A 44,013-nucleotide genomic window follows, 5' to 3' on the forward strand; every position below is an offset into this window, starting at 1 on the left:
AGTAGTCACAGACTGAATGTCCTGCTTTAAGGAAATTGATGACCTTATAAATGGTCTGTTTTGATCGTCCTAGAGATTCAATGATAGCACTAACTTTCCTGCCTTCTTGGTAGTAAGCCTCTATCATAACAAGTTCATTTGTGGTAAGATGAGTATAGGTCATTTATGTTAGTTCCTTTCAGACAAATGTGGTGTTTATCTGAGCCTAACATAGATGGCTTTTTTCTGTCTAGCTTAATTTTACAAATTGGGAACTAAAAACCTATCTTGAAGCACATCCCGATGCCTATTTGACTGAAATAGCTTCTGAATTTGATTGTCATCCAACCGCTATTCACTATGCCCTCAAAGCTATGGGATATACTCGAAAAAAAAGAACTGTACCTATTACGAGCAAGACCCTGAAAAAGTAAGACTGTTTCTTAAAGAGTTCAACACCTTCAGTCATTTAACGCCTGTTTATATCGATGAAACTGGATTTAATAGCTATTTTTACCGAGAGTATGGTCGTTCATTGAGAGGTCAATTGATACCAGGTAAAGTATGTGGAAGAAGAGATCGTCGTATATCTTTAGTTGCGGGTTTGACCAATGGCTAGCTCGTGGCTCCGATGACTTACGAAGATACTATGACAAGTGAGTTTTTCGAAGCATGGTTTCAAGAGTTCCTATTACCTACTTTAGACACACCCTCTGTTATCATTATCGACAAGGAAAGATTCCATAGAATGAGTAGACTAAAATTCTTATGTGAGGAGCAAGCGCATAAGCTTTTGCCTCTTCCACCTTACTCACCTGAGTACAATCCCATTGAGACAGTATGGGCTCAGACGAAAACACCTCAGAAAAGTATTGCCAAATTGCGACGCTTTTCTTGAGGCGCTTTTGTCCTACTCTAGTTTCAATTGACTATAGTTATAAGTCACCACTACAGTGACAATGAGCTCAAAAAACGCCTGCTTACGGAAAACTTTTGAATTAGAAGTCTTTCGTAAACAAGCGTTACCTTTACCATAATATGATGAGTGTTCCCACTGGGATCAAATCCCAGTGGTAGACCAGAGCTAGACTAAGAAGAAGTTAATCTTCCATCATCATAACACTCAACAAAATTGATAAAAATTAAACAAGTTCAATAATTGCCATTGGGGCAGCATCACCACGGCGTGGTTCTGTTTTAAGAATACGAGTGTATCCACCGTTACGTTCTGCGTAACGAGGTGCTAACTCAGAGAACAATTTTTGAAGAGCAGTTGTTGATGTATATTTATCATTTGCTTCATCATAGTTTTCTGATGCGATTTCATTACGAATAAATGCTGCTGCTTGACGACGTGCGTGTAAATCACCACGTTTACCAAGAGTAATCATTTTTTCAACGGTTTTACGGATTTCTTTAGCACGAGCTTCAGTCGTTACGATTGATTCATTGATCACAAGATCTGTAGTCAAATCACGTAACATTGCTTTACGCTGTGAGCTAGTGCGTCCTAGTTTACGGTAAGCCATGTTATCCTCCTATTTTATTTATCGTTTTTTAATCCTAAACCTAAATCAGCAAGTTTAACCTTAACTTCTTCAAGGCTCTTACGACCAAGGTTACGGACTTTCATCATTTCAGGTTCAGTCTTTTCTGTCAAATCGTGAACAGTGTTAATTCCTGCACGTTTCAAACAATTGTAAGAGCGAACTGATAAATCTAATTCCTCAATTGTACGATCAAGAACTTTCTCATCATTAACTGATTCAGTTTCTTTCATAACATCGGTCGCTTTAGCGACTTCAGTCAAGTCTGTAAAGAGATTTAGATGTTCAATCAAGACACGAGCAGAAAGACCTAATGCATCCTCAGGAATGATTGTACCATTAGTCATGATTTCAATAGTCAACTTATCGAAGCCATCATTACTACCCACACGGGCAGGTTCAACTTGATAATTGACTTTTTTCACTGGAGTGTAGATAGAGTCTACAGCCAATGTGCCTACTGGTGCATCGTCTTTTTTATTACCCTCTGCAGCAACATAACCACGATTAGTAGCTACTGTCATACTAGCTTTAAAAGAAGCACCTTCAGCGATTGTAAACAGATAATGATCTGAGTTAACAATCTCAATATCGCTATCAGTTAGGATATCCCCAGCAGTAACTTCGGCAGGGCCCTGGACATCAAGCTCAATAATTTTTTCGTCTTCGACGTAAGATTTTACAGCAAGTCCTTTGACGTTAAGAATAATTTGCATTACATCTTCACGTACTCCAGGTACAGTATCAAACTCGTGAAGTACTCCATCAATCTTAATCGAGGTAACAGCAGCACCTGGAAGAGACGATAAAAGTACACGACGAAGAGAGTTACCTAAAGTTGTTCCGTATCCACGTTCAAGTGGTTCGATGACAAACTTACCATAATCTTTATTTTCATCAATTTTTGTTATTATTGGTTTTTCAAACTCAATCATTTATTTACCCCTCGAAACGAATCTGTGTACTGTATAGTTAATGATTACACACGACGACGTTTTGGAGGACGAGCACCATTATGTGGTACAGGAGTAACATCGCGGATAGCAGTCACTTCAAGACCAGCAGCAGCAAGAGCACGAATAGCCGATTCACGACCTGAACCTGGGCCTTTCACAGTAACTTCAACAGATTTCAAACCGTGTTCTTGAGCTGATTTAGCAGCAGCTTCTGAAGCCATTTGGGCTGCGAATGGAGTCGATTTACGAGAACCTTTAAATCCAAGAGCACCAGCGGATGACCAAGCAAGAGCGTTACCGTGCACATCTGTAATCATAACAATAGTGTTGTTAAATGTAGCGTGAATGTGAGCAATACCTGACTCGATATTCTTTTTCACACGACGTTTACGTGTTGGTTTAGCCAATTTATTTACCTCCTATTTTATTTTTTCTTACCTGCAATCGCAACAGCTTTACCTTTACGAGTACGAGCGTTATTCTTGGTGTTTTGTCCACGGACAGGAAGTCCACGACGGTGACGGATACCACGGTATGAACCGATTTCCATCAAACGTTTAATGTTCAAGTTTACTTCACGACGAAGGTCACCCTCAACTTTAATTGCATCAACTTCACGACGGATAGCATCTTCTTGATCTGTTGTTAAATCTTTAACACGGATATCTTCTGATACACCAGCTGCAGCCAAGATTTTTTTAGATGTTGTTAATCCGATACCGTACACATAAGTAAGTGAAATTACTACGCGTTTATCATTTGGAATATCAACTCCAGCAATACGAGCCATTTTTTCTCCTTTCTATATTATCCTTGACGTTGTTTGTGTTTTGGATTTGTTGGACAAATTACCATAACACGTCCATTACGACGAATCACTTTACAGTGTTCGCAAATTGGTTTAACCGATGGTCTTACCTTCATGTTTTATCCCTCCAATTATTTCGATTATTTAAAGCGGTATGTGATACGCCCACGAGTTAAATCGTATGGACTCATCTCTACTGTCACACGGTCTCCAACTAAAATACGAATGTAATTTTTGCGGATTTTTCCAGAAACAGTCGCCAAAATTTGGTGTCCATTTTCTAATTCAACTGTAAACATCGCGTTAGGCATGGTTTCAACAACCTTACCTTCAATTTCAATCACGTCTTCCTTTGCCACGCAAAAGTCCCCCTCTAAATTTCGATTTGATTTCCCCTGAAAACAGAGGTAACAATTATAAGTCAGACTAAGTTATTCTATCACAACTACGTCTATATAGCAAGCAAGATTTATCAATTATTTGATACGATCAATTGCTTTTTTAACATCTTGAAACACTTGGTCAATTTCTTGATTACCTTCAATATCAGTCACAAGATTTTGCCCTCGATAGTGATCTAAAATTGGCTGACCTTGTGCAATATTAACATCCAAACGACGTTTTACCGTCTCTGGTTTATCATCTTCACGTTGATAATAATCATCTTCATTGTAATCATCTGCCGGTGGATTGAAAACTTTATGGAAGGTTTCTCCCGTTTCTTTGTGAATAATACGGCCACTTAAACGTTCTACCAAACTATCTGGATCAACATCAATATTGATAACACCATCAAGTGTTAATCCTAATTCTGACAATATCCCATCTAAGGCATGAGCTTGTTCGATTGTTCGTGGGTAACCATCTAACAAAAAGCCATTTTCTTTAATATCTGACTCTGCCAAACGTTCTTTTACAATACCGTTTGTAACCTCATCTGGTACTAACTCACCTTTGTCAATGTAAGACTTTGCTAGTTTACCCATCTCCGTTTCATTTTTCATGGCAGCACGGAACATATCACCTGTTGAAATATGTGAAACTCCATAAGTGTCAACAATTTTAGATGCTTGAGTTCCCTTACCTGCACCAGGTAGACCCATGATTAAAAGATGCATTTGATTCTCCTTTTAAGATAATCCTTAGAAACCATGCGTTTCTAGTAAGTTTTGTTTTCAAATAAATCTGCCTTACATAGACAGACTTATTTAAAAACAAAATAGAAGGTTGACTTTGTCAACCTGTACTCTATTTTGTATTCATAAAGCCAACATATTTCTTTTTCAATAAGTAGCCTTCGAGTTGCTTCATACTATCAATTCCTGTTGAAATCAAGATTAGCAAGCTTGTTCCCCCTAATGCAACCGTAGATGATAAATCAAATACTTGCTGTGCTACGATTGGAATTAGTGAGATTAAAGCTAAGAATACGGAACCAACTGTTGCTAATTTTTTTAACAGAGATGACATATAAGCTTCCGTTTCTCGACCAGGTCTGACCTTAGGGATATATGATCCATTTTTTTGTAAATTCTCAGCCGTTTTTTCAGGATTAACTTGAACAAAAGTATAGAAGAACGAGAAGAGAATAATTAACAAAGCATAGATTCCCATACCTGCAGGAGTCTGGTAAGAAAATAAATTCTGAAGTGTATTTAACCATGGAACATCATGATTGCTACTTTGGAAAAACGCTAAAATCGAGCTAGGTGCTGCCGTAATAGAACTGGCGAAAATAACTGGAATAACACCTGCGGGGTTGACCTTCAAAGGAAGGTATGAACTAGTTGGAGCCCCTTGAGCGAGTTTCGTATATTGAATTGGAATTTTATATTCAGCTTGTTGAACAAATGTAGTGAAGAAAACAATTAGCAATACTGCTAAAAGTAATATCCCTACAAAAATCCAAGAGTTTGTAAGCTCACTTGCTTTTATGTTTACGAAGTAATCTTCATGTATAGATGAGATTGCTCCAGGAATTGAGGCAATGATACCAGCAAAGATAATCATTGATACACCATTTCCAAAACCTTTATCAGAAATTTGTTCTCCAAGCCAGGTTACAATCACACTTCCGGAAGTTAAGATAATACCAATAATCACATACGTTTGCCAAGTCGGCGACGTTACAAGTTGAATACTTGACAGTGCATTAAATCCTGCTGTAATACCAATAGATTGGATGAAAGCAAGGACTAAAGAAATGTAACGTGTTGCTTGATTTAATTTACGGCGTCCAACTTCACCTTGTTTACCCCACTCCACAAATTGCGGAAGAATATCCATTTGTAATAATTGAACAATGATTGACGCAGTGATATAGGGACTAACACCCAAAGCAAAGACTGAAAATGAACTCATTGCATTTCCAGAAACCAAGTTTAACAAGTTAAGAAATGGTAAATCTGCTAGTTGTTCCAAACTTTGTACGTTGATTCCCGGTACTGTGATATGAGTCCCTAATCGGAAGACAAAAATGATAAACAGAGTGAAAGCAATTTTTTTTCTTACATTTTTAAGCTTAAGAGCTTCTTTTAGAATTTTGAAAAACATAATGAGTTACTCCTATGATTCATGCGAACATAATGAGGGTAAAACTCATTAGATGACTTCTACAGAACCACCTTTTTCAACGATAGCTGCTTCTGCTGCTTTTGAGAATTTAGATGCTTTAACATCCAATTTCTTAGTAAGCTCACCATTTGCAAGAATTTTAACACCTGATTTTTCAGATTTAATAACACCTGCGTTTTTAAGAACTGATGGTGATACTTCTGTACCATCTTCAAAAATATTTAAAGCATCAAGACTTACAAGGGCATACTCTTTAGCATTGATGTTAGTGAATCCGCGTTTTGGAAGACGACGGAACAATGGTGTTTGTCCACCCTCGAAACCAAGACGAACACCGCCACCGCTACGAGCTTTTTGACCTTTTTGACCACGTCCAGATGTTTTACCATTACCAGATGATGTACCACGACCTACACGGTTGCGCACTTTACGAGAACCTTCTGCAGGTTTCAATTCATGAAGTTTCATTTATTTTCTCCTTTTGTTGTACAATGCTAACGCCTTAATAAGGGAAAAGGACTCCCTATTAAGACTCGCCTATACATATTAAGATTAGGCTGGAAATATCTCCAACCTAATACGATTATCAATTATTTTACATCTTCAACAGTTACCAAGTGAGAGATTGCAGTAACCATACCACGGATAGCTGCGTTATCTTCTTTAATAACTGATGAGTTTAATTTGCCAAGTCCAAGGGCAACAACTGTTTTACGTTGTTCTGGTTTGCGACCGATTGGAGACTTAGTCAAAGTAATTTTAATTTGAGCCATGTTATCCCCTTTCTTATGCCAAATCAGAAACAGAAACGCCACGAAGTTCTGCAACTTCTTCAGCACGTTTAAGTTGTTTCAAACCTTCAACTGTAGCACGAACAATATTGATTGGTGTGTTTGAACCAAGTGATTTAGATGTAACATCTGCAACACCAGCTAATTCAATGACAGCACGTACAGCACCACCAGCAGCCACACCAGAACCTTCAAAGGCTGGTTTTAGCAATACTTTTGCTCCACCAAAGTTAGTGAAAACTTCGTGAGGAATCGTTGTACCAGCCATAGGTACTTCAATCATATTTTTCTTAGCTGCTTCCACAGCTTTACGGATTGCTTCTGGAACCTCTTGAGATTTACCAGTACCAAATCCTACGTGACCGTTACGGTCACCGACAACAACAAGTGCAGCAAAACGCATATTGCGTCCACCTTTAACAACTTTTGTAACACGGTTGATTGCAACTACGCGCTCTTCAAGTTCTACTGCATTATCTTTAAATGCCATTATTAAGTGTCCTCCCTATTAGAATTTCAATCCGTTTTCACGAGCTGAATCAGCCAAAGCCTTAACACGTCCGTGATAGAGATATCCACCGCGGTCAAACACCACTTCAGAAATACCTTTAGCTACTGCACGTTCAGCAACAAGTTTACCGACAACAACAGCTTGCTCGGTTTTAGTACCTTTTGAAACGTCTTTATCAAGAGTTGATGCACTTGCGAGCGTTACACCCGCTACGTCATCAATTACTTGAGCGTAGATGCCTGTATTAGAACGGAAGATGTTCAAACGTGGGCGATCAGCAGTTCCAGAGAGTTTTCCGCGAACGCGACGGTGACGTTTTTGGCGGAGTTTGTTTTTATCTGGTTTCGAAATCACAATTTTCACCTCTTAATTTATGATTATTTTATCTTTAATAAAATAGTGACATAAATGCCGCATCATAAGGAAAATAACTCTCCTCATGATAGCAATACATTTATTATTTACCTGTTTTACCTTCTTTACGGCGAACAAATTCACCAACGTAGCGAATACCTTTACCTTTATATGGTTCTGGTGAACGAAGGCTACGGATGTAAGCAGCTGTTTGACCAACAACTTCTTTATTGATACCTTCAACTACGATTGAAGTTGGGTTAGCAACTGTGAAAGTAATTCCTTCTGGTGCTTCAACTTCATCTTGGTGAGATTTACCGACTGAAAGAACAAGTTTAGAACCTTGAAGTTGTGCACGGTAACCAACCCCACGCATTTCAAGTTCTTTTTTGAAACCTTCAGAAACACCAACAACCATGTTGTTCAAGTTAGCACGAGTTGTACCATGGATTGTTTTCATTTCTTTTGAGTCATTTGGACGATGAAGTGTTACTTCAGTTCCTTCAACTTTAATTTCAATATTTTTGTTGAACTCACGAGTAAGTTCGCCTTTAGGTCCTTTTACAGTAACAACATTGTCTTTGTTGCTGATTTCAACACCAGCAGGCAATGTGATTACTTTATTACCAATACGTGACATAGTATTTATATTCTCCTGTTAGATTGTCAAGCCACCTAGTGACCAGTTTTCACGGGGGATAAAATTGATACTCTCAAATCTTAAGACTTGCCTAAGAACTCTGGGTAATCTAAAAATCGTCAATTCTACTAAAAATATAATCAGTGTAGATGTTTTTAATTTACTTACAAAGCTCTTTGTATCTTTATTTTACCAAACGTAAGCAAGCACTTCTCCACCAACGTTCTTTTGACGAGCTTCTTTATCTGTCAAAACACCTTCTGACGTTGAAATGATCGCAATTCCAAGTCCATTAAGAACTTTAGGAACATCTTCACGTTTTGAATAAACACGAAGACCTGGTTTTGAGATACGTTTCAAGTTTGTGATAACACGCTCACCGTTTTGTCCATATTTAAGGAAAACACGGATGATACCTTGTTTATCATCTTCGATAATTTCAACGTTTTTTACAAAACCTTCACGTTTAAGGATTTCAGCAATCCCTTTTTTAATATTTGATGCAGGAACTTCAAGCACTTCGTGTTTCGCTTGGTTTGCGTTACGAATACGTGTCAAAAAGTCTGCAATTGGGTCAGTCATAACCATTTTTATATTTCTCCTCTTACTAGTAGTTTGCAAATGCACTTGCTAGTTAATGTATTGGTGATTAAGCCCTAGAAATTAAGGCTGGGGCAAATATGCTAGTGAAAATGATAGACTCCTAGCGTCTTAAAGAAGCAAGATGATTCCACCATTTACATACGATTTTGAATGCCCTTAGCATTAAAATTTTACCAAGAAGCTTTTGTCACACCAGGAATTTGACCTTTATATGCCAATTCACGGAAGCAAACACGGCAAAGTTGGAATTTGCGGTAAACTGAATGTGGGCGTCCACATTTTTCGCAACGAGTGTAAGCTTGCGTAGAGAACTTCGCAGGGCGTTTGTTCTTAGCAATCATAGATTTTTTAGCCAATTTATTTACCTCCTAAATTATTTTGCAAAAGGCATACCAAGGCCTTTAAGCAATTCGCGACCTTCTTCGTCAGAGTTTGCAGTTGTTACGATTACGATATCCATACCACGAACTTTATCAACATCATCAAAGTTGATTTCTGGGAAGATCAATTGTTCTTTCACACCGAGCGTGTAGTTACCACGTCCATCAAATGATTTTGTTGGAACACCGTGGAAATCACGAACACGTGGAAGTGAAACTGAAACCAATTTATCAAGGAACTCGTACATGCGTTCGCCACGAAGAGTTACTTTAGCACCGATAGCTACACCTTCACGAAGACGGAAGCCAGCGATTGATTTCTTAGCCTTAGTAATAAGTGGTTTTTGACCTGAGATAGTTGCCAATTCAGCAGCAGCTTTTTCAAGGTTTTTAGCGTTGTTTACAGCATCACCAACACCCATGTTAAGAACGATTTTCTCAACTTTAGGCACAGCCATAACTGATGAATAGTTAAATTTCTCTGTCAATGCAGGAATTACTTCGTTAGTATATTTTTCTTTTAAACGATTTGCCATTTATGCTTCTCCTTTCCTTCGTGATTAATCAAGAACTTCGCCTGATTTTTTGTTGTAACGAACTTTTTTGCCGTCAACAACTTTGTAACCAACACGTCCAGCAACACCATTTTTGTCAAGAACTTGAACATTTGATGCGTGGATTGGTGCTTCAACTTCTACGATAGCACCTTGAGGGTTTTCGTTATTTGGACGTTGGTGTTTTTTAACAATCCCAACACCTTCAACAACAACTTTGTTTACTTTCGGAAGTGCTTTAAGAACTACAGCTTCAACGCCTTTGTCCTTACCAGCAATAACGCGAACTTTGTCGCCTTTTTTTACAAACATTTGAGTTTTTCTCCTATAATTTCTTACGCCCTAATGGGCACCCTAGGGAAACCTAGGGGACTTAGTTTGTTTTAGTTAAGATTAAAGTACTTCTGGTGCAAGTGATACAATCTTCATGTAGCCACCTTCACGCAATTCACGTGCAACAGGGCCGAAGATACGAGTTCCGCGAGGCGTTTTATCATCACGGATGATTACTGCCGCATTTTCGTCAAATTTGATGTATGAACCGTCTGGACGGCGTGCACCAGATTTTGTACGAACGATAACAGCTTTGACAACATCACCTTTTTTAACAGCTCCACCTGGTGTAGCTTGTTTGACAGAAGCAACGATAACGTCACCGATGTTAGCAAATTTACGTCCTGAACCACCAAGTACTTTGATAGTCAAGATCTCACGAGCACCGCTATTATCAGCAACTTTCAAGCGAGTTTCTTGTTGAATCATTTCAATTTTCTCCTTTTAGTTTGATTAGATAATAACAGCTTCTTCCACAACTTCTACAAGACGGAAGCGTTTTGTAGCTGAGAGTGGACGAGTTTCCATGATACGAACTTTGTCACCTTCTTTAGCAACGTTGTTTTCGTCATGTGCTTTGTATTTTTTTGAATAGTTGATACGTTTACCATAGACTGGGTGGTTACGTTTAGTTTCAACTACAACAGTGATTGTTTTATCCATCTTGTCTGATACGACACGTCCAACAAGAGTTTTACGTTGATTACGTTCCATTATAAGATTTCTCCTTTCCCAATCTATTATTTAGTTTCAGATTGCACAGTTTTAACACGTGCAATTTGTTTTTTAACTTCGTTCAAACGGGCAGTTTGATCAAGTTGACCTGCTGCAGCTTGGAAACGAAGATCAAAAAGTTCTTTTTTAAGTTCGCTTTCTTTCTTAGCAAGTTCTTCTTGAGAAAGTCCACGAAGCTCTTTAACAAAATCTTTAATTTCTTGAAGTTTCATGTGCTCTCCTTATTCTGCTTCACGTTTTACGAATTTAACTTTAACTGGTAATTTGTGGCCAGCAAGGCGAAACGCTTCGCGTGCTACTTCTTCAGAAACACCAGCGATTTCAAACATTACTTTACCACGTTTAACTGGTGACACCCAACCTTCAGGAGCACCTTTACCAGATCCCATACGCACACCGATAGCCTTAGCAGTGTATGATTTGTGTGGGAAGATTTTAATCCAAACTTTACCACCACGTTTCATGTAACGCGTCATCGCGATACGGGCAGCTTCAATTTGACGGTTTGTAATCCATGAGCTTGTAGTAGCTTGGAGACCGTATTCACCAAAGTCTACTTGTTTTCCACCTTTTGCTTCACCGCGCATTTTACCACGGAATTCACGACGGTGTTTAACACGTTTAGGTACTAACATTTGTTATTTGCCTCCTTTAGTGTTTTTACGAGCTGGAAGAACTTCCCCACGGTAGATCCAAACTTTAACACCTAGTTTACCGTAAGTAGTATCAGCTTCTTCCCAAGCATAATCGATATCCGCACGAAGTGTGTGAAGTGGAACTGTTCCTTCTGAGTAACCTTCTGCACGAGCGATATCAGCACCATTCAAACGACCAGATACTTGAGTTTTGATACCTTTTGCACCTGCACGCATTGTACGTTGGATAGCTTGTTTTTGAGCACGACGGAAAGCAACACGTTGCTCAAGTTGACGAGCAATGTTTTCACCAACAAGATGAGCATCTAAATCTGGTGATTTGATTTCAATAATGTTGATGTGTACTTGTTTTCCAGTCAATTTGTTAAGTTGAGCACGAAGAGCGTCAACATTTGATCCACCTTTACCGATAACCATACCTGGTTTAGCAGTATGAAGTGAAACAATAACTTTATTTACTGCACGTTCAATTTCAATAGTTGAAACTGATGCGTCTGCCAATTCTTTATTGATGAATTTGCGAATTTTAAGATCTTCATGAAGGTAATCCGCGTATTCTTTTTCAGCATACCATTTCGCATCCCAGTCACGGATGATTCCGACACGCATACCAATTGGATGTACTTTTTGACCCACGAGTTTACCTCCTTATTTTTCTGACACAACTACTGTGACGTGAGTTGTGCGTTTGTTGATTGGTGAAGCTGATCCTTTCGCACGTGGACGGAAACGTTTCATTGTTGGTCCTTCGTTTGCGAATGTTTCAGATACTACCAAGTTAGCTTTTTCCAAACCAAAGTTGTTTTCTGCATTAGCAATGGCTGAGTTAAGCGTTTTTTCAATAACACGAGCCGCTTTGTTTGGAGTGAATTTTAAGATTGCGATTGCATCGGCTACGTTTTTGCCACGGATAGTATCCAAGACAAGACGAGTTTTACGAGGTGAAACACGAACTGTACGAGCCATTGCTTTAGCTGAAGTAATTTCTGCCATAATTAATGTTCTCCTTATCTACGTGTTTTCTTATCGTCTGCAGCGTGACCTTTGTAAGTACGAGTTGGTGCAAATTCACCAAGTTTGTGACCTACCATGTCTTCTTGAATGTAAACAGGTACGTGCTTACGTCCATCATAAACTGCGATTGTATAACCGATGAAACTTGGGAAAATCGTTGAACGACGTGACCAAGTTTTAATTACTTTTTTCTTTTCGTCATTTGCTTGAGCTTCAACTTTTTTCATCAAATGCTCATCGACGAAAGGTCCTTTTTTAAGACTACGTCCCATTGTGTAGTGTTCTCCTTTAAATGATGTACCACAACGGCTTGCCCGCTTTAGGGGCTACCGAGTTGGCGGATAGTTGAATTAACTTAACTGTTTTAACTTATTTTTCGTTACGACGACGAATGATAAGTTTATCAGATTTAGCTTTCTTGTTACGAGTTTTAAGACCAAGCGCTGGTTTACCCCATGGAGTAGATGGCGCTTTACGTCCAACTGGTGCTTTACCTTCACCACCACCGTGTGGGTGATCGTTAGGGTTCATTACAGAACCACGAACTGTTGGGCGGATACCTTTCCAACGGCTACGTCCTGCTTTACCAATGTTAACAAGAGATTGTTGTTCATTACCTACAGTACCAACTGTCGCGCGACAAGTTCCAAGAACCATACGAACTTCACCTGATTGAAGGCGAACAAGAACGTATTTACCTTCTTGACCAAGCACTTGAGCAGATGATCCAGCTGCACGGATAAGTTCCGCACCTTTTCCTGGCTTAAGCTCAATGTTGTGGACAAACGTACCAACTGGGATATTAGCAAGTGGAAGAGCGTTTCCGGCTTTAATATCTGCTTCTGGTCCAGAAACAATACGTTGACCAACTTGAAGGCCTTTAGGAGCGATGATGTATGCTTTAACACCGTCAGTGTAGTGTACAAGCGCGATGTTTGCTGTACGGTTTGGATCGTATTCGATTGTTTTTACAACAGCTTCAACATTATCTTTGTTACGTTTGAAGTCGATCACACGGTAATGACGTTTGTGACCACCACCTTGGTGACGAACAGTGATGCGACCGTTGTTGTTACGACCAGCTTTGTTTTTAAGAGAAACAAGCAATGATTTCTCAGGAGTGCTTGTTGTGATTTCTGCAAAATCCAAAGAAGTCATGTTACGACGGCCATTTGTCGTTGGTTTATAAACTTTAATACCCACGTTAATTCCTCCTTAGATTATTCAGCTTCAGCTGCAAACAACTCGATTGCTTTTGAATCAGCTGTAAGAGTGATGATAGCTTTCTTAGTTTTTGAAGTGAAACCTGTGTAACGACCAACACGTTTTTCTTTTGGCTTAACTGTCACAGTGTTTACACTTGCCACTTTAACACCTTCAAACGCAGCTTCAACAGCTTGTTTGATCAAAAGTTTGTGTGCACGTGTATCAACTTCAAAAGTGTATTTACCTGCTTCAAGATCAAGCATTGATTTTTCAGTAATTACAGGTTTTTTGATTACGTCATACAAATTCATTATGCAAGAACCTCCTCGATTGTAGAGATTGCTTCTTTAGTAACAAGAAGTTTGTCTGCGTTTACGATATCAAGAACACTTGCAGTTGTTGCAGTTGCAACTTTAACGTTTTTAAGGTTACGAGCTGAAAGTTCAGCAAATTTGTTTCCTTCTTCAACGATAACAAGTACTTTTGAGTCGATGCTAAGTGCTGAAAGAACCTTAGCGAATTCAGCAGTTTTTGGAGCTGCAAATGAAAGAGCTTCAACAGCTACAAATTTTTCGTCAGCTACTTTAGATGAAAGAACTGATTTCAAGGCAAGGCGACGAACTTTTTGTGGAAGTTTGTATCCATATGAGCGAGGAGTTGGTCCGAAGACAACACCACCACCACGCCATTGTGGTGAACGGATAGAACCTTGACGAGCACGTCCAGTTCCTTTTTGGCGCCATGGTTTGCGTCCGCCACCTGATACTGCTGAACGGTTTTTAACCGCGTGAGTCCCTTGGCGAAGGCTAGCACGTTGGCTGATAACAACATCAAAGACAACTGATTCATTTGGCTCGATACCAAAGATTGCGTCGTTAAGTTCTACTGAACTAACTTCTTTACCAGTTTGGTCAAATAATTTAACGTTTGCCATTTTAACTGTGTTCTCCTTTCTTATTATTTAGCAGCTTTTACTGCTGATTTGATAGTGATAAGAGATTTCTTAGCACCTGGTACGTTACCTTTGATAAGGATAACGTTTTTCTCTGGAACAACTTGAACGATTTCAAGGTTTTGAATCGTCACACGGTTGCCACCCATACGTCCTGCCAAGCGTTTGTTTTTGAAAACGCGGTTAGGCGCAACAGGTCCCATTGAACCTGGACGACGGTGGTAACGAGAACCGTGAGCCATAGGACCACGTGATTGACCATGACGTTTAATAACACCTTGGAAACCTTTTCCTTTAGTTGTACCAGTGACATCAACAACATCTCCAGCTTCAAATGTATCTACAGTAATTTCTGAACCAACTTCTAAGCCTTCAATGTTTTTGAATTCACGAATGAAGCGCTTAGGAGCCGTGTTAGCTTTCGCTACGTGACCTTTGGCAGGTTTGTTACTCAACACTTCGCGTTTGTCGTCAAAACCAACTTGAACCGCTTCGTAACCGTCTGTCTCAACAGTTTTCACTTGAAGCACAACGTTTGGAGTTGCTTCGATGACAGTAACAGGGATAAATTCACCTGATTCAGTGAAGATTTGAGTCATTCCCACTTTTTTCCCTAAGATTCCTTTTGTCATGAGAAAATATTTCCTTTTCTTATTTTTAGTTATTTTAAAAAGTTTTTAGTGAGCGTTTTTCGTGCTCAAAAAAGTTTTTAACGAGCGTTTTTTGTGCTCAAGTTAAGATGCTTAAGGCTTCAACCTCACTGCAAAACAGGAAATCTAATTTGCACAAAGTTTAGCCTATGCCTAATTAGATGAAATCCTACTACAGTTTGATTTCTACATTAACACCACTTGGAAGATCCAATTTCATCAAAGCGTCAACAGTCTTTTGAGTTGGATTCACGATGTCGATAAGACGTTTGTGAGTGCGCATTTCAAATTGTTCGCGAGAATCTTTATATTTGTGAGTCGCACGAATAATTGTGTAAAGACTACGTTCTGTTGGAAGTGGAACTGGTCCAGCTACAGTAGCACCTGTACGTGTTGCAGTTTCAACGATTTTTTCTGCCGCTGTATCAAGTGTACGATGTTCGTATGCTTTCAAACGGATACGGATTTTTTTGTTTGCCATCTTTTTCTCCTTTGCGTCTATTTAAAGTAATAGGCTAGCTCCTCAAGAAAACCAACACTTGTTGCGTGGCAATGCAACCGAGCGTGTCGCAACCTCTTGTATCATAGCTAAAGCTGTTTTTTACAGCACCATAATATGATAACAGAATCAGATACAGGTTGCAAGAGATTTGAGACATTTTTTCAAATTTCTTTTGTAACTTACTTTTTTTAAGTTCTAAAATGAAGTTAGCCACTTGAGTAGCAAAAGAACATCTCAGAGAATTATAATGATAATGTACCACAATAAGCACAGGAGTACCCAGTCATCGGAAGATAGCAGGCTTACTTGGAGCAGCACCACGAAAGACCAAAGATCAACACTTGAGCGTTGGAGATTATGAAATGGATACCGCGCTTCAAACACGTGTAAACAATCTCTGTCTATCAGCTTTAACAGACTGTACGATAAGCCATAAAATGGTTAGACCAATTTTTAACAAACTAGCTGAGGCTGTTAATCAAGCTCTATCTGAGATTCTAGAAAAGCACCCTAGCAAATCGATTGCCGCAGAAGTTCAGTCGCTCATCTGATGTATTTGACCCTGACCCTACTTACGATGCCGCCCTAATGCCTCTTGGAAACGTGGAACAAATGAAAAACATAACCGACTCCGCCGCTGACTAGCAAAAGAGAGCACAAAAGGAACCCTGCAACAGATTGTATTTATTGAATAACTATCCGAAAAAATGCTTGAACGGCTTATCTCCTAGACAATTGTTAATACTAAAGAAAAGCAACCTCCTTCAGAGTTTCATTCCTAATTTTTGAGCCTAGGTCGCAGAAATTCCGTTATTAGTGACAGCAACATTGTCACTAATCATACCACTACGGCGAAAATATCCTTTCAAGCTCACTTCGTTCGCTCTAAACTGCGGAAACTTATTTTGCTATTTGATACATCGTGTTATTTTGTGATTTTGGATGAGTATAACAAGTAGTTAACTTAGTGTTACCATTTAGCGTAACCTACTTTCCTTCAAAATGATCAAAAGACCTGCTTCAACAAGTCTCTTCTTTCTTATATAAGTAAGTTAAAAATACCCATCTGAACAAATTGTCTAAAACAGTTGCCAACCAGACGCCGTTTAAACCGAGGTTAAAACTTATTCCTAGAACATAACCTAATCCTATTCGAACGCACCACATGCCAAAACTTGTCGCATAAAATGGTAACTTAGCATTTCCCAAACCTTGCCAAGTTGCTGTCATGACTAATGTCCCTGCAGTGGCAGGCACTCCCATTAAGGAGAATAAAATAACTGTGTAACTTGCTTGAATAGCTTGATTATTTTCTAAAAAAAGGGCTATTAATGGTGTTTTTAGAAGAAAAATAGCACCTGCTAATCCATACATCATGACTGTCGATAGCCAAAAACTGGTTTTAACTACTTCTCTGACTTGACGAGGATTGCCAGTAGCGTACGTAGCTACTTCAATGACTGTCGCCACAGAGATGGCCATGGCCGGAAGATAGTTAAATTGCGTCACTATTTCACCAATCGCATTTCCTGCAACGACTTCTGATCCAAACGCAACAATGATGGCAATAATGACGACATCACCAGCGCGCATCATGAGCCGTTCTCCTGCTGCTGGGATAACAATCTGAATCAGTTGTTTATCAATTTTCCAGCGAAGGCGTTTGAGGATCTCTTTTGCAGGAAGTTTTTTCATCAGTAGGCCCGTCCCTACTGTTCTCGCCAAAACCGTCGAAGCAGCGACACCGACAATCCCCAAATGAAAGACATAGATAGATAGGGCTGATAAGAGGGCGTTTAGAAGGTTAGTCAGAAGGCTAATTGTCATTGGTAGTTGTGTGTAACCCTGAACACGAACAATGGCCCCCATACTCGTCAACAAGCCTAGACTAGCGATTCCTCCTCCAACTACTGCTAAATAAAGTCCACCTTCTTGAGCGACTGGAAAGGATGTTCCTAGTAACTTAAGAAGCCAAATGTTTCCTACAATAGACACTAGACCTAAGACAAGACTAATAAGACTAGTCAAAAAGAGCGCATCGGACATACTTTGATGAGCTTGATCTATCTTCTTTTGGGCTAAATAGCGTGATAGAACGCTAGAAACTGCCGCACCTAGTGCGATAAAAAGAGCTTGATAGATAGCGATGATGTTATTAGCAATAGAAACACCTGATACAGCGATAAGACCTAGTTGCGCTACCAAGTAATTGTCAACGAAGCCCATTAACATTTGTAAAAATTGCTCTGCCATGGCTGGAAGGGCAATTCGTAATAGTTGTCTTTTTTCTTTCATGGTATTATTTTATCATTTATTATAGAAGAAAAGAACGAGTCATCTCAGTCTTTAACTTTCATCTGGTAACTATCCGAAACAATGTCTTTACCTCTCAAACTCTTATCTGGGTACTGCTTGACGAGAGTCATACCTATTTTTTCTAAAACGGCTTTGCTTGCCAGATTCTCATGATTAGTCACAGCTGTCAAATATCTAATCCCTGGTAAATGGATGGCTAAGGCTTTCAAAGCACTAGCCCCTTCTGTCATATAACCTTGTCCTGCATAATCTTGGTGTAAGGTGTAGCCGATTTCTAGAGTATCGTCTCTATCCGTTGGCTTAAAGCTGACGTTACCAATCAAGCGATCAGAATGCTTCTCAACAATACCGTACTTTCCAATAGGTTCTTTGAGGTTATAAAGAACCAATCCTCTCCAACTGTCTTCCATAGAAGTATGAGGATAAAATGCGTAGCGGAGATTATCATCAGCAGACGTGAAAGCATGGTAATCTTCCAAATCGTCTTTAGTCATGGGTCTCAATCAGAGACGCTCAGTCTCAAGAACAGGGTATTTTGCCAGTTCCGCTAAAATTGACATCAGATTATACTCCTAAATAATCTTCCACTGCTTTTTGCATATCATCTGTCGCAACAACCGTCTTATGACGGACTGGAGTCATCTGTAAATCGCGTACAGCTTTCGGTACTATCACTCCTGATAACTGATGTAGTTGGTCAACCGCTGAAAAATCGTCGCCCAAATCCTCTCCCGTCACCGCCTTAACAGCAACTCTTGGGAATTTATAAGGACTGGCGGTTGAAGCAACAACTGTTGGTGTTTCATCGTTTGTTCTGCTGCGATATGCTCGGTAAACAGCAGAGGCCACTGCTGTGTGAGGGTCCTCAATATAGTTGTTTTCTTGATAAACTTTTTGGATTTCTTCTTCAGTATCAACTTCCGACGCATAGCCTGCCTCGAAAAGATTAAGGATTGATTGGTCAACTTGGTCAAGTTGATATTCCCCTTTTGAAACTAACGCTTCCATAAGCTCTTTAGTTTTAGCAGCATCATTGCCCACCAAGTGAAAAATGAGACGTTCTAGATTTGAAGATACTAGAATATCCATAGATGGGCTGCTGGTCACCTTGAAGTCTCGCTTTTTATCGTAAGTTCCTGTTTGGAAGAAGTCTGTTAGCACCTTATTTTCATTTGAAGCACAAATCAACTTAGCAATCGGTACACCAATCTCACGCGCATAATAGGCTGCTAGGATATTACCAAAATTACCTGTCGGAACCGTAACGTTAATAGCTTGTCCTTTAGCAATGTCACCCGTTTTTACCAACCGAGCGTAGGCATACACGTAATACACAATCTGTGGCACCAAGCGACCAATATTCATGGAGTTAGCGGATGACAATTGAATATGTTGTTCTAACAGGCGAGCACGCAAGTCAGCATCGTTAAACATGCGTTTAACCTCTGTTTGAGCATCATCAAAATTTCCATCGATAGCTATAACATGAGTGTTGGCTCCTTTTTGAGTTGTCATTTGCAATTCTTGAATCTTGCTAACACCATTTTTAGGGTAGAAAACAATGATTTCGGTTCCTGGAACATCCTCAAAACCTGCCATAGCAGCTTTGCCAGTATCTCCTGATGTAGCGGTTAAAATGACAATTTTATTGTCCACGCCTTGCTTTTTAGCCGATGTCGTCAAGAGGTAAGGCAAGATAGACAAGGCCATGTCCTTAAAAGCGATGGTCGATCCGTGGAAGAGTTCAAGATTATAGTGATTGTCAAGTTTAACTATGGGAGCAATTGCCCTTGTGTCAAATTTATCATCGTAGGCATTAGTGATACAATAATCCAGCTCTTCTGATGTAAAATCCTCTAAAAAAGCTGATAAAACTAGTTTGGCCACTTCTTGGTAAGAGGCTTTTTTTAAACGATCAAAATCCAAATCAACTTTTGGCATTTCCAAAGGCGTAAATAGCCCTCCATCAGCTGCTAGCCCCTGCAAAATAGCTTGACTAGCGCTGACTTGATTTTTATCATCACGTGTAGATTGATAGATTAATGTCATAATATTCCTCAGTTATTCTTTTTGTCATTGTCACCTATTTTAACATAATTTTCTGAAAACTTCTCTTTTCATAAGCCACTCTCTCCTATCATCATTATAGCAAGTTACAGGACGTTTGATAATCTTTGCATTCAAAAAAACGTGCCATCTGACACGTTTTCGGAATTATTTTTTATTGGAAATGTTTACCAGATAATGTCACCCAGATGGCTGCAAGGCAACCGTAAACTTTTTCGGACATGTCTTATCTCCCCTTATTCATTAATCTTTGTAATCGTAAGCAATTTCGATAATTTCTTTAAGTTCAGAGATAAGTGGTTCTTTTGGATTAGCTGTTGTACATTGGTCTTCGTACGCTTTTTCAGCTAAACGATCTGCATCAGCTTTCAATTGCTCTTTTGTAACGCCTTGTGCTTTCCAGTTCATATCAATGCCGACTGCTTTACCAAGTTTATAAACACGACGAGCAAGTTCTTCAGCTAATTCAGCGTCATTTTTACCCTCAAATCCCATAAAGCGTGCAATATCAGCATAGTCTTTTTCCGCACGGAAGAAGTCATATTTAGGGAACATCGCATGTTTTTGAGGATCTTTGGCATTGTAACGGATAATGTGTGGCAACAAGATAGCATTGGTACGTCCGTGAGGAATTCCCCATTCACCACCAACTTTGTGAGCGATTGAGTGACAAATACCTAGGAAAGCATTTGCAAAGGCCATACCAGCCATAGTTGACGCATTATGCATTTTTTCGCGTGATTCTTCCGTTGCTTTTTTAACAGATGTTTCAAGGTTTTCAAAGACCAATTTAATAGCTTGAAGAGAAAGTCCACGAGTATAGTCGCTCGCCATAACTGACACGTATGATTCGATAGCGTGAGTCAAGACGTCCATCCCTGTATCAGCTGTAACGCTAGCTGGCACACTCATAACAAGAGCTGGGTCAACAATAGCGATATCTGGTGTCAAGGCGTAGTCAGCAAGTGGGTATTTCGTGTGATCATCACTATCTGTAATAACCGCAAATGGTGTCACTTCTGATCCTGTACCAGATGTAGTTGGAACACAGATAAAGGTTGTTTTTTCTGCGTAAGGAATCTTGTAAGTACGTTTACGGATATCAAGGAATTTTTGTTTTGCACCAAAGAAGCTAACATCTGGATTTTCAAAGAACATCCACATTGCTTTAGCAGCATCCATTGCTGAACCACCACCAAGTGCAATGACAGTATCCGGTTGGAAACGATTGAAGATTTCAAGCCCTTTATAAACTGTGTTAGTTGATGGGTTTGGCTCAACATCTGAGAAAATTTCAATTTTTGGATCATTTGGATTAAGTTCTAACTGCTTGCGAACAAGATCCGCATAACCAAATTGAACCATTCCTGGGTCACAGACCAACATCACTTTTTCAGCTTTGATTTGACGAAGGTAGGTGATTGAGTTTTTTTCAAAGTAAACTTTTGGTGGCAATTTGAACCATTGCATGTTATTGCGACGTTTTGCCAATGTCTTAACGTTAATCAAGTCGAATGCCCCCACGTTGTGTGAAATTGAGTTGTGTCCATATGAACCACATCCTAGTGTCAATGATGGGATCATTTCATTGTAGATGTTACCAATACCACCTTCTGCTGATGGTGAGTTAACAAGAACACGGCAAGCTTTCATACGGATTCCATATTGGATTTGAAGGTCTTCGTCTTCGGTATGGATAACCGCTGTGTGACCAAGTCCACCTAAATCAAGCATTGCTTCAGCTTTGGCAAATCCATCTTTAACACCTTTTGATTTGATAAGTGCAAGGACTGGTGACAATTTTTCACGTGACAATGGGTAATCTGGTCCAGCATCTTTGATTTCTGCAAGCAGAATTTTAGTTCCTTTTGGCACTTTAAGACCGGCTAATTTGGCAATTTCTTCAGCTGATTTACCAACAATTTTAGCATTGACAGCTGTTTTAGCCTCGTTAAGGACAGCTGCTTCCAGTTTTTCGAGGTCTGATTTTTTAGAGATGATAACACATTGGTGCGCTTCAAATTCAGCTTTGACATCATCATAAACTTCTTCATCAACAATAGCTGCTTGCTCTGAAGCACAGATCATACCATTATCAAATGATTTTGAGACGATAATGTCGTTAACAGCACGTTTGATTTTAGCATCAGCTGCGATATAACTTGGCACGTTACCCGCACCAACCCCAAGAGCAGGTTTACCTGTTGAGTAAGCTGCTTTAACCATACCAGGTCCACCAGTTGCAAGTACAGTTGCTACCTTAGGATGATTCATCAAAAGTCCTGTTGCTTCAATAGAAGGTTGATCAATCCACTGCACACAGTTTTCAGGTGCCCCAGCTTCGATGGCTGCATCACGAACGATACGTGCTGCTTCTGCTGAAGATTGTTGAGCTGATGGGTGGAAAGCAAAGACGATTGGGTTACGAGTTTTCAAAGCAATCAGTGCTTTAAAGATTGTTGTTGAGGTTGGGTTTGTGGTAGGTGTCACCCCACAGATAACACCAACAGGTTCAGCAATAGAGATGAGACCTGCTTCCTTATCTTCTGCGATGACGCCAACCGTTTTATTATCTTTAATAGAGTTCCAGATGTATTCTGAAGCGTACATGTTTTTGATAGCTTTATCTTCATATACACCACGGCCTGTTTCATCAACAGCCATTTTGGCTAAAAGCATATGTTTGTCAAGCGCAGCAATCGCAGCTTGATGAACAATATGGTCTACTTGTTCTTGTGTGAAATCAGCCATAGCATCTAAGGCTACAACCGCTTGATCTGCCAAACGATCAATCATCGCTTGAGTGTCAGTCACTTGAGCTGTTTCTGTTACTTCAGTTGTTTTAGTCACCATAATAGACTCCTTTAAAGACATTAACTTTTTATTGTTAAATGTTTCACAATTATTTTATGTGTTAATTATATCACAAATAGACATCTTGTAAAGTGTTTTTGTGAACTTTTTTTCAAACTTTTTTTGTATTCCTTAATTTATTTACCTAAAATGCTTTAGTAGCAAGGTTTTAGCGCTTTAAAATAATTTAAAAATAAAACTCTTCCTAATACTTGTTAGAAAGAGTTGTGATTAATGGGTTGTTATTTGACCTCAATTTTAGCAATAATCCAGTAATACACGGTAATGACTGCTAACAATGACAGAGGGCCGATACCGTTGTAAACAACCTCCGGCAGTTGTGAAAGTATTCTTGGCAAACTATCACGCAGCACTAAAGCTATGATTGCCATACCTATTCCACTTAAAAAATAAATACCAAAGAGAGCGAAAAGAACTTTCCAGCCCCATTTGTAAATGGCAAAACCAAGGATTGCTATGATAAAACAGCCAGCAAAATTTCTCCAAAACTCTGATGAAAAAGTTTGCCACGATGGTAAATGCTCACCTTTTGATACTAAAGAAAGGAAGGTCACTGCTACAACCATTATAGCGTAAGTAAAGAAATTAATGATGAAGTAGTTTTTACGTTTATTACCAAATCTCAAGGCTGAGTCAAAGTCCAACATGCCATCAGCAAAAAAGACGATGAATGACCAAATCGATAGAAAAACCGAGATTACCTGCAAGCTGCCGTTTAGCCAGCTAATCTTTTCCATATTAAACGAGCTATTATCACCAACAAAGAAGGTTAGAACAGCAAAAGCAGTTACGATAAGACCAAAACCAAGCATAATCATCGCTGTCAATTTTAAATGATCTAGGAGTTGCATTCCTCTTAATGTCAATGTTCGTTTCATGATTAGTCCTCCACTAAGTAGTTAAAGAGTGTCTGTAAGTCATAATAATCCACTTTTCCACCTTGTCCAGTTACTTCTTGAATATCCTCTTCAGTAACCGTATCAAAGAGATAAGTTTCTGTCATACTACCTAACTGACGCTGGTGAATGACACGTTTATTAGGAAGAGTTGCATTACTAATGCGGACCGCTCTTTTTTGAATGTCTTCAATATCGTCATCCATCATTAAAGAAGTATCTTTAAGCATAATGACATGCGTTAAGTAGTTTTCAACTTCTTGAATGAGGTGGGTTGATAAGACAATGAGACGCGGGTGTTGAGCGTAATCCTCTAACATAATATCCAAGAATTTCTGACGGTTTACAGAGTCTAAGCCATTGGTTGGTTCATCGAAAACTGTAATTGTTTCACGAGTCGCAAGGCCTAAAATATTATAAACTAAGGTTTTGTTACCAGTTGATAATTTTTTGATTTTAAGTTTGGGATTAAGATTGAACCGTGCCAAGAGATTCTTAGCATAGTCACTATCAAAGTTAGGATACATGCTCGCATAATAACGCATCAAGTTAGTAATCTTACCTTGGAAGATAGTATTATTATCAGCCACAGCACTAGTCACAAAGACAATGTGAGCTAGGTCAAAACTAGTGCTAATGCGGCCATCGTATGACGCAATCATATCGTTGATCATCTTCATCATGGTCGTCTTACCCACGCCATTTCGACCAAGCAAACCGTAAACACCTGATTGATCTTTAAAATCTAAATCAATGTTTTGTAAAACAACTTTTTGACCATACTTTTTAGTAACTTTCTCTAAACTAAGCATCCTTCTCCTCCTTAATCATCTCTATTAGGCGATCTAGTGAAATATCCAATCGTTTAGCTTCCTGTAAAAAGGCCGGGAGCAGCTGCTGACTAAAAGCTTGCTGTCTCTTGCCAATAATCAAATCTCTCGCCTCTGTAGTGACATACATGCCCATCCCTCTTCTCTTGTATAAAATATTCTGAGCCACTAGGTCGTTCAATCCTTTACCCGCTGTTGCAGGATTGACTTGCATCATTTTGGCAAATTCATTGGTTGATGGAACTTTGTCATCAACCTTAAAATGCCCACTTAAAATCTCATCTTCAATCATTTGTGAGATTTGCATGTAAATGGGTACTGATTCATTCACATCTACACCTACCTTCTTTATGTTAAATAGCCATTTGGTGTTGTGGTTGATTACTCAACTAACTAACCTGTACTTTAAGTATAAACCCAGAAGCAAAATATTGCAAGTCTTTTCTTCAAAAATTATCAATGATGTCAAATCGCGGAACCTTATCTCAATGCTCTTATCCAAAAGAGTAACTCTTAAGGGGGCAAACAGTCTATTTTTGAGTGATTAGTCTTTTTTAAAACAAATGAAAAAACAATGTCAAAGTAGAAAAATTCCTAGATTGACATTGTTTATAAGAGTTATTTTTTAGCGGGTTGTTTAGCAACTTTTTCAACAGCTTTTTGAACCGTTTTAACATAGAGGTTGGCACCTGCTGTACTGGTATCTGAATAGTGAACACCATCAGTGTTGCCCCAGATTTCTGGATGATTGATGGCTGTCTTGTACCAATCCGCAACTTCAACGTATTTGTATTTTTTAGCTAACTTCAATTCATAGTCTCTCAGGGCTTTGACATCCCCCATCGCTTTAGCATTATATGGTGTTACAAAGACTAAGCGGTGCCCTTTAGGTAGGGCTTTGATGTATTTCTGAGTTTCGGCTTCATAGCCAGCTGTTGAATTCACACCAACAGCGATGACGACTGTACTTGACATGGTGCCAGTTTTCGCCTGATTTTCAAAGATAGCAAAAGTATCTTCAAAATTTCGGCTGACAGCAGCATCCAGCTGTACGTTGGGCATTATTTCCTTAAAGGCATTCTGTGACCGAAGAGCAACAGAGTCTCCAATGACTGTGACATCACTCAAGGCATCGACGTCTCCCGCAGTGACCATATAGGATCGTGTCAAACTATTTTGCGATTGTTTAAGGGAATTGACCAAAAGCTCTGATTCAAATTGACCAACTTTTGGTGCTGTCGCACCAACAATGACTAGCAGAAATGATAGGGCTGCACCTATTCCAGCCAAGATTTTCCAGTAGGGTTTCAAGTCTATTTCTAAACCGAGGATACGAGGAATTTTCCCCGCAATAAATGGCTCCAAAATATAGAAAGAGAGGGTCGAGAAGAGAATAGAGAAAAACATGGTGAGGGTGACTGCTAGCCAGTTAGGAACAAGTTGGCTAAAAATCACATAGAAAGGCCAGTGAAATAGGTAAAGTCCATAACTAATATCCGCAAAGTAAGTAATGACCACAGGCTCTTTAGCATTTGGTGTCTTTTCATGTAAGACACGAGCCGCGTAAATCATTGTCGAGGCAAAAAGAGTTGCCAAAATAAAACCAAAAAGGAAGGTTAAGATATTATTGAAATCTAGTGCAAAAGTTAGCAGTAACAAGAGCAAAAAACTACCCGCCATATAGGCGACGACACGGTTAAGTGACCAGAGTTGGCAGTTTCGTTTGAAACGATGGGTAACTTCTGAAATACCAGATATGGTTGCAAAGATGGCTCCTAGATAAAAAGCAAAACTATGACTAATGGTTGAGTAGTAAATCAGCGACAGGTTATCTGTGAAGAAAGCTCTGATAAACATACTCAAAAATCCCAGTCCCAAAAGGACTGATGAGACCATGAAAATCATTCCTCTGAACTTAATTGGTGTCAGATTACGCTTTGAAAGTAACCAGACAACCAAGGCCCAGAAAATATAGAAATGCACTTCAATCGCCAAACTCCAAGTATGAACAAAAAGATGAGGAATAAACTGACTTTCGTAACTGCTGCCTGTAAAAATCTCGTAGAAATTAGTCGTAAAACCAAGCGCTGCTGCTGCTTGTTTACCAATATCAGCGACAAAATCTGACTTGACTAAAAACGTAAAAGGAATCGTTACTAAAACCATTAAAACCAAAGGAGGGACGATACGATAGAAACGGCGTTTTAAAAAACCAATGATATCAAAGGCTTCTGACCGACTGTATTCGTCAATGACTAAGGCTGTGATTAAGAAACCAGAGAAGGTAAAAAACACATCAACCCCAATAAAACCACCTGGAAATTGCACTTTAAAGAAGTGATACAAAAGGACTAATAAGAGGCCAGTCACTCGAACTAGCGAAAACCATTTTATTCTCATTTTTGATAAATTCCTTGCTTAAATTCCCCTTTGTAAGTCTTGCCAGAACTTGTTTTCAAAGCGCCCTGTCCATCTGCCTGCCCTTTTTTAAACTCGCCTGAATAAGACCAACCTTTAGCCGCCGTATAGGTGCCTTGTCCATTAAAGACACCATTTTTAAATTGACCTTGGTAACTATCCCCATTATCGTAGGTCAGCTTCCCTTGTCCATTCATTCGGTTATTAGCGACATCGCCATTATAAATGATTCTATGATTATCATACGTCAAAGTTCCCTTGTGTTTTAGAGGGATCAAAAAGACACTTAGACCTAGGATAATAATAAAGGCAACGGTTACGAGTTCAATCGTCGTTCTTGTCAATTTTATTTTTTTAATATCTTCGATGAGCTGTTTCATAATGTTCTTTCTTCGTTTAGGATAATTCTTCTAACCAAGTTTGGCAGCCTTTACGGATGAGGGTATGGGTCTCTTCAAAATCGCCAGTATACCAAGGATCTGGTACACCACCGTCACAAAAGAGGTGGATTTTGTTGTCAAAGCGTCCTGCAGAAAGCTGACGTAAATCTGCCACATTCTGCTCATCCATACCAATAATCACATCAAAATGAGTCAAGTCGTCTAAAGTCACCTGCTGAGACGTTTTGGAAGTATCATAGGTATAGCCTTTTTCTTTAAGAATCGCTTGTGTTCCTCTGTGAATAGGATTACCATGTTCCCAAGAAGACGTCGCACGACTCTCGATCTGCCAATCCGCATCGACAAGAGCCTTCATCACAAACTCAGCCATGGGACTGCGACAAATATTACCAAGACAAACAAAACATACTTTTTTCATAAGAAACTCCTTAGTAACATTATAACAGAAAAGTAAACAGGAAAATACAGAAAAATCATGTGGGGAGGGGTGTCGATATTAATCATTATAATCTCCACCACTCAACTGTTGACACCAGGGGCATTCCCTTAGTTTGTAACACAATAAGAATAGCAACAACAATACTAATGACAACTACTTTTTTTAAAAATTGATACATTTTTTACTCCTATGTTTAAGTGATGATTTTATTTTAAGTTAAAACACCTAATATCAACATGTCATAAATGTCATTGAGTATTCGTAAAAAAAGATGAGTCTACTTAATAAACTCATCTCTGCATATCTTTGTTCCACTCAATTGCTAACTGTTCTTCCAAGTAACTGTCATCAGTCATTTTAGCAAAAAGCATCGCTTTATCATAACTACTCTGCGCATCTTCTTGGTTTCCCTCAACATATAATCTGTACTTCCATTCTAAAACTTTCTGAATTGGCAACCTGCTATAATCTTTTGTCTTATCCATTGTGTAATCAATTAAGGTTAATACATCATCTAAAGCTACCAATTGATCATCTTTCAGCGAGATAGCATACATTGTAATCAAAACCTGTGTCAATACAATCAATTCATCTACTGTAAATTCTTTAGACTGACTACCAAGTTTTTCAAATAAGCGATTGTTAAATAATGGATCCGAATACTGACCTTCGAAACCTTCGAAATCAAGATAGATTAAATATAAATTTATTAGAACTAAATCATTCTCATCATATCTTTCTTTTACCTTAGTTTGTTCAAAATAATCTCCCAAAATACTGATCCCAAAGTTGAAGTTCTCCGTTATTAACGAGTCTTGTGTTGCTTGTAAAGTGTCAATCACCAACTTTTCCACTTCTGGAAGTTCATCGTAATAATTTTCATAAATGGTATCAAAATATTTTTCTTTAATTGCTATTCGAGCGGTATCAGAATAAGTTGGCACTCGTAAGATATGATGTTTTAATTCTAAATATTCTTTGGACAATTCTAATTTTTCACCATTCGTTAGAAATTGAAGTGAAACACCTAATCGGTCAGCAATAAACATCGCTGTTCTAATATTTGGCAGTGACTGTCCAAGTTCAATTCGAGCTAATTGTCTAACCGATAACTCTGATTCATCCATACAAAATTCTTCACGTGTTAACTGTCTTTCATTCCTTAATTCTTTTAATCGTTTCCCAAAATTTATAATCATATCACTCTCTCCTTTCTTTCTCTTCTATATTATATCATGTTTGTTTCATTTATTTATCATTATTTAGACAAATAAAAAAGGAACATCAATATGTTCCTTTTTTTATTATAATCCGAGACGTTCGAAGACTTCATCTACACGTTTGGTATAGTATATTGGATTGAAGAGTTCATCCAGTTCGTCTTGATTTAGGAGAGAGGTGATTTTTTCATCTTTTTCTAATAGTGGTTTGAAGTTAACCTGATTATCCCATGCATAGGCTGTTTTTGGTTGCACCAAATCATAAGCTTCTTCACGTGTCATTCCTTTTTCAATCAATTTGAGCATAACACGCTGACTGTAAATGAGACCGAATGTTGAATTCATGTTACGGAGCATGTTATCTGGGAAGACGGTTAGGTTTTTGACAATATTGCCAAAACGATTGAGCATGTAGTTAATGAGAATGGTTGTGTCTGGTGTGATAATACGCTCTGCTGACGAGTGAGAGATGTCACGCTCGTGCCAGAGGGAAACATTCTCATAAGCTGTCACCATGTGGCCGCGGATGACACGAGCTAACCCCGTCATGTTTTCAGATCCGATCGGGTTACGTTTGTGAGGCATTGCTGAACTACCTTTTTGGCCTTTGGCGAAGAATTCCTCCACCTCACGCTGTTCAGACTTCTGAAGTCCACGAATTTCAGTCGCCATGCGTTCGATAGAGGTGGCAATGCTAGCTAGCACCGCAAAATACTCAGCATGAAGGTCACGTGGAAGAACCTGAGTTGAGATTTCTTGCGGACGGATACCAAGTTTGCCACAGACATATTCTTCCACGAATGGTGGGATGTTGGCAAAGTTCCCCACTGCACCTGAAATCTTACCTGCCTCAACACCAGCTGCTGCACGCTCAAAACGCTCTTGGTTACGTTTCATTTCACTATACCAGGTGGCCAATTTAAGACCAAAAGTTGTTGGCTCAGCATGAACACCGTGCGTACGACCCATCATGATAGTCATCTTATGCTCACGCGCCTTGTCAGCCACGATATTGGTGAAATTTTCAAGATCCTTGCGGATAATATCATTAGCTTGCTTGTAAAGGTAACCATAGGCCGTATCTACCACATCCGTTGAGGTCAAACCATAATGAACCCACTTACGCTCCTCACCGAGGGTTTCAGATACCGCCCGAGTAAAAGCCACTACATCATGACGTGTCTCCTGTTCAATTTCAAGAATACGGTCAATGTCAAAATCCGCATTCTCACGAATTTTCACCACATCCTCTTTTGGAATCTCACCCAACTCAGCCCATGCCTCGTCAGCGAGAATTTCTACTTCAAGCCAAGCACGGTATTTATTTTCTTCACTCCAAATGTTCGCCATCTCCGGGCGGGAATAACGTTCTAGCATAATTAAGATACCAAGGGCGACAAGAAAGCGACTGAATTTTAGGAAATCAACGACGGACGCTTGCGTCCTAGGCGTTTTATCTAAATTCCGAGCTTTCCGCCCGGGTTCAATTGCACTAGCTTGTGCCTTTCCTTTCTGATGTTTAATTTGTATTGTAGAGATGAGTTAGCCCGAGTTCAACTACTCAGAAACACCCTCACTCCTTTCTTTTTCTTAGTTTTTAGAAAAAAAGCAAACTTACCTCTAGGTCACATTTTTCTTTTTTGCCTAGTTCGTAGCCTGTATTCAGCTCAACAAATACGAGTACCTAAGTTTCTTTCCTTTTTAATTTATAGTCAAAGGAATTAACTTCTAGGCAAGGAATTTAGACGCAGACAGTACTTAAATACGATAAGTCGAAAGTGATAGTATATCACAGTTAATTCAAAAGACTAGCAAATTGGGTTACCGCTGTATTTTGGAAAAAGGAGACCTTAATTTTTACCAAACTTACTGCCTGAGGTCAAGTCCTCTATGATCCTAGTTCAAATCATAACCCTAAGAATCACCATCTTCATCATAAAAAAATCACTAAGATTGTCTTCTGTGAAAACAAGAAACACATCCTCCATAGCAAGTGACAACTTCAAGTAGGGAAGATTCTTCATTATTGACACTGAACTAGCTCTCTCACCGATGAAACTAATTCTTCTTTGAATGGATTGGTTTTGTAAAAATAAACAACATCGCTTGCCATCTTTCTACCAATCTTTGATACCACAGAGTTGTAGAAAAAATCGTCAAACCAGATTCTTCTGTCATCTCACGAATAATCGAATCTGTGAATGATTCACCAGTCCCCACTTGTCCACCTGAAATAACACTTTAGCCAATCGATCCCATATTGGTAAAATGAACAGTTTCAACGGTTAGAGGCCAAATTCCTCAACCTCATCAGGCTTTTCACTAAACAAAGTCACATGTCCCATTTTGCGGTTGTGCTTCGATTCTAGTTTACCATAAAGGTGGAGGTGAGCGCTAGAGTTATTTTGGACATAGGCTTGAGCTACTGGCATAATGTCAAAGTGCTCACCATTGACAAAAGCAAATAATGAGAATTCCCCTCCCTCCAAGAATTCTTCGATGTCCACGCACCACACACGCACCAGAGCCACCAAATTTTTTGTTCAAAAGCATAAATGAAACAAAAACATTATAAGCCTTATTTCATAAACATTATCAAGCAATAAAACTGTTATTGATTCACAAAAAACCACCGGCATAGCCAGTGGTTCTCGGAGATTATGAAAAAGTTATTTAGGAATGCCTATATTATAGTCGAGCTTTCTTAAATTTTTCTAAACATTAGTGTTAACCCACTCATCTCTAGCTGCTAATGCCTAATCATTAAAGGATACGTGCACGTGGTCATAATGATTAGCCGTAACACCACCTCGATCTGGCATCGGATTCCAAGTATTCGCTGGTCCATAAATGCTGTTGTATGGTGAGTAAAAACGTTGCTTCCAGATAATATATGAGATACCGCGACTAGACATATTGTTAATAGCATCTTGTGCGACCTGATCCCCTAAAGCAGAGCTTTCAGGCACCATAAAGTCCACCGCTAATCCCTTACCGTGATCGTCATTTGAGCCTGCTCGATAAAGACTAAATGACCTAATACCATATTTGGCAGCAACTTCTTCCTTGTATGCTGCTACTTGTGGCCTTAGTCCTGCATTAGCAGGATTTGATGTCGCTTGAGCAAAACTGGTCGCCGTTTGGCTTGCTGGGCTTGCTGTGTTAGAAGCTGGCAAAGTTGCCGTCGTTGGGGTTTCTGATGCTGATTGGCTTGCTGTCGCTGAAACCACTTGAGAGACCGCTTCACTGACTGTTGCCATAGATTCAGATGTCGCTGTGCTTACCGAAGTTTTTTCCAAAACTTGTGAAGAGGCTTCTGCTACGGTTGGCAATTCTGCCGATTCCGAAGTGGCTTGAATTGATGTTGACGTCTCTGAACTTGCTTCTGGGATGACTTCTGATGCCATAGCAGCGCTGTCTTGCGCACTTTCTGATAGAAGTTGATTTGCCTCTGATATCTCTGATATTTCAGAACTTCCTTCAAGAGAAGCTGGCGCATCTGTATCAGTGTCTTCAGAGCTTGCCCTATTATTTTGGACATCAGGATCTAACGTAGCTTCTGAGTCAGTATTCGCAGAATGTGAACTTACTTCTGAAGAAGCTGGTTGGCTACTTACTTCATCCGTAGAAACTGTTAAATCGTCCACTTGGACCGTCTGGTCATCTACAACAACTTCATTTTTAACCAAGTCAGCAGAAGCTACCATGCCTTCTTGTCCCTCATGCACAGCTGGTGTTTGGATTTGAACGGATGTTACATCATTGTTTTCATTAACAGTTGTTGTTAAAACCGTCTCTGGAAAAATCAAATCAATATTAGCAATGTTATTGATATTAGCCAGAATATTCATATCAATCCCCATGGCTTCTGAGATAGTACTCAAAGTATCACCATATTGAACCGTATAAGTCGACCTTTCGTCCGCATTGACAATGTCTGATTTGATCTGCTCAACGCTCCGGGGTGTCCATGGCATTTCTTCAGCATGTACAGCTAGTCCTGAAGCTAAAGATAGGGTTACAGTTGATGCTAAAAGCATTTTTTTTGAGATATTCATTTTATTACTACCTATTTCTTTTTGATAACTCTACACATCTTAGCACAAATTTGAAAAAGAAAAAGTGGTTGGGGAGTTCTTTAAAGAAACTGTTGCTCTTCTGTAATATTAGACTTGTTTGTCATAATAAATGAATTTCCCTGTCATTTTCTGATATTTTTTCAGAAAAATTGTCACTTCTTGATTTATTTGCCGAATAAATAAGCAGGAGGATATTGAATGACATTAACATCTAAGTTTACAACTGCAAGTGCTCTTGCCTTAATCTTAACTGGAACCGCATTATCATCTGGACAATCTGTCGCTCAAGCCGCTGTTCTTGGTGATAACTATCCTACCCAATGGAAATCTGGGTGGGGGGCTGATAGTTGGGGAATGTATAAGAGGCAGTGTACTTCCTTTGTAGCTTTTCGTTTGAGTTCAGCCAATGGGTTTTCCCTACCAGGTGGTTACGGAAATGCCATTACCTGGGGTGGGGTTGCCAAAGCTCAAGGTTACCGAGTGGACATGAACCCTGCGGTCGGTTCTGTCGCTTGGTTTGGTAATGGTGTCAACGGAGCAGGAGGTTACGGTCATGTTGCCTGGGTGGCTGATGTGAAAGGAGATACCGTTACCATTGAAGAGTATAACTTTGATTATGGTCAGGGCCCTGAGAAATACTGGAAGCGCAGTTTCCATAAAAGTCAGGTTTCTGGCTATATCCACTTTAAGGATTTGGGACCTACCTCAGTAGGAACAACAACCACGTCCCCTATCATAACAAACCATTCGATGGCATCAAGTGGAACACACCATTTCACCAGTCGTACTTCTATCAAGGCTGAACCAAAGATGACAAGCCCAGAATTAGCATATTATGAAAAGGGACAATCTGTTATCTATGATAAAACTTTAGAAGCCGATGGCTATAAGTGGATTAGCTATATTGCCGGAAGCGGGATGCGACGTTACATTCCAATTAGTCAACTTCAAAAAACAGCGAGTGTTGCCAAACCAGCTGCCGAAACGCCTGCCCCAAAACCTGTTTCTAAGGCACTGGCTGCAAATGGAACTTACCATTTCACCAGTCGTTCATCTATTAAGAATGAGCCAAAACAAGACGCTGCCGAAATCGCATTTTACGACAAAGGACAGTCTGTTCATTACGACAAGACCTTGGAAGCTGATGGCTATAAGTGGATTAGTTATATCAGTGGTAGTGGGATGAGACGTTATATTCCAATTAGTCCACTCCAAAAAACAGCGACTGTTGCCACACCAGCTGTTGAAACGCCTGCCCCAAAACCTGTTTCTAAGGCACTGGCTTCAAATGGAACTTACCATTTCACCAGTCGTTCATCTATTAAGAATGAGCCAAAACAAGACGCTGCCGAAATCGCATTTTACGACAAAGGACAGTCTGTTCATTACGACAAGACCTTGGAAGCCGATGGCTATAAGTGGATTAGTTATATCAGTGGTAGTGGGATGAGACGTTATATCGCTGTTGAGAAGTTAACGAGCCAAAACACCTCTAAAACAGTTAAATCAAGTTCATCTGAATCAAGTAAACCAAAAACTCAATCCTCGACTAATTCAGCTACTATTGCCGTCGGAGACACTATCAAGTTTTTAGGAACCTTCAAGGTAACAGCTAATGTCAGTGGCGGCTATCTTATTTCAAGTTCAGATCTAGCCGGTGGTATGCCATCTGCACTAAACTACTTAGACCCTACTCCAGTTATTGAAACGAATAAGTCTGGTAAAAAATCTGGGGATCAAATCTTATATCCTGGTGAATATTTCAGTATTCCTGGAAAATACAAAGTTTCAAAGGTCGATAAAGCAAGCAATGGGATTTGTGTTAAAATCGGAAGCCGAGATACTTGGGTAACCATGTCTAAAGTAAGTAAACAATAATCAACTGACTACATTGAGCTTTTCAGTTCTCTCATAACTCATACTCATTTCTAAATACAACTGAAAACTCATAAAAAAGCCCTCTTTCTTAGGATAGAGGGTTTTAGTATTTTGTCTTGCAAAAAGAACCCAAAAAAGCCCGGATAGTCCGAGCTCTTAAGAGATTATGAAAAAGAATGCTCACACTAGCTAGCTATCGCTAACTCTTGCAGACATATTATTTAGGAGTGACTATAGTATAGTCCCACTAGCTTAATCACAACTTAAACTTTTCTTTCACAAACCTTAAATCTTAATGCTTAATGACGAAAATGTCTTACCCCTGTGAAGACCATAGCAATGCCATGTGCATTTGCCACATCAATCGACTCTTGATCACGTATAGAGCCTCCTGGTTGGATAATAGCCTTAATGCCTGCTGCAGCAATTTCTTCAATATTATCCGCAAATGGAAAGAAAGCATCCGATGCCAAGACTGCTCCACCTAGACGATTCTTAGCCTGTTCCACTGCAATACGCACTGAAGCAACACGATTTGTTTGACCAGCTCCGATACCAAGTGTCATGTGGTCATTGGCAATTAAGATACCGTTTGATTTGACATATTTGATAGCTTTCCAAGCGAATTCCATAGCTCTTACTTCTTGCTCAGATGGTTGAGAGTCAGTCACTACTTGCCAATCAATTGAGTTTTCTTTAACGACGTCTTGATTTTGCAACAAAAGACCACCAACAACCCCTGTGTATTCAGCTTCGATGCCACTCTTATCTTGCGCATCAAAGGCCAATTCTAAAATACGGAGATTTTTCTTTTTATGGGTCAAAATCGCTAACGCTTCTTTGGAATAAGACGGTGCGATGATGATTTCGAGGAAAATATCATGCATCTTCTCAGCTGTCGCGGCATCCACTTCACGATTAAGAACGACAATACCTCCAAAAATAGAAATCGAATCAGCTTCATAAGCGTAATCCCAAGCTGTCTCAAGATCATCAGCTTGCCCAATACCACATGGGTTCATATGTTTGAGAGCCACAACGGTTGGACGATCTTTAAAATCGCGGATGATGCGAATAGCTGCATCAGCATCGCGGATATTGTTAAATGATAAAGCCTTACCGTTAAGCTGTTTAGCTGACGCGACGGAGTAATCAGTCGGAATGGCTTTTTGGTAGAATTCAGCTGCCTGCTGAGGATTTTCACCGTAACGCATTGCTTGTTTGAGGTCGAAAGTCAACGTTAATTTTTCTGGTTTTGTCTCTCCAACTTGTGCTGTAAAATATTCCGCAATAAGAGCATCGTAAGCTGCTGTATGACGGAAAACTTTAGCGGCCAAAGCCTGACGAGTTTCATAAGCTGTATCGCCAGCTTCTTTCAATTCTCCCAAAACAGACGCATAATCATCTGGGTCCACCAAAACGGTGACACTCGCATGATTCTTAGCTGCCGAACGCAGCATTGAGGGACCACCAATATCAATGTTTTCAACGGCTAAGTCATAAGTCACCTCTGGACGACAAATAGTCTCTTTGAAAGGGTAAAGATTGACAACTACCATATCGATAAGTTCAATATGATTATCCTTAGCTGCCTGAAGATGATTCTCTAAATCACGACGAGCCAAAAGTCCACCATGGATTTTAGGGTGAAGTGTCTTGACACGGCCATCCATCATCTCTGGAAAACCAGTTATATCATCAATGGCAATGGTAGCAATCCCAGCCGCATCAAGAGTTGCCTTAGTCCCACCAGTTGAGATAATATCCCATCCTAGTGCTTTAAGTTCTTGGGCAAATGCAACAATGCCTGCTTTATCTGAAACTGAAATAAGTGCTCGTTTCGTCATCATTAAAATACCATGTCCGACAAGAAGGCGGCTGAACCATCAAAAACGCGATGGTTCAAAACATCTAGTAGACTTTTTCAAGCATTCAAAATCACCTGAAAGTATCCATGAACGCTTTTTCAACCTTCTGAACGGGGTCAATTCCTTTCATCCTACTTTATAGTTACTATAATATTTTCACTAGAGGTGATAAATTGCTGTTTTTAAGCGCCAAATCATCAAAATGATGATTTACCAATCAATTTCATAGGCTGAATACTCATACGATAATTGATAGCCAAGTTGCTCAGCTAGGCTAAGCGATGCTTTAGTATGCGCATCCCAGCTAGGATATAATTGCTTATCTAAACAAGCTAACATTAATTGGGCAGCAACTACCCTAGCAAGCCCTCTTCGTCGATAATCTGGATGGGTGTCAATCTCAATGTCAATACCTTCTTGATAACTAGAATAAGAAGAAGCCCCCGCAACTAGCTTATCCTGATGGAAAATGGCATAGCCCAAGCCGTCTTTAGCATAATGGTCGTAATCCTTATAATTAGCCACTAAATCCTCTGACCATGCTTCCTTTAAACAGTCATGATAGCTTTTTTCATCAATTTGACAAAGACTAAATGAGTTTGATAACTGTTCAACAAACCTCTGCAACATTTCAATATCAAAGAGAGTATCCTTTTTGGTTGCATATCTTGTAAAGACACGCGCTCGATCTCCATAAGTCGATTCGATTAAAGAAGCCCAATCCTGACTCTGTGGAACGAAAATAATATCCTCATATCGGCAACCTTCTATAAAATCAAGATAAGGCCGCCCTGCTAAAAACGCAAACGAAGCCTCACGTCCTAACTTTGCCATAGCTGACTGCGGGTTTAGCAAATCATCTACAAAAATCTCTCCCATCACACCTTGCAGACAGGACAAAATCATCGTTTCTGGCCAATTATCAAAGAGGGAGTCAACAAGCTTAGTATTATCTAATTTTTTCATAATATTATTGTAGCAAATAAACAAGAATAGTGGCTATTTTAGCCCCAAAACACGCAGCACCTGAGGGTAAAGACAATGTTCATACTCATGAATCCTTGCTTCAAAGGTCTCAATAGTATCATTATCAAGTCTCGGCACGCGCACCTGCTTGATGATTTTTCCAGTATCAACACCAGAATCAACCCAATGGATAGTCACGCCAGATTCATTAACACCAGCATTCCAAGCTTCCTCGATACCGTGAGCTCCTGGAAATTCTGGTAAGTAGGATGGGTGAATATTGATAATTCGTCCTTCATAAGCTGATAAGAGGGTTGGACCAACAATTTTCATATAGCCTGCTAAGCAAACCAAGTCAATGTCATGTTGTTTCAGCAATTCTACGATAGCCTGCTCATAGGCAGCCTTGCTAACAAACTCTTTAAGTTCAAAAGCATAGTTTTTAACTCCAAGCTTTTGAGAACGCTCCAGAACGTAAGCATCCCGATGATCCGAAAAGACGAATGCCACCGGAAAGTTCTCCGCAATAACTTGAAAATTGGAACCCGAGCCAGAAGCAAAAACAGCAATCTTCTTGCTCATCACTTTATCACCACGCTAACACTAGTTTTTTTCACGATACGACCGATTTCATAAACTTCTTCGTCAACTAAGTCTTTGATCTTGTCAATATTTTCAGGTTTGACAGCCATCACGAGACCAATACCCATGTTGAAGACTTCAAACATTTCTTCGTGCTTGATGCCACCATATTTTTCCAATGTTTTGAAAATAGGCAATACTGGAAGATTGCTTTCATCAATCTCAGCAGCCAAATCATTCGCAAACTAGTTGCTGGTGTAATAAGTAAATCATCCTCTTGTCGCTGCTGGCGAATGACGTTTACAACCGTATCATAAATAGCTTCCCTAGTCATGACCTTCCTCCTCAGCAAAAGCCTCAACTAGTTGATACACAACATTAGTTTCTAACATAGTTCTGATTTGTTTAATCGTATGGTAAATAGCCTTCTCATCACTAGACCCGTGAGCTTTAACTACAGGAGCCTTTAACCCAAACAAGACTGCTCCACCAGCTGATGAATAATCCATAGTATCTTTCAACTGATACAAACTATCTTTCAAGAATAAGGCTCCAATCTTAGCCTTGAAGCCACCTGATTTAATAACGGATTTAAGACTACCCATGAGATTGATAGCAGTTCCTTCAATCGCTTTAAGTACTGCGTTTCCCGTGAATCCATCTGTGACAACAACATCAGCCACATTGTTCATCAAATCACGCGCTTCTACATTACCCACAAAATGAATGGAAGAGTCGCCTGCAAGCAAGTCATAAGCTTCCTTATGAAGTGGATCCCCCTTAGTCGCTTCTGTACCATTATTCAAAAGACCGACACGAGGTTGGTCAATCCCCCGCACATTCTTAGCATAAAATGAACCAAGGATAGCGTATTGTAGTAGATGCTTTGGTGTATTTTCCGCATTAGCCCCTAGATCCAACATATCAAAACCGTTACCATCCGTCGTTGGCAGAGTTGACATAAGACCTGGACGATCAATTCCCTTAATGCGCCCAACTACAAAGAGACCTGCAGCTAAGAGAGCTCCTGTATTTCCCGCTGAAAGAATGGCATCTGCTTGTCCGTCCTTTACTGTCTTAGCTGCTAAGACCATCGAAGCATCTTTCTTGCGACGAATAGCCTTGGCAGGCTCATCATCAGAATTAATTTTTTCACTTGTGTGAACAATCGTAACACGCTCACTAGCGGTCAAATGCTCACGGATTTTCGCCTCATCACCGTAAAGTTGAATCTCAATATCTGAAAAATCTTGGATAGCACGATTAACACCTTCAACAATCGCCTTAGGAGCCTGATCACCACCCATAGCATCAACTGCAATACGTTTCATGATTTTACCTCATTACTTCCTTTTCTTTTGAAAAATAGCAGAGCTTTTACCTGAATGTCTTCTATTATAGCATCTTTTCATTTGATTTTCAGACTCTACATCAGCCCTACTTCATGATATCTCCCCACTTACTGAGATCATCAATAAATGCCTTACTTTTCAAATGTAAGCCTACATAATCCTCATAGATAACATCTACAAACTGCCTTAATTTAGCTTTCATATCTTCCTTGAGTGAAATACTCCTTAACTCATCAAAAGAGATAGCTTGAAAGCGATCCAGTAAAAAAAGAACATTGGGATCCAAGTAAGCCCGTTTTTCATCCTTATCATAGTGATCAGGGCAAAGAAGACCTGAATAACGAAAGGAAAAATCGAAAGGCAAACCAACACGATGACAAAAAACACACTCATGAAAATTTAACTGAACCCCGAAGCGTTCCAATATTTGAATCTCAAAAATCAAGGTCAACACTTCATAGTCTAAGCCGTCATCCATCAACCGTAATGTTTTTTCTAAAAAAGCAAATAATGGCGCATCTACCTGATTATCTGGAATGGCAGCATCCGCTAAGGCCATAATATAGGTTGCATAGGATAATTTAAACAAATCTTCGTTAATAGACTTGTAGATTGTTACTTCCCGAAAATCATCAATATAAGACAGACCACTGTCATTTAATTTCAGAAGAAAATCAGCCACAGTAAGTGGCTGAATGACCGCAGATAATTTAGATTTTCTCACATGTTTCACGAAAAACATTCGTTTCCCATCTGTTTCAGTAAAAATTTTAACCAACTTATCTGATTCACGAAAATCTCTATTATAAAGGACTATCCCTCTAGCGTCTTTACTTATCATTTGTTGTCATGAATTCCTTCAAACGTTTCATTGCTTCTTGGATAACTTCCATACTTGCTGCGTAAGAAATCCTCAAGTAGCCTTCACCATACGGTCCAAAAGCAACTCCTGGAATCAAAGCAACAGCCTTGTTATGAGCTAGTTTCTCAAGAAAAGCATAAGAATCTTTACCAGCTTCACCAGGGATTTTGGCCCAAATATAAAAAGCTCCATCAGGCCTAACCACGTCAAAACCAAGCTCCATCAAAGCTTCCACAATAACATCCCGGCGTTTACGATATTCATCACGCATTGGTAGGGCATCATCCTTACCATTTGTGAGAGCCTCTAAAGCCGCATACTGCGTAATCGTTGTTGCTGACGTCACCAAATACTGGTGAGTTTTGACCAATTGAGCGCACAATGACTGATTCGCAAAAATAAAGCCCAAACGCCATCCTGTCATAGCATGAGATTTTGACAAACCATTGATAACAATCGTTTGTTCTGGAAGATATTCCCCAATAGAAACATGCCCCTCCTCGGTATAGGTAATTTCTGAGTAAACCTCATCTGAAACAACATAGATAGGGTACTTACGGATAACATCAGCCAAAGCCTGAATTTGCTGCCTTGTGTAAACAACACCTGTTGGATTGGCAGGTGAGTTAAGAATAACAGCCTTCAACTTATTTCCTTGAGCTAAAATCGCTTCTTCAAGAATCTCAGGAGTCAAAATAAAGTCCGTCTCAGAAGTATCTAACTCAATAAATTCACCACCATACATTGTTGTAAGAGCTTCATAAATAGGAAAAACAGGGCCAGGGGATAAAACAGTATCACCAGGTTCCAAAATAGCTGCAAGACTGGCAGAAATGGCCTCAGTAGCCCCAATTGTGGTCAAAATTTCTGATTCTGGATCATACGTTAGATTATACTTTTCTTTAACAAAGTCAGCTGCAGCTTGACGAAGTTCTAAAAGGCCAGCCATTCCGGTATAGTGACTCTTATCTTCATCAATCGCTCTCTTTGCAGCCTCTTTAACGTGCTGAGGAGTCGGAAAATCAGGTTCACCCAAAGTCATTCGAAGCATCCCAGGAATCCCTGAAATGGATTGGTCAAATTGACGAATCAAGGATACTTCTAACTGATCTAAATTGTGATTATAACGTTGGCTAACATCCATAGTTAGACTCCTTTTAAATATAATACCCTTATTATACAAAAAATTCTGAAAAAGTACACAAATCTCTTAATCAAACAATCATCTCAAATTGAAATAAAAACAGAATAAAATACTTGAAGAAACGTACCATCAGTTGCTCCTACTTTTTTGAGCTGTTTTTGATATAAGCTCATGTTTTCCTAAAAGAATCAGACTCCGCCGAGTAGAAAGAAAGCAGCAACTGTTTATGCCCGTGCTCTTTGCATAAGACGTTTAGCCTACCCATATGTCTAAAGTTGATAATAAGACCTTCTAAAGCACCTCCAGTCATGACAACTTTGCAAGTCATCAGATCTACTAACCCACCACTTTTCAAATTCGTCACTAAAGATAGCTGTTGGTATCTTTCTGTCAGATACGTTACTGGCTATAAATTACCCTCTTGATCAGCAATCCTACTCTCGGAAAAATAGGTATCAAACCCAGTTTCATCGGAACCAATACCTGTTTTAACATGATTTTCTAAGTCAAAACGGATTTCATCCATCTATATCTTGTAAAGATAACACTCCTGATAACGGCATGATGAAAACTTTCTTTGAGCTACTAGAATCAGAAATATGTTACGGCTTTGAGAAGACATTTAACTCGCTGTCATTCATAAACAAGCTTGTTTATGAATGACAGTGAGTATTCCGATAACAAAAACGCATTCAGTGAGTGAAATGGACAGTAATAAAAAATCTGTAATTTATGTCTGAGCCACCTAAGAAAATAGCCCAAATGCTAATTTTGATTCTTATTGACTATTAATAAGTTTTTATCTCCCAAATAAAAATAAAAAAGTTGAAGAAAACAATCCAAAATGGACATTTTCTTCAACCTGAAAGACTCTCCTAAAAAGAATCCTTTTAACCATAATAAACTTATTTCTTAGCTGATAATTCAAATAGTGGAGATAGAGGACGTTTTTCATGAATACGCACAATGGCATCACCAATCAACTCAGCAATTGAAATTTGTTCAATCTTATCAATCAAACGTTCTTCAGGGAGGTAAATCGTATCTAAAACAACAAGTTTTTCAATAGCTGATTTTTGAATATTATCCAAAGCTGGTCCAGAAAGAACAGGGTGTGTACATGACGCGTAGACACGAGTTGCACCTGCTTCTGCTAAAGCATCTGCCGCATGGCAAATAGTACCAGCCGTATCAATCATATCATCAATCAAAATACATGTCTTGCCTTCAATATTACCAATGATGTTCATCACTTCACTAGTATTCATTTTATCCACACTACGACGTTTATCGATAATCGCAATAGGGGTATGCAAGAATTGTGCTAACTTACGGGCACGTGTCACACCACCGTGGTCAGGACTAACCACAACCACATCATCACCAATTAAACCTTGACGGTCAAAATAATCCGCAATAAGTGGTGCCCCCATAAGATGGTCTACCGGAATATCAAAGAACCCTTGAATTTGTGAAGCATGAAGATCAACAGTCAAGAGACGATCAACCCCAGCAACCTCTAACATGTCTGCTACTAATTTTGATGTGATAGGCTCACGAGACCGTGCTTTGCGGTCCTGACGGGCATAACCATAGTAAGGCATCACAACATTAATGGTTTCCGCACTCGCACGTTTCAAAGCATCTACCATAATCAAGATCTCCATTAGGTTATCATTGACCGGTGAGCTTGTTGATTGCAAAATAAAAACATGATGTCCACGGATTGACTCTTCAATATTTACTTGAATCTCACCATCAGAAAACTGACGAACCGTTGATTTTCCAAGACTAATGCCAATATTTTCAGCAACTTTTTCTGCTAATTCTTTGTTTGATGATAATGCAAACAACTTTAAATTAGAATAAGACATGATTTCCTCCATCTATTTAGTCCACCCCTATTTTACCGTTTTTAAGGCTTTTTTTCAAACAATATTGTATAGAGGCACGACAAACGCATGAAAATCCCTAATCTATTTCTCTGGCTTCGAAGCTATGTTTGCCTTACAGTAATCGTTTTAAATACTGGTCAAAGGACAGACTAAGGACAAATTTTTTACGTCGCATGCTCAT

General features: G+C 39.4%; 51 protein-coding genes and 6 pseudogenes. 4 read left to right on the forward strand and 53 right to left on the reverse strand.

What is annotated here, in order from left to right; genetic code table 11:
• Positions 1 to 163, reverse strand: a pseudogene (locus ABP870_RS08740) (IS30 family transposase); the annotation flags it as partial.
• Between the two features lie 88 nt (positions 164 to 251).
• Between ABP870_RS08740 and ABP870_RS08745 the strand changes: the two are divergent.
• Positions 252 to 908 (forward strand): annotated as a pseudogene (locus tag ABP870_RS08745) (IS630 family transposase); the annotation flags it as partial.
• Between the two features lie 213 nt (positions 909 to 1,121).
• Here ABP870_RS08745 and rplQ read toward each other — a convergent pair.
• The 29 genes from rplQ to rpsJ form a co-directional block, all read right to left on the reverse strand.
• Positions 1,122 to 1,508, reverse strand: coding sequence for a 50S ribosomal protein L17 (gene rplQ, locus ABP870_RS08750; protein WP_062710656.1), 387 nt, complete (start codon positions 1,506 to 1,508; stop codon positions 1,122 to 1,124).
• A gap of 14 nt (positions 1,509 to 1,522) precedes the next feature.
• Positions 1,523 to 2,461 carry a DNA-directed RNA polymerase subunit alpha gene (locus ABP870_RS08755; protein WP_062710659.1) on the reverse strand — a complete coding sequence of 313 codons (939 nt, stop codon included), beginning with the start codon at positions 2,459 to 2,461 and terminating at the stop codon, positions 1,523 to 1,525.
• A gap of 44 nt (positions 2,462 to 2,505) precedes the next feature.
• Positions 2,506 to 2,889, reverse strand: a complete 384-nt coding sequence (rpsK, locus tag ABP870_RS08760) for a 30S ribosomal protein S11 (RefSeq protein WP_067103698.1) — start codon at positions 2,887 to 2,889, stop codon at positions 2,506 to 2,508.
• A 17-nt stretch (positions 2,890 to 2,906) separates the two neighbouring features.
• A complete protein-coding gene (rpsM, locus tag ABP870_RS08765) occupies positions 2,907 to 3,272 on the reverse strand; it encodes a 30S ribosomal protein S13 (RefSeq protein WP_017768906.1) in 366 nt (121 codons plus the stop codon).
• A 17-nt stretch (positions 3,273 to 3,289) separates the two neighbouring features.
• Complete coding sequence (rpmJ, locus tag ABP870_RS08770) at positions 3,290 to 3,406, reverse strand: 50S ribosomal protein L36 (RefSeq protein WP_079268439.1); 117 nt, start codon at positions 3,404 to 3,406, stop codon at positions 3,290 to 3,292.
• A 24-nt stretch (positions 3,407 to 3,430) separates the two neighbouring features.
• A complete protein-coding gene (gene infA, locus ABP870_RS08775) occupies positions 3,431 to 3,649 on the reverse strand; it encodes a translation initiation factor IF-1 (protein ID WP_001040189.1) in 219 nt (72 codons plus the stop codon).
• Between the two features lie 117 nt (positions 3,650 to 3,766).
• Positions 3,767 to 4,408 (reverse strand): adenylate kinase, encoded by a 642-nt coding sequence (locus ABP870_RS08780; protein WP_350015061.1) that lies wholly within the window; start codon positions 4,406 to 4,408, stop codon positions 3,767 to 3,769.
• Between the two features lie 130 nt (positions 4,409 to 4,538).
• On the reverse strand, positions 4,539 to 5,843 hold the full coding sequence (gene secY, locus ABP870_RS08785) for a preprotein translocase subunit SecY (RefSeq protein WP_350015062.1): 1,305 nt from the start codon (positions 5,841 to 5,843) through the stop codon (positions 4,539 to 4,541).
• A gap of 48 nt (positions 5,844 to 5,891) precedes the next feature.
• Positions 5,892 to 6,332, reverse strand: coding sequence for a 50S ribosomal protein L15 (gene rplO, locus ABP870_RS08790; protein WP_018380225.1), 441 nt, complete (start codon positions 6,330 to 6,332; stop codon positions 5,892 to 5,894).
• 122 nt (positions 6,333 to 6,454) lie between these two features.
• Positions 6,455 to 6,637, reverse strand: a complete 183-nt coding sequence (gene rpmD / locus ABP870_RS08795; protein WP_003046072.1) for a 50S ribosomal protein L30 — start codon at positions 6,635 to 6,637, stop codon at positions 6,455 to 6,457.
• Between the two features lie 13 nt (positions 6,638 to 6,650).
• Positions 6,651 to 7,145 carry a 30S ribosomal protein S5 gene (gene rpsE, locus ABP870_RS08800; protein WP_062710666.1) on the reverse strand — a complete coding sequence of 165 codons (495 nt, stop codon included), beginning with the start codon at positions 7,143 to 7,145 and terminating at the stop codon, positions 6,651 to 6,653.
• 18 nt (positions 7,146 to 7,163) lie between these two features.
• Positions 7,164 to 7,520: a 50S ribosomal protein L18 gene (rplR, locus tag ABP870_RS08805; RefSeq protein WP_029691861.1), complete on the reverse strand. Its 357-nt coding sequence runs from the start codon at positions 7,518 to 7,520 to the stop codon at positions 7,164 to 7,166.
• A 103-nt stretch (positions 7,521 to 7,623) separates the two neighbouring features.
• On the reverse strand, positions 7,624 to 8,160 hold the full coding sequence (gene rplF / locus ABP870_RS08810) for a 50S ribosomal protein L6 (protein WP_017768913.1): 537 nt from the start codon (positions 8,158 to 8,160) through the stop codon (positions 7,624 to 7,626).
• Positions 8,161 to 8,349: 189 nt separating this feature from the next.
• Entirely contained in the window at positions 8,350 to 8,748 is a 399-nt protein-coding gene (rpsH, locus tag ABP870_RS08815; protein WP_062710671.1) for a 30S ribosomal protein S8, read from the reverse strand.
• A gap of 185 nt (positions 8,749 to 8,933) precedes the next feature.
• Complete coding sequence (locus ABP870_RS08820) at positions 8,934 to 9,119, reverse strand: type Z 30S ribosomal protein S14 (protein ID WP_018380222.1); 186 nt, start codon at positions 9,117 to 9,119, stop codon at positions 8,934 to 8,936.
• 17 nt (positions 9,120 to 9,136) lie between these two features.
• Entirely contained in the window at positions 9,137 to 9,679 is a 543-nt protein-coding gene (gene rplE, locus ABP870_RS08825; protein ID WP_017768916.1) for a 50S ribosomal protein L5, read from the reverse strand.
• Between the two features lie 24 nt (positions 9,680 to 9,703).
• Positions 9,704 to 10,009, reverse strand: a complete 306-nt coding sequence (gene rplX, locus ABP870_RS08830; protein WP_018380221.1) for a 50S ribosomal protein L24 — start codon at positions 10,007 to 10,009, stop codon at positions 9,704 to 9,706.
• An 81-nt stretch (positions 10,010 to 10,090) separates the two neighbouring features.
• Positions 10,091 to 10,459, reverse strand: a complete 369-nt coding sequence (rplN, locus tag ABP870_RS08835; protein ID WP_017768918.1) for a 50S ribosomal protein L14 — start codon at positions 10,457 to 10,459, stop codon at positions 10,091 to 10,093.
• A gap of 24 nt (positions 10,460 to 10,483) precedes the next feature.
• Positions 10,484 to 10,744: a 30S ribosomal protein S17 gene (rpsQ, locus tag ABP870_RS08840; RefSeq protein ID WP_017768919.1), complete on the reverse strand. Its 261-nt coding sequence runs from the start codon at positions 10,742 to 10,744 to the stop codon at positions 10,484 to 10,486.
• Between the two features lie 26 nt (positions 10,745 to 10,770).
• Positions 10,771 to 10,977 (reverse strand): 50S ribosomal protein L29, encoded by a 207-nt coding sequence (rpmC, locus tag ABP870_RS08845; RefSeq protein ID WP_017768920.1) that lies wholly within the window; start codon positions 10,975 to 10,977, stop codon positions 10,771 to 10,773.
• Positions 10,978 to 10,986: 9 nt separating this feature from the next.
• Entirely contained in the window at positions 10,987 to 11,400 is a 414-nt protein-coding gene (gene rplP / locus ABP870_RS08850; protein ID WP_017768921.1) for a 50S ribosomal protein L16, read from the reverse strand.
• A gap of 3 nt (positions 11,401 to 11,403) precedes the next feature.
• Complete coding sequence (rpsC, locus tag ABP870_RS08855; protein WP_017768922.1) at positions 11,404 to 12,057, reverse strand: 30S ribosomal protein S3; 654 nt, start codon at positions 12,055 to 12,057, stop codon at positions 11,404 to 11,406.
• Between the two features lie 12 nt (positions 12,058 to 12,069).
• Complete coding sequence (gene rplV, locus ABP870_RS08860) at positions 12,070 to 12,414, reverse strand: 50S ribosomal protein L22 (RefSeq protein WP_017768923.1); 345 nt, start codon at positions 12,412 to 12,414, stop codon at positions 12,070 to 12,072.
• A gap of 14 nt (positions 12,415 to 12,428) precedes the next feature.
• Entirely contained in the window at positions 12,429 to 12,707 is a 279-nt protein-coding gene (gene rpsS / locus ABP870_RS08865; RefSeq protein ID WP_000533765.1) for a 30S ribosomal protein S19, read from the reverse strand.
• Positions 12,708 to 12,804: 97 nt separating this feature from the next.
• The gene (gene rplB, locus ABP870_RS08870) at positions 12,805 to 13,638 is read right to left on the reverse strand and encodes a 50S ribosomal protein L2 (protein ID WP_350015063.1); all 834 of its coding nucleotides are present in this window, start codon (positions 13,636 to 13,638) and stop codon (positions 12,805 to 12,807) included.
• A 17-nt stretch (positions 13,639 to 13,655) separates the two neighbouring features.
• Entirely contained in the window at positions 13,656 to 13,952 is a 297-nt protein-coding gene (locus ABP870_RS08875) for a 50S ribosomal protein L23 (protein WP_018380219.1), read from the reverse strand.
• Positions 13,952 to 14,575 carry a 50S ribosomal protein L4 gene (gene rplD, locus ABP870_RS08880; RefSeq protein WP_350015064.1) on the reverse strand — a complete coding sequence of 208 codons (624 nt, stop codon included), beginning with the start codon at positions 14,573 to 14,575 and terminating at the stop codon, positions 13,952 to 13,954. The genes ABP870_RS08875 and rplD overlap by 1 nt, the downstream gene beginning before the upstream one ends.
• Before the next feature lie 23 nt (positions 14,576 to 14,598).
• Positions 14,599 to 15,225, reverse strand: a complete 627-nt coding sequence (gene rplC / locus ABP870_RS08885; RefSeq protein WP_062710678.1) for a 50S ribosomal protein L3 — start codon at positions 15,223 to 15,225, stop codon at positions 14,599 to 14,601.
• Positions 15,226 to 15,415: 190 nt separating this feature from the next.
• Positions 15,416 to 15,724, reverse strand: a complete 309-nt coding sequence (rpsJ, locus tag ABP870_RS08890; RefSeq protein WP_003046044.1) for a 30S ribosomal protein S10 — start codon at positions 15,722 to 15,724, stop codon at positions 15,416 to 15,418.
• A 383-nt stretch (positions 15,725 to 16,107) separates the two neighbouring features.
• Between rpsJ and ABP870_RS08895 the strand changes: the two genes are divergently transcribed.
• Positions 16,108 to 16,296 carry a hypothetical protein gene (locus ABP870_RS08895; protein WP_350015065.1) on the forward strand — a complete coding sequence of 63 codons (189 nt, stop codon included), beginning with the start codon at positions 16,108 to 16,110 and terminating at the stop codon, positions 16,294 to 16,296.
• A gap of 469 nt (positions 16,297 to 16,765) precedes the next feature.
• Here the strand turns inward: ABP870_RS08895 and ABP870_RS08900 are convergent, their stop codons facing one another.
• The 15 genes and pseudogenes from ABP870_RS08900 to ABP870_RS08970 all read right to left on the reverse strand — a co-directional run bounded on the left by ABP870_RS08900 (position 16,766) and on the right by ABP870_RS08970 (position 33,264).
• Positions 16,766 to 18,040 (reverse strand): MATE family efflux transporter, encoded by a 1,275-nt coding sequence (locus tag ABP870_RS08900; protein ID WP_350015066.1) that lies wholly within the window; start codon positions 18,038 to 18,040, stop codon positions 16,766 to 16,768.
• Between the two features lie 44 nt (positions 18,041 to 18,084).
• Positions 18,085 to 18,555, reverse strand: a complete 471-nt coding sequence (locus ABP870_RS08905; protein ID WP_350015067.1) for a GNAT family N-acetyltransferase — start codon at positions 18,553 to 18,555, stop codon at positions 18,085 to 18,087.
• A gap of 70 nt (positions 18,556 to 18,625) precedes the next feature.
• Positions 18,626 to 20,110, reverse strand: a complete 1,485-nt coding sequence (gene thrC / locus ABP870_RS08910; RefSeq protein WP_350015068.1) for a threonine synthase — start codon at positions 20,108 to 20,110, stop codon at positions 18,626 to 18,628.
• Between the two features lie 261 nt (positions 20,111 to 20,371).
• The gene (gene adhE, locus ABP870_RS08915; RefSeq protein ID WP_350015069.1) at positions 20,372 to 22,981 is read right to left on the reverse strand and encodes a bifunctional acetaldehyde-CoA/alcohol dehydrogenase; all 2,610 of its coding nucleotides are present in this window, start codon (positions 22,979 to 22,981) and stop codon (positions 20,372 to 20,374) included.
• Between the two features lie 242 nt (positions 22,982 to 23,223).
• Complete coding sequence (locus tag ABP870_RS08920; protein ID WP_350015070.1) at positions 23,224 to 23,880, reverse strand: hypothetical protein; 657 nt, start codon at positions 23,878 to 23,880, stop codon at positions 23,224 to 23,226.
• 2 nt (positions 23,881 to 23,882) lie between these two features.
• On the reverse strand, positions 23,883 to 24,710 hold the full coding sequence (locus ABP870_RS08925) for an ABC transporter ATP-binding protein (RefSeq protein ID WP_350015071.1): 828 nt from the start codon (positions 24,708 to 24,710) through the stop codon (positions 23,883 to 23,885).
• The gene (locus ABP870_RS08930; protein ID WP_350015072.1) at positions 24,703 to 25,059 is read right to left on the reverse strand and encodes a GntR family transcriptional regulator; all 357 of its coding nucleotides are present in this window, start codon (positions 25,057 to 25,059) and stop codon (positions 24,703 to 24,705) included. The genes ABP870_RS08925 and ABP870_RS08930 overlap by 8 nt, the downstream gene beginning before the upstream one ends.
• A 287-nt stretch (positions 25,060 to 25,346) precedes the next feature.
• Positions 25,347 to 27,128, reverse strand: coding sequence for an acyltransferase family protein (locus ABP870_RS08935; protein WP_350015073.1), 1,782 nt, complete (start codon positions 27,126 to 27,128; stop codon positions 25,347 to 25,349).
• Complete coding sequence (locus tag ABP870_RS08940; protein ID WP_350015074.1) at positions 27,125 to 27,526, reverse strand: hypothetical protein; 402 nt, start codon at positions 27,524 to 27,526, stop codon at positions 27,125 to 27,127. Before ABP870_RS08940 ends, ABP870_RS08935 begins: the two co-directional genes overlap by 4 nt.
• 16 nt (positions 27,527 to 27,542) lie before the next feature.
• Positions 27,543 to 27,965: a low molecular weight protein-tyrosine-phosphatase gene (locus tag ABP870_RS08945; protein ID WP_350015075.1), complete on the reverse strand. Its 423-nt coding sequence runs from the start codon at positions 27,963 to 27,965 to the stop codon at positions 27,543 to 27,545.
• Positions 27,966 to 28,276: 311 nt separating this feature from the next.
• Complete coding sequence (locus ABP870_RS08950; RefSeq protein ID WP_350015076.1) at positions 28,277 to 29,185, reverse strand: helix-turn-helix domain-containing protein; 909 nt, start codon at positions 29,183 to 29,185, stop codon at positions 28,277 to 28,279.
• 105 nt (positions 29,186 to 29,290) lie between these two features.
• Positions 29,291 to 30,583, reverse strand: coding sequence for an adenylosuccinate lyase (purB, locus tag ABP870_RS08955; protein ID WP_350015077.1), 1,293 nt, complete (start codon positions 30,581 to 30,583; stop codon positions 29,291 to 29,293).
• 681 nt (positions 30,584 to 31,264) lie between these two features.
• Entirely contained in the window at positions 31,265 to 31,426 is a 162-nt protein-coding gene (locus ABP870_RS08960; RefSeq protein ID WP_350015078.1) for a hypothetical protein, read from the reverse strand.
• 65 nt (positions 31,427 to 31,491) lie between these two features.
• A pseudogene (locus tag ABP870_RS08965) lies at positions 31,492 to 31,638 on the reverse strand (5-(carboxyamino)imidazole ribonucleotide synthase); the annotation flags it as partial.
• Between the two features lie 324 nt (positions 31,639 to 31,962).
• Positions 31,963 to 33,264: a LysM peptidoglycan-binding domain-containing protein gene (locus ABP870_RS08970; RefSeq protein WP_350015079.1), complete on the reverse strand. Its 1,302-nt coding sequence runs from the start codon at positions 33,262 to 33,264 to the stop codon at positions 31,963 to 31,965.
• Between the two features lie 219 nt (positions 33,265 to 33,483).
• Between ABP870_RS08970 and ABP870_RS08975 the strand changes: the two are divergent.
• Positions 33,484 to 34,482, forward strand: a pseudogene (locus ABP870_RS08975) (SH3 domain-containing protein); the annotation flags it as partial.
• A gap of 93 nt (positions 34,483 to 34,575) precedes the next feature.
• Positions 34,576 to 35,163 (forward strand): annotated as a pseudogene (locus tag ABP870_RS10670) (SH3 domain-containing protein); the annotation flags it as partial.
• A 299-nt stretch (positions 35,164 to 35,462) separates the two neighbouring features.
• Here the strand turns inward: ABP870_RS10670 and purH are convergent.
• The 8 genes and pseudogenes from purH to ABP870_RS09020 all read right to left on the reverse strand — a co-directional run bounded on the left by purH (position 35,463) and on the right by ABP870_RS09020 (position 43,811).
• A complete protein-coding gene (purH, locus tag ABP870_RS08985) occupies positions 35,463 to 37,010 on the reverse strand; it encodes a bifunctional phosphoribosylaminoimidazolecarboxamide formyltransferase/IMP cyclohydrolase (RefSeq protein ID WP_350015086.1) in 1,548 nt (515 codons plus the stop codon).
• 231 nt (positions 37,011 to 37,241) lie between these two features.
• Positions 37,242 to 37,997 carry a GNAT family N-acetyltransferase gene (locus tag ABP870_RS08990; RefSeq protein ID WP_350015080.1) on the reverse strand — a complete coding sequence of 252 codons (756 nt, stop codon included), beginning with the start codon at positions 37,995 to 37,997 and terminating at the stop codon, positions 37,242 to 37,244.
• 33 nt (positions 37,998 to 38,030) lie between these two features.
• Complete coding sequence (gene purN / locus ABP870_RS08995) at positions 38,031 to 38,579, reverse strand: phosphoribosylglycinamide formyltransferase (RefSeq protein WP_350015081.1); 549 nt, start codon at positions 38,577 to 38,579, stop codon at positions 38,031 to 38,033.
• Positions 38,579 to 38,824: pseudogene (locus ABP870_RS09000) on the reverse strand (AIR synthase-related protein); the annotation flags it as partial. The pseudogene ABP870_RS09000 and the gene purN, both read right to left, overlap by 1 nt.
• A gap of 81 nt (positions 38,825 to 38,905) precedes the next feature.
• Positions 38,906 to 39,910: a phosphate acyltransferase PlsX gene (gene plsX / locus ABP870_RS09005; RefSeq protein ID WP_350015082.1), complete on the reverse strand. Its 1,005-nt coding sequence runs from the start codon at positions 39,908 to 39,910 to the stop codon at positions 38,906 to 38,908.
• A 106-nt stretch (positions 39,911 to 40,016) separates the two neighbouring features.
• Positions 40,017 to 40,772, reverse strand: a complete 756-nt coding sequence (recO, locus tag ABP870_RS09010) for a DNA repair protein RecO (RefSeq protein ID WP_350015083.1) — start codon at positions 40,770 to 40,772, stop codon at positions 40,017 to 40,019.
• Complete coding sequence (locus tag ABP870_RS09015) at positions 40,762 to 41,937, reverse strand: pyridoxal phosphate-dependent aminotransferase (protein ID WP_350015084.1); 1,176 nt, start codon at positions 41,935 to 41,937, stop codon at positions 40,762 to 40,764. Before ABP870_RS09015 ends, recO begins: the two co-directional genes overlap by 11 nt.
• A gap of 905 nt (positions 41,938 to 42,842) precedes the next feature.
• On the reverse strand, positions 42,843 to 43,811 hold the full coding sequence (locus ABP870_RS09020) for a ribose-phosphate diphosphokinase (protein ID WP_062710717.1): 969 nt from the start codon (positions 43,809 to 43,811) through the stop codon (positions 42,843 to 42,845).
• Positions 43,812 to 44,013: the final 202 nt, after the last annotated feature.

Origin of the sequence: Streptococcus jiangjianxini, assembly GCF_040225085.1 — a bacterium.
In the GTDB taxonomy this organism is placed as follows: domain Bacteria; phylum Bacillota; class Bacilli; order Lactobacillales; family Streptococcaceae; genus Streptococcus; species Streptococcus jiangjianxini.

What these genes read in the sequence shown, in the direction of transcription:
- rplD (WP_350015064.1), bottom strand. Translation starts at nt 14,575, where the DNA reads ATGGCAAACGTTAAATTATTTGACCAAACTGGTAAAGAAGTTAGTTCA.
- ABP870_RS08875 (WP_018380219.1), bottom strand. Translation starts at nt 13,952, where the DNA reads ATGAATTTGTATGACGTAATCAAAAAACCTGTAATTACTGAAAAATCA.
- rplN (WP_017768918.1), bottom strand. Translation starts at nt 10,459, where the DNA reads ATGATTCAACAAGAAACTCGCTTGAAAGTTGCTGATAATAGCGGTGCT.
- rpsE (WP_062710666.1), bottom strand. Translation starts at nt 7,145, where the DNA reads ATGGCATTTAAAGATAATGCAGTAGAACTTGAAGAGCGCGTAGTTGCA.
- purB (WP_350015077.1), bottom strand. Translation starts at nt 30,583, where the DNA reads ATGCTAGAACGTTATTCCCGCCCGGAGATGGCGAACATTTGGAGTGAA.
- rpmC (WP_017768920.1), bottom strand. Translation starts at nt 10,977, where the DNA reads ATGAAACTTCAAGAAATTAAAGATTTTGTTAAAGAGCTTCGTGGACTT.
- ABP870_RS08935 (WP_350015073.1), bottom strand. Translation starts at nt 27,128, where the DNA reads ATGAGAATAAAATGGTTTTCGCTAGTTCGAGTGACTGGCCTCTTATTA.
- rpmD (WP_003046072.1), bottom strand. Translation starts at nt 6,637, where the DNA reads ATGGCTCAAATTAAAATTACTTTGACTAAGTCTCCAATCGGTCGCAAA.
- plsX (WP_350015082.1), bottom strand. Translation starts at nt 39,910, where the DNA reads ATGAAACGTATTGCAGTTGATGCTATGGGTGGTGATCAGGCTCCTAAG.
- ABP870_RS09020 (WP_062710717.1), bottom strand. Translation starts at nt 43,811, where the DNA reads ATGTCTTATTCTAATTTAAAGTTGTTTGCATTATCATCAAACAAAGAA.
- rpsM (WP_017768906.1), bottom strand. Translation starts at nt 3,272, where the DNA reads ATGGCTCGTATTGCTGGAGTTGATATTCCAAATGATAAACGCGTAGTA.
- ABP870_RS08950 (WP_350015076.1), bottom strand. Translation starts at nt 29,185, where the DNA reads ATGATTATAAATTTTGGGAAACGATTAAAAGAATTAAGGAATGAAAGA.
- ABP870_RS08945 (WP_350015075.1), bottom strand. Translation starts at nt 27,965, where the DNA reads ATGAAAAAAGTATGTTTTGTTTGTCTTGGTAATATTTGTCGCAGTCCC.
- rpsH (WP_062710671.1), bottom strand. Translation starts at nt 8,748, where the DNA reads ATGGTTATGACTGACCCAATTGCAGACTTTTTGACACGTATTCGTAAC.
- rplC (WP_062710678.1), bottom strand. Translation starts at nt 15,225, where the DNA reads ATGACAAAAGGAATCTTAGGGAAAAAAGTGGGAATGACTCAAATCTTC.
- rplO (WP_018380225.1), bottom strand. Translation starts at nt 6,332, where the DNA reads ATGAAACTTCATGAATTGAAACCTGCAGAAGGTTCTCGTAAAGTGCGC.
- ABP870_RS08755 (WP_062710659.1), bottom strand. Translation starts at nt 2,461, where the DNA reads ATGATTGAGTTTGAAAAACCAATAATAACAAAAATTGATGAAAATAAA.
- purN (WP_350015081.1), bottom strand. Translation starts at nt 38,579, where the DNA reads ATGAGCAAGAAGATTGCTGTTTTTGCTTCTGGCTCGGGTTCCAATTTT.
- rpmJ (WP_079268439.1), bottom strand. Translation starts at nt 3,406, where the DNA reads ATGAAGGTAAGACCATCGGTTAAACCAATTTGCGAACACTGTAAAGTG.
- ABP870_RS08925 (WP_350015071.1), bottom strand. Translation starts at nt 24,710, where the DNA reads ATGCTTAGTTTAGAGAAAGTTACTAAAAAGTATGGTCAAAAAGTTGTT.
- rplE (WP_017768916.1), bottom strand. Translation starts at nt 9,679, where the DNA reads ATGGCAAATCGTTTAAAAGAAAAATATACTAACGAAGTAATTCCTGCA.
- ABP870_RS08905 (WP_350015067.1), bottom strand. Translation starts at nt 18,555, where the DNA reads ATGACTAAAGACGATTTGGAAGATTACCATGCTTTCACGTCTGCTGAT.
- rplF (WP_017768913.1), bottom strand. Translation starts at nt 8,160, where the DNA reads ATGTCACGTATTGGTAATAAAGTAATCACATTGCCTGCTGGTGTTGAA.
- ABP870_RS08940 (WP_350015074.1), bottom strand. Translation starts at nt 27,526, where the DNA reads ATGAAACAGCTCATCGAAGATATTAAAAAAATAAAATTGACAAGAACG.
- recO (WP_350015083.1), bottom strand. Translation starts at nt 40,772, where the DNA reads ATGATAAGTAAAGACGCTAGAGGGATAGTCCTTTATAATAGAGATTTT.
- rpsS (WP_000533765.1), bottom strand. Translation starts at nt 12,707, where the DNA reads ATGGGACGTAGTCTTAAAAAAGGACCTTTCGTCGATGAGCATTTGATG.
- rplX (WP_018380221.1), bottom strand. Translation starts at nt 10,009, where the DNA reads ATGTTTGTAAAAAAAGGCGACAAAGTTCGCGTTATTGCTGGTAAGGAC.
- ABP870_RS08970 (WP_350015079.1), bottom strand. Translation starts at nt 33,264, where the DNA reads ATGAATATCTCAAAAAAAATGCTTTTAGCATCAACTGTAACCCTATCT.
- ABP870_RS08920 (WP_350015070.1), bottom strand. Translation starts at nt 23,880, where the DNA reads ATGAAACGAACATTGACATTAAGAGGAATGCAACTCCTAGATCATTTA.
- ABP870_RS08900 (WP_350015066.1), bottom strand. Translation starts at nt 18,040, where the DNA reads ATGAAAGAAAAAAGACAACTATTACGAATTGCCCTTCCAGCCATGGCA.
- rplV (WP_017768923.1), bottom strand. Translation starts at nt 12,414, where the DNA reads ATGGCAGAAATTACTTCAGCTAAAGCAATGGCTCGTACAGTTCGTGTT.
- rplP (WP_017768921.1), bottom strand. Translation starts at nt 11,400, where the DNA reads ATGTTAGTACCTAAACGTGTTAAACACCGTCGTGAATTCCGTGGTAAA.
- ABP870_RS09015 (WP_350015084.1), bottom strand. Translation starts at nt 41,937, where the DNA reads ATGGATGTTAGCCAACGTTATAATCACAATTTAGATCAGTTAGAAGTA.
- thrC (WP_350015068.1), bottom strand. Translation starts at nt 20,110, where the DNA reads ATGACATTAATCTATCAATCTACACGTGATGATAAAAATCAAGTCAGC.
- secY (WP_350015062.1), bottom strand. Translation starts at nt 5,843, where the DNA reads ATGTTTTTCAAAATTCTAAAAGAAGCTCTTAAGCTTAAAAATGTAAGA.
- ABP870_RS08780 (WP_350015061.1), bottom strand. Translation starts at nt 4,408, where the DNA reads ATGCATCTTTTAATCATGGGTCTACCTGGTGCAGGTAAGGGAACTCAA.
- purH (WP_350015086.1), bottom strand. Translation starts at nt 37,010, where the DNA reads ATGACGAAACGAGCACTTATTTCAGTTTCAGATAAAGCAGGCATTGTT.
- ABP870_RS08990 (WP_350015080.1), bottom strand. Translation starts at nt 37,997, where the DNA reads ATGAAAAAATTAGATAATACTAAGCTTGTTGACTCCCTCTTTGATAAT.
- rpsJ (WP_003046044.1), bottom strand. Translation starts at nt 15,724, where the DNA reads ATGGCAAACAAAAAAATCCGTATCCGTTTGAAAGCATACGAACATCGT.
- rplQ (WP_062710656.1), bottom strand. Translation starts at nt 1,508, where the DNA reads ATGGCTTACCGTAAACTAGGACGCACTAGCTCACAGCGTAAAGCAATG.
- ABP870_RS08895 (WP_350015065.1), top strand. Translation starts at nt 16,108, where the DNA reads ATGGATACCGCGCTTCAAACACGTGTAAACAATCTCTGTCTATCAGCT.
- rpsQ (WP_017768919.1), bottom strand. Translation starts at nt 10,744, where the DNA reads ATGGAACGTAATCAACGTAAAACTCTTGTTGGACGTGTCGTATCAGAC.
- adhE (WP_350015069.1), bottom strand. Translation starts at nt 22,981, where the DNA reads ATGGTGACTAAAACAACTGAAGTAACAGAAACAGCTCAAGTGACTGAC.